Raw genomic sequence first — 57,671 nt, 5'->3', positions numbered from 1 at the left:
GAGCGCCGGACTCGATGATGTCGGGGTAGATGGTGCCCTGAGCCAGGTACTTGACCGGCTTGCCATCGGTCTCGAGCTGCCGAGCAACCGCGAAGAACTCTTTCCAGAACTGCATACCGATGATTCGGCGCTTCTCCTCGGGCTCGGTCACGCCGGCCAGAAGCTCGGCATAACGGTCCTCGGCGTGAACGTGGATAAAGTCGACGTCAAACTGCTTGGTGAAGACCTCCTCCACCTGCTCGGGCTCACCCTTGCGCAGCAGACCGTGGTTGATGAACACGCAGGTCATCTGCTTGCCCACGGCGCGAGCGCCCAGCGCAGCCACGACGGAGGAGTCGACGCCACCGGACAGGGCCAGAATCACGCGGTCGTCGCCGACCTTCTCGCGGAACTCGGCCGTCATGGTCTCGACCAGGTTGTCCATACTCCAGTTGGGCTCCAGGCCGCAGATCTCAAACAGGAAGTTGCTCAGCAGCTGCTGACCGTACTCGGAGTGCTTGACCTCGGGGTGGAACTGCGTGGTGAAGATCTTGCGCTCGGGACACTCCATGGCAGCAACCGGGCACACGTCGGTGCTGGCGGTAACGGTAAAGCCCTCGGGCACCTCGGAAACGGCGTCGCGGTGGCTCATCCACACGGTCTGCTCCATAGGCGTGGAGTTAAAGAGCTTGGCGCCGGCCGTGCGCGTGATGGTGGCGCGGCCGTACTCGCCCACCTCGGAGTGGCCGACCTTGCCGCCGAGCGTCACGGCCGTGATCTGATGGCCGTAGCAGAAGCCCAGGACGGGAAGGCCCAGGTCAAAGATGGCGGGATCGATAGACGGAGCGTCCTCGGCATACACGGAAGCCGGACCGCCGGAAAGGATGAGCGCAGAGGCGTTCATCTCGCGAATCTCGTCGGCCGAGATGTCGCAGGGGACGATCTCGGAATACACGTTGAGGTCGCGGACGCGACGGGCAATGAGCTGACCGTACTGCGCACCAAAGTCGAGTACGAGGACCTTTGCGGAAGCCTTTTGATCCATGGTTCCCCCTCTTGTTGGCGGGGAGCCGGTGCCCACCCGCATGAATGAACGAAAATAACTTCCATAGTGTACACGTTATATGGGGTTTCTCGTCCCTCGCAGCCATCAGCGCACGGCAAACGCACGACCTGGGCCCCTATTTGACGGCAATTGAAGTGTTACGCGACGTTACAGATGATGTAATACGTTTGAACATTGAACGCTCTGTGCCACAATACTGCCGAACGACTCCGCCTCTGCGGCGGCAAATACGATAGGAATAACAGCATGAAGCGCATCCTTCTCATCGCCACGGGCGGCACCATCGCATCGACCGAGGACGGTAACGGCCTCTCCCCCGCCCTGACCGGTGAGGAACTCGCCCAGAGCGTCCCCGAGATCTCGGGCCTCTGCGAGCTCGACGTCGTGCAGCCCATGAACATCGACAGCACCAATATGCGCCCGAGCGACTGGATGCGCATCCGCGATGTCATCGTCGAAGGCTATGCCGATCACGACGGCTTTGTGGTCCTGCACGGCACCGACACCATGAGCTACACCGCGGCAGCGCTTTCCTATCTGATTCAGGACAGTCCCAAGCCCATCGTACTCACCGGCTCGCAAAAGCCCATGGGTAACCCCTTTACCGATGCCAAGCTCAACCTGTACCAGAGCCTGCTCTATGCGCTCGACGAGCATTCACACGACGTCTCGATCGTGTTTGGCGGCGTAGCCATTGCCGGCACGCGCGCCCGCAAGCAGCGCACCATGAGCTTTAACGCATTCATTAGCGTCAACTATCCGCCCATTGCCTACATCCGCAACGACCGCATTGTGCGCAACGGGCTTCACGGCACGCATCAGGGCGAAAACCCGGTGCGTTTCTACGACAGCATCGATCCGCGCGTATTTGTACTCAAGCTTACGCCCGGCGTAAACCCGGGCATCCTCGACGCCCTTGCCGATAGCTACGATGCTGTAATCCTGGAGACCTTTGGCATTGGCGGTATTCCCGAGTTTGGCGAGTCCGGCGAGTCATTCCAGGAGGCGATTTTCCGCTGGGTCGATTCGGGCCGCACCGTCGTTATGACCACGCAGGTCCCCGAAGAGGGCCTTGACCTTGGTGTTTATGAGGTCGGCCGTGCCTACGCCGATCACCCGGGTATTTTGCGCGGCGACGATATGACCACCGAGACACTCGTGGCCAAAACCATGTGGGCGCTCGGCCAGTCACGCGATGCGTCAGAAATTCAGCGCCTGTTCTACAGTCAAGTCAACCACGACCGTATCCCGATGGCGTAGCTAAAACAAAATCCGCCTCTTTGGGCCTTGTAGGGCACGTGGTACCCCTCGGAACGTGCAAAAAGCGGAGTTTTCAGCATCCGCCCCTTCCGGGAACGTTAAAACCGCTGGCTGTAAATTGCCTTTCGACTCGAAAGACTCGTTCCGCGCGCTTGTTATTCCTCATATTATTGAATTTTGTGGATAGTCCAAAACATTACGCGTCGTATTTGTGGCCCCGGCTGCCGTCAAATTATTGAGGGATGCTGAATACTCGCGTTTTTGCACGCCGCCGTCGGGGGGACCCGTTCAACAAGCGGCAAATCTAGCAAAAAAGGCTACTCGATACCCTCAAGAAGCTCTGACACCGTCATACCGAGTGCGGGTGCGATCTTAAATAGAACCTTGAGCGTGAAATTTGCCGTCCCATCTTCGATTCGGTCGAGGTAGGGTCGGCTGATTCCTGTCGCCACACAAAAATCAACCTTGGAGATACCAAGGTCTCTGCGTGCCTCTTCGACCCGCCTACCAAGAATCTGTTTCGCACGTTCGTCCATGCAGCCGAGTTTGAAATGGAGCCGAACATAAACGTAAACTATAGTTTACGTTTTGCCGAATACACAGGAGTTTTCTATGTCGGGTTCTTCGGTCCGCATGTACCGAGCCACGCCTCGCACAAACAGCGCGCCGCCCAAGCTCGTCGTCGTTGAAGCAGAAGCCCTTTCGCCCGATGAGCGCACGGCATTTGCATTGCTATCAAGTCGCGTCGCCGCTGTTCTGGTCCCTTGCCCGGCGCAAGGTGAACTTGCCATCCAATGCCAAGCGCACAGCTGCTCGCTCAATCAGGCTACCGTAATCGCAACCAGCCAGCGCGGTCTGCCTCTTCTCTTGGAAGCCGGTATCGCGCTCGCCCTTCGCGGTGCCGGATACGAAAACGAGGCCGCCGCCGACATGGTCTTTAAACCACGATCAAGCGGCGGCCTCGCAGCAGCCATTGAATATGCGTGCAGGCTCGTTGCCTAAAAGGACAAGCTAGAAACCAAAGCCAAAGCCCGTTCCAGTAATCGCCGAATACATAAAGTAGACGTTGATCACATTGAGGAACACACCCGTGATGCAACCGTTGCGCAGGTAGCGCTCGCACGCAAGGCGTGCCATCACAGCGGAGTCCTCGTTGTTCTTTGCCTGACGTCCCGCCGTAAAGTACGTTGTCACGCTCAGCAGCAGGTTGAGCACCGGAAGCGCCAACAGCTCATAGCTCTTGCCCCAGCGCGTCACCTCGCCGGCGGCGTTAAACTTCGTTGCCACCTCGGGGCCAATGTTGGGGATTACAAACGCCGCTACCACCAGCGGAAGCACCGCAAGCACGAGCAGCGCAATACCCATGTAGCCAGCTTTTTTGCCATATTTAAACATATGCGTCGTCCTTACACGTTAAAGCGGAAGTGCACGACGTCGCCATCGGCCATGACATAGTCCTTGCCCTCAATACGCAGCTTGCCGGCAGCCTTGGCGCCCTGCTCGCCACCGAGCTCGATGTAGTCGTCGTAGCCAATGACCTCGGCCTTAATAAAGCCGCGCTCAAAGTCGGTGTGGATGACACCGGCGGCCTGCGGGGCGGTCGCGCCCTGACGCACCGTCCAGGCCTTGACCTCCATCTCGCCAGCCGTAAAGAACGACTGCAGGCCGAGCAGCTTGTAGGCAGCCTGAGCGAGCACGTCCAGACCGGGCTGCTCCAGGCCCAGGCTCTCCAGGTAGTCGGCGGCATCCTCGGGATCGAGCTCGGAAAGCTCGGCCTCGATCTTGGCGCAGATCGGCAGTGGCTTGACGCCATCAATGGGCGCCAGGTCCTCGTTGAGCATATCCTCGTCCACGTTGGCCACATACAGGATGGGCTTCATAGTGAGCAAGAACAGGCCCTTGGCGGCGGCACGCTCCTCGTCGGTCATCTCCATGGATGCGGCGCGCTTGCCCTCGTTGAGCCAGGCGAGTAGACGCTTGGCGACCTCGAACTTGGGCATGAGCTCCTTGTCGCGCTTGGCCTCCTTCTCGAGTTTGGGCAGCTGCTTCTCGAGCGTGCCCATGTCGGCCAGGATAAGCTCGGTCATGATGGTGTCGGCATCGCCGGAGGGATCGACGAACTCGCCCGTGCGGCCCACCTCACGCATGACGTTGGGGTCCTTAAAGTAGCGCACGACCTCGCAGATGGCATCGGTCTCGCGAATGTTTGCCAAGAACTGGTTGCCCAGGCCCTCGCCCTCGTTAGCGCCCTTCACCAGACCTGCGATGTCGACAAACTCGACCGTAGCCGGCACAATGCGGCCGGGGTTGACGATGTCGGCGAGCTTTTGCAGGCGGCTATCGGGCACATCGACGATACCCACGTTGGGGTCGATTGTGGCAAACGGGTAGTTGGCGGCAAGGCCAGTCTTTTTGGTAAGCGCGGTGAACAGCGTCGACTTGCCCACGTTGGGCAGGCCCACGATACCGATGGAAAGGGACACGACAGCTCCTTTTGGTACAGGTACTTCAAACTGCATAAGTATAGCGCCGCCGCAGCATCTGGGCGAACCCGGACGCCACGGCGGCGCAAATGAAGCAGAGATGAGTGAGAGTTCGAGACTGCAGTCCTTACTTAAGCTCGGGCCAGAAATCCTTGTTGGCCTCGATGAGCTCGTCCAGGATCTGCTTGGCAACGCTCGCCGAAGGAATGGTCTTGGAGAGCGTGAGTGCCTGCCAGAGCTTCTGGTAGCTGCCCTCGACCCAAGCCTGGACAACGAGCTTCTCGACGGAAACCTGCTGCTCCATCAGGCCCTTCTGGAACTGCGGAATCGGGCCCTGGCAGATCTTCTCAAAGCCGTTGGAGCCGACGATGCAAGGCACCTCGACCATGGCCGTCGGGTCGAAGTTGGGCACAGCACCATCGTTGGGGACAATCAGCAGGAAGCGCTCGAGCGTGTTCTCGGCCAGTGCGCAGGCAAGGTCGACGATGTAGTTGGCATGTACATCTGGCTCAAAGCCGCCGTCTTTAGCCGTACCCTTGGCGATGATGTCGCGGCAAGCGCCAAAGACCTTCTTCTCGCGGCCGTCCATAACCTCATTGGCGCGAGTGTAGTTGGGGTCAGACGTCTCGACGACATAGTCCGGGTACAGGTAATACTTGAGGTAGGTATTGGGAATCGTCTCGGGATCGACAGCATAGACATCCTTGGCCTTGCCGAAGGTGTGAATCCAGCTCTCCTCGACATGCTGCTCCTTACCGGCCTCGTGCTCGATGCCGTCCAGGTAGCCGTTCTTAGCCATGTGCTCCTTAATCTGCGGCATGAGGTCGTTGCCGTCCTTGTCGTAGATTTTGCTCCACCAACCAAAGTGGTTGAGGCCGTAGTAGCTATACTGCAGCTCGCGACGATCCTTGATGCCGCACATACGGCTCATCTTATCCATAAGGTCGATAGGCATGTCGCAGATGTTGATGATGCGGCTGTTGGGGCGCAGCACGCGGCAGGCCTCGGCGACGATGGCCGCGGGGTTGGAGTAGTTGAGCATCCAGGCGTTGGGGCTGTACTTCTCCATGTAGTCGAGGATCTCGATGACACCACCGATGGAGCGCATGCCGTAGGCGATACCGCCGGCACCGCAGGTCTCTTGGCCAACGCAGCCGTACTTGAGAGGAATCTTCTCGTCGAGCTCACGCATGGCGTACAGGCCGACGCGGATGTGAGCAAGCACGAAGTCGGTCCCGGTGAATGCGGTCTCGGGGTCGGTGGTGTAGCTAAACTCAACCTCGGGGGCGTTCTCGTGGAAATAGATCTCGCAGGCCTTTGCCACGATCTCCTGGCGCTCGGCGTTGTTGTCGTAGAAGGTCACCTTGTTGACCGGGAAGCGGTCACGCTCCTCAAGCAGCATCAGAGCGATGCCCGGGGTGAAGGTAGAGCCACCGCCGGCAATGGTCACGGCATAGTTTTTCTTGGACATGATGTCCTCCTCATTCTGGCCGCTTGCTCAATCCATCCCCGTACGCGGCCTGCACGGTTTGGAATTGTTACCTAGAAGTGGAGTTTTTTATCTCTAGAATCGGCCTTGCGGTGCATACCGGCTCTGCAAGGCCGATTGTTTCGATGGACGATGGTTTACAGAAGACTCTCGAACTTCAGAAGACTCTCGAACTTCTCGCGAACCTGCGGGACGCTAAGGCCGACGATGACCTGGATTGACTGACCTTGGACCACCAAGCCATGCGTACCGATCGCCTTGAAGGAAGCCTCGGGTGCAACGACGCTCTTGTCCTTGACGTTAACGCGCAGACGGGTAGCGCAGTTAGTTACATCGATGATGTTATCCGTGCCACCGAGCAGATCGAGGATGTTCTCGGCAAGCACCAAGCGCTCATCATCTTTACTCTGGGCGACCGATTTGCCAGCAGCAGCACCGCTCTGCTTTTGCTTGTAGTCGGCCTTGGACTTGAGCTCGACCTCAACATCGTCATCCTCGCGACCGGGGGTCTTAAAGTCGAACTTGACGATCAGGAAACGGAAGACCACAACCCAAAGAGCGGTAAAGCACAGACCGACAAGGATGGAGATGGCGTACTGCAGACCGTGTGCGGCCCAAAGGGGCAGCCAGTCCCACGAGAGCATCGAGATGATGCCGCCGTCGAAGATACCCACGACGCCAAGGAGGTTTTGAACCATGCAGCCAAGCGCTCCGAGCACGCAGTGGACGACGAACAGGCCGGGCGCGATGAACAGGAAGGTGAAGTCAAGCGGCTCGGTGATACCGCAAAGCATAGCGGTAAGGGTGACCGGGATCAGCAGAGCCTTGACGCGCTGCTTGCGCTCGGGTTTGGCGGTCATATAAAACGCAATGGCGACGCCAAGCGAGCCGAAGACCTTAGTCCAACCAGGGCAGGTATAGGCAGCCCAGGGTGCGGCATCCTTAAGAGCAATGCTCGGATCGGCAGCCAGTTGGGGCAGGATGTTGGCCCAAGCAGCAAAGATGCCGCCGTTGACCGCCGCGTTGTCGTAATAGAACGGCGTATAGATAAAGTGGTGCAGGCCTGTAGGGATCAGCACGCGCTCGAAGAAAGCAAAGACACCCACGCCAAACGTACCGGCGGAAAGGATGAATCCCTGGAAGGCGGAGATAGCAGCCTGAACATGCGGCCACACCAGGCAGGCGATAAGAGCGACCGGAACCATAACGAAGAAACCGATCATATAGATGAACACGGAGCCCGAGAACACGCCCAGCCACTCAGGAAGTTCGGTGTCGAAGAACTTGTTATGCAGCATCGTGGCGATACCAGAGATAATGAGCGCGCCCATGATGCCCATATCAAGCGTTTTGATGCTTGCGATAGTGGCAAGACCAGTACCGCTGCCCGCCTCGACAGAGTAGTCGACCCCAAAGACAGGGCCCCACTGCCCCAAGATTGTGCTAACAAAGTAGTTGAAGGTAAGGTAGATGGCCAAAGCCTCCATGCAGCAGCGAGCGTTCTGCTTGTTCGCGAGCGAGATCGGCAACGCTACGCAAAACAGCAACGGCATCTGGTTAAAGAGCGTCCAACCACCCTGGAGCAGCACATTCCAGCAATCAAACCAAAGATGGCCCGCAGTGGCCATCTCGCCAAAGATCGCCTCGGTGGTAAACAACGTACCCAGGCCGACGACGATTCCGGAAAATGCGAAAAGAATTGCAGGCGTGTACATTGCACCGCCGAAACGTTGTATCTTTTGCATCATGACGGGGAATCCCCCTCTCTTCATTCGGAGCGACTGCGGTTTTGGCTTCACTCGAGACCGCAGACGCGCCGTTTGCGTGTACCTCGTGCAATAGGACGGGTGGGCCCGCTTCCCTGACTTCTTGCGCTTCTATTTTTATCATATCACTTATCTAGATAAGTTAGCATAAATACAACGGTCGGTAAACGGTTGATTATTGGCCGTAAACGGTATATGTCCAGTATTTCGCCTGTTAAATCTGACATAGTTGATGGCTGCATTTCAATTTTCTTTTCTACTTGTCTAGATGTGCTTGTCTATATCTATAGACATGCCTATACTTCATTACAACATTCACCGCCACGTTAAGGAGTCACCATGAAAAGCGCGGTCTTCTATGGAAAGCACGACCTCAGAGTCGAGGAATCGGCAAAGCCGGCCGTGGGCAGGCGCGACGTTCTGATCAACGTCAAAGCTTGCGGCGTCTGCGGTACCGACGTTCATATCTATGAAGGCGACAAGGGTGCAGCCGACGTTACCCCGCCCACGATCCTTGGTCATGAGTTTGCGGGCGTTGTCGAGGCCGTGGGCAGCGACGTCGCTGGCTTTAAACCGGGCGATCGCGTGTGCATCGACCCAAACCATCCCTGCGGCTGCTGCGAACCCTGCCGCGACGGAATCAACCACTACTGCGAGCATATGACCGGTTACGGCACCACTGTTAACGGCGGCTTTGCCGAGTACTGCTCCGTCGATATGCAGCAAGTCTACAAGTTGGGCGATCACACCAGCTTTGAGCAGGGTGCTATGACCGAGCCCGTCGCCTGCTGCCTGCACGGCATCGATATGTGCAACATCAAGCCCGGCAGCACAGTTGTCGTTATCGGCGGTGGCATGATCGGTCTGCTCATGATGCAGCTTGCTAAAAACGCCGGCGCCACCAAGGTTGTCTTGCTCGAGCCCGTCGAAGGCAAGCGCGAGGTTGCGCTCAAACTCGGCGCCGACCTGGCAATTGATTCCATCCACGAGGACGTCCCGGCCCGCCTGAAGCAGGAGGGCGTCGGCAACGTCGATGTCGTTATCGAGTGTGTTGGCAAGCCCGTCACCATCGAGCAGGCCATCCAGATCGCCGGCCACAAGGCTACGGTCATGATGTTCGGCCTCACCAAGCCCGATGAGACGATCACCGTCAAGCCCTTCGAGGTCTTCCAGAAGGAGCTTGTGCTTACCTCGTCCTACATCAACCCTTATACGCAGCGTCGCGCGCTCGAGCTCATCGACTCTGGCAGGCTCGACGTATCCTCGATGGTCGCCAAGGTGGCTTCCCTCGACGAACTCGGCGCCATCCTGTCAGACCCAGCTCTGCGTGCCATGGGTAAATATATAATCGACCCCAGCAAGTAAATCGATCGACACCTGCGCGAGCGGTCCTCATCCACCGCTCGCGCACTCAACTCTAGGAGACCGTCGTGGCGCGAGCCATCTTCCAAACTATTTATGACAACGTGAAGCAGTCGATTGACGACGGCACTTACGCCTATCAGAGTTATCTGCCTTCGGAGACTGAGCTCACGCAGCTGTTTGACTGTTCGCGTATGACGGTCCGTCGCGCCATCTCGATGCTTGCGGCAGATGGTTACGTGCTCCCCCAGCAAGGCAAAGGCATGCGCGTCATTCGCAACATCAGTGACGAGAAGAGTAGTGGTGGCGGCGGACTCGAGACCTTCAAGGAAATCGCGACCAGCCGAGGCTTTGAGCTCAAGACTGTCACCACCGTCTTTGAGCTCCTCATCTGCAGCAAGGCGCTCTCCAAGATTACCGGGTTTCCCGAAGGCTGTGAGCTCACACGCGCCAAACGCATCCGTTATGCAGACGGACAAGCCGTGTGCTCCGACGACTCCTATTACCTAAGCTCACAGGTACCGGGGCTGACACCCGAGATTGTCAACGACTCGATCTATCGTTACCTCGAAGAAGATCTTGGCATTAAGATTGCCACAGGCAAACGCGATGTGACGATCGAGCATCCCACGCCCGAGGATACGCGCGTGCTCGATCTCGACGACTTTAACGCACTCGCCGTTATACGCGGGCAGACCTACAACGCCGACGGCATCCTTATGGAATACACCGAGACAAAACAGGTCCCCGGGTTCTTTTTGCTCCATGAAACCGTGACGCGCAACGGTACCGGTCGAACCGGCCACCAAAGCAGTATGAGCTAACCATCTATTAGTTGCGGTGGAATAGTTCCTAGAATGGCCAGCTTAAGGGCAAAACAGGAACTATTCCACCGCAACTTTTTTGGCCGGCGGGGCAGCACCTGTCCCACCGGCCATCATTTACGCTCTTTCAGCTAGTCCGCGAGCTTTTCTACCTGGTCGAGCATCTTGTCGAGCTTGGCCTTTGCTTCGGCCTTGACCTTCTCAGCTTCTTCGTGAGCCTTCGCCTTCTGGGCGGCCTTTTCCTCGGCTTCGGGATCGACGACGACCAGATTGGACGCGTCGTGCTCAACAAGCTTGAGCGCATGCTCGGGACAAACCTTGACACAGGCGCCGCAGCCTAAACAATACGTGGACTCCAACGCAAAGCGGCCGCTTCCCACCAAATCGCAGGCGAACGTGGGGCACACGTTGACGCACTCGCCGCACGACGTGCACTTGTCAAAATCGCACTCCGGCGTGCTCACCTGCATATTCTGGGCAAGCTCGGGATGGTTCTGCAGTGTCGAGAGCACCAGCTGCCGCCCATGGGTGAGCGAACGGCGACGCTTGGTCGTCGTGGTGCCGCACATGGTGTTGAGCGTACGCTCCAGCTGGGTAATCTGATGGCGATGGGCCTTGAGCTTTTGCGTCACCGAAGCCAGCGCCGCCGTCGCCGGATTGAGCTTGGTCACCGTCAGGCCCGTGGTGCGGGCAATTTTTTCCATGTACTCTTTGCGCTCGTACTCGCGGCGCTTATGGCATTTGAGGCTCTTGGGGTCGACCTCCAAGCCCATACCCGTGCCGGACCACTCCTCGGCCTTCGCAATCGCCTCGCCCAGAATGTCCTCGCCGCCGGTGTTGCGGCATTTATCGCACACGCCCAACGGCAGGTACACACTCACGTTGGGATAGTCGGCCAGTACCGAAAACCAAGTCTCTGCCGTAATATCGCCCACGCAGGCAACGACGACCTCGTTTTCACGCGGCATGCGTTTGAGGGCACGCGTGCAGGTGACGTAGGCGGTCTCGTGGCTCGTAGCAGCAGAGACGATATCGTCATACAGGTTTTTAGGCGCCAGGCGCGGCGAGATGATCGCCTCGGTCGGGCAGGCAGCGGCGCACAGACCGCACTTGCGGCAGGAGTCGAGAATCTCGATGGAGTCTTCCTCGACCTCGATAGCGTTGACCGGGCACACGTCCATGCACGCGGTGCAACCGCTCTTTTCGTTTTTGCAGGTCAGGCACGGAATGGTGTTGCCGCGCGGACGCTCCTTGTAGTCAGCAGGATTCCACTGCGGCGCCGACGGATCGAGTGCATCGGTCACGCCGCCAAGCGGGTTTTTAAGAAAATCGAAACCCTTGCTGATCTCGATAATGTCATCAAACAGATCGTGTTCCTGCGCCATGCGCGGCCCCTCCCTGAGCAGTGCAAACAAGCAAGAGATAATGATACGCTATCGGCCCACGCCTCGGGCAAATTACACGCGGAGCATCTTTGCGGCAAATAGCCCATGGCCTATCGCCGCCTCGATTGCACAAGGTCAATCAAGTGCCAAGCTATGCCTCGCACATGAGCTGCACGAGTTTTTGTTTGGTCACCTTGGCCTGCTCGTTGGCCATATTGCGCTCGTTTCTAAAGACCGCATTTGCAACACCCTGCAGATCGCCATCGGAAATCACGCTGCACGGACCGTCCATCGACGCCGCCGTGGGGCATACGCACAACGGCAACTCGGCATAAAACGCAACGGCCTTGGCGATATCGAGCATCTTGCCGCCGCCAATACCCACCACCATGTCGCAATACTCGGCCTGGGCTTCCTTAGCCATTTCGACAACGGCCTCTTCCGTACACGGACCGTCATAAATCTTAAAGAACGGCTCGCTTAGATCTTCGTCCAGAAATCCATCGACGATCTGCCTGCACAGCCGATCCTCGGTGCCCTGGTCAAACAAGACATAGGCAGCGCAGCCCAACCATGACAAATACCTGCCTTGACGCGACAGTTCGCCCGGCCCCTGAACATACCGGCCGGGACCGCCGTAAACCATAGGAAGCGCCATACGAGAATCCGCCCTTCATCAAACAACGATTGGTGCAAAGTAACCTTGCCCCTTTGCACCATAGCAAAAAGGGGCAAAGCCATCTGCTGGCTTTGCCCCTTCCTTAGCTTGATTTACTCATCCATGAGATAGTAGTGGCCCAGTGCGTCGGCACCCAGGATGGCGTTGGCGACCATCTCGGGCGTCACCTCAAACGGCATATTGCACATGGTGTCATCGGGCGCGCAGGCGGCCTCGGCAACAATCATGGCTTGCTCGCGCGTAAGCTCAGCAACGCCAAGTTCCTTCATCGTGACCGGCAGACCCAGCTCAATGCAGAAGCCCAAGACTTCCTCGAGTTTCTCAGTCGGGGCATCCTCGAGTACCAGCTGGACGATGGTGCCGAAGGCGACCTTCTCGCCGTGATACATGCTGTGGCACTCGGGCAGCATCGTCAAGCCATTATGGATGGCATGGGCCGCAGCGAGACCCGAGCTCTCAAAGCCAATGCCCGAAAGCAGCGTATTGGCCTCGATGATATGCTCGACGGCAGGCGTGAGCGCACCCTTCTCCAGCGCAACCTTGGCCTTGACGCCATCGGCCATAAGCGTCTCGTAGCAGAGCTTGGCGAGCGCCAGGCCGGCCATGCCGCCCTTGCCGCCAGCGCAGGTGCCGCCGTCGGCATCGTGCGTCGCCTGGGCCTCGAAGTAGGTTGCGAGCGCATCGCCCATACCGGAAACCGTCAGGCGCACCGGGCTCGCCGCGATAACCGTCGTATCCATCAGGACGATATTGGGGTTTGCCTTAAGGAAGAGATACTTATCGAACTGGCCGTCATCGGTGTAAAGTACCGAAAGTGCCGAGCACGGTGCATCGGTCGAGGCAATGGTGGGGCAAATGATAACCGGGGACTCCAGGTAATAGGCGACGGCCTTCGCGGTGTCGAGGATCTTGCCGCCACCGACGCCGACGATGATGTCGCAACCGTTGTCGCGGGCGAGCGCAACCAGGCGATCGACCTCGCCCTTGGAGCATTCGCCGTTAAAGTCCTCAAACAGCAGCTCGGCCTTAGCCTTGGTAAAGCCGCCCTCGATCTTGGCGCCGACGCGCTTCTTGCCCGAAGGCGTCACGATAACGAGGGCCTTAGCGCCGAGCGGCTCGACATAGGAGCCGAGCTTGGCGAGCTCGTCCGGACCCTGGATGTACTTGCTGGGGCTATTGAAAATTGCAGCCATAACTATCCCATTCTCTAAAAAAGAAAGGGGCTCCGTACAGATACGTGCGGAGCCCCTCGTTACGATAACAAGAGTCGATTAGAAATCGATGTCGGTGTCGTAGTAGCAGGCCTTGAGGATCTTCTCGAAGTCGGCAGCCTTGGTCTCACGCGGGTTCTCGGGCGTGCAGGCGTCCTGCTCGGCGTTCGCGGCGATCTCGGGCAGCTTGGCGAGGAACTCCTCCTCGGAAACCATCTGCGGGTTCTCGGCGTCGACCTTCACGCCACCATTCGCGTAATCCTTGATGGACTGCGGAATGTTGAGCTGGTCGTTGAGGTCGCGGATCTTCTGGACGAGCGCAGCGATGAGCTCCTCGTTGGTCTCGCCGGGAAGGTGCAGGATCTCCTTGGCCACGTAAGCGTAACGCTCGGCAGCACGGGGATCCTTGGAGTTCCACTGGATGACCTTGCCCAGGTACATGGCGTTAGCGGCACCGTGGATGATGTGGCCGTTCTCGAAGGCAGCACCGGTCTTGTGAGCCATGGAGTGAACGATGCCGAGCAGGCCCGAGGAGAAGGCGATACCGGCGATGCACTGAGCCTCGTGCATGTGCTGACGGGCCTCATGGTCGCCAGCATAGGACTTGGGCAGCCACTCGACGATCTCGCGGATGCCGTGCAGGGCGTTGGCGTCGGTGAACATAGAGGCGCAGGTGGAAACATAGGCCTCCATGCAGTGGGTCAGAGCATCCATGCCGGTGTGAGCGCACAGCTTGGCGGGCATGGTGTAGGTGAGCTCGGGGTCGACGATGGCGACATCAGGGGTGATGTTGAAGTCGGCCAGCGGGTACTTGATGCCCTTGGCGTAGTCGGTAATGACGGAGAACGCGGTGACCTCGGTAGCGGTGCCGGAGGTAGAGGAGATGGCGCAGAAATGAGCCTTCTGACGCAGCTCGGGGAAGCTGAACGGCTGGATGATGTTGTCGAAGGACTCCTCGGGATACTCGTAGAAGACCCACATGGCCTTAGCAGCATCGATGGGCGAACCGCCGCCGATAGCAACGATCCAGTCGGGCTCGAAGTCGCGCATAGCGGCTGCGCCCTTCATGACGGTCTCGATGGAGGGATCGGACTCGACGCCCTCGAAAAGCTTGACCTCCATGCCGGCCTCTTTGAGGTCGGCCTCGACGTCCTGCAAGAACCCGCCGCGGCGCATAGAGCTGCCGCCAGAAACGATGATGGCCTTCTTGCCCTTGAGGTTCTTCACCTCGTGGCGAGCGCCCTCACCAAAGTACAGATCGCGAGGATTGGTAAAACGTCCCATACTGTGCCTCCTAAACAAGCCCCTCTTAGACTTGCGTATATAACGGAGCACCCAATTGGCTCCGTTAGGACCGGTTTGCGCGTTGCCGGCGATGACAATGCGCGATGTCTAAACGTCTCAACGCTCAGACAAACACTATTTTACCGTTCTGGTTGGTCAGTTATTCACCTAAAGCCAACAATGATGAAACGTTTTTTCTATCCCTGAAGACCCTTGTGCGGCATCCATACTCCCAAGCTGGGCAAACGTTTTATCAAGGTTGACCACATATCCCGGGCAGGACCGTGCCCCTCCAAAATATGCACCGTTCGCCGCCAAAAATCGACCGTTTGCGGCACCGTGATACCACTCGGTCGTCCAAGGTGCCGACATTTGTGCGACATCCGTCTTCGTGGTGCAAAGGTGCAAGTCCAAGTGCGGCACCCCCGTTGTGCCACATGCGGGTAAACTAGAACTTTATATAGAAACATTTGAACCCTAACCGCAGCAAAGGAGGCCCCATGGCATTCGATCCCATTCAAGAGAATTGCCATCGCCTCGTTCTTGAGGCCTTGCGCCGCGACAATATCCCGCTCACCGACGCTGCCGCCGTAGAGCATCTGATGGAACAATTCACCCGCAACCCCGCACCGCTCATCGTGCACGACCGCGACCGCGCCGGGCACCTCATTGCCAAGGTGGTCGAGGCTGTCGACTACCGCATTCCCTTTATCCCTGACGATACCCAGGCAGAGCAGGAAGAGGCAGCTGCCGAGAACATGCTCCGCGAGGCAGCCGCGCTCGACCCCACCAACTGGGACGCTCAGCGCATGCTGACCGCCCTCGCCGCCGAATCCAACGAGGAATACGTGCAGTATCTGGTGTCCAAGTGCGACGAGGTGGAGCACGATCTGGCGCTTAAGATCGCCTCGGCGCAGGACCCCTACGAGCGCGAGGCCGCTGGCGACCTTATGCGCCGCCCCTACCTGCGCTGGCTTGCCGCCTTGGCATCGCGCGCGCTCATTAGCGGCCGCTATCGCATGTCGCTCGAAGCCGCAAACCGCAGCCTCGACTTTGCCCCCAACGATCCTGCCGGCGTCCGCCACACCGCGATGCTCGCCATGGCAAAGCTCGAATACCCCGCCGAGGAGCTCAAGCGCTTTCGCTCTGCCCACTCCGTCCCCTATCTCGCCAACACGCCGCTGCGCCGTCGTCCCAAGGATGCGGAGCGCGACTTGGACCCGTGGACGCTCATCGCGCTGATGAGCGCTGCCTGGCGCGAGCTGGACTACGAGGGTGCCGAGCACTACTTGCGCATCCTTGCACGCTCGTGCCCGCACGCAGCCGAGGCACTCTACTTCCAAACCGAGTTTCCCGATGGCGTCTATGCCCGCGTCAACGTAGGCGTAGGCTCCACCGACGAGCTTGTCCTCGCGCTGTCCGAGGCGACGCCGGTGCTGCAGGAGGGCCTGGGCGCCCCCGACAACGCCAGCTTTGCCGCCTGGGTCGCCACCAACGATATCGTGCGTTCCCAAATCGATGAGCGCATCCTGCAGGCGGCCGAGCAGGGTTTGCCGTTTAAGGGAGGAGACCTCTAATGGATCCGAGCGTCTACATCCCCGCCTACCTGGAGCGCACCTATCTGGCGTCGCACCCCGAGCTCACCGATGCAGCACGCGAGCTTGTCCATAACGACATTAGCGCGAATCCCCAAAAGTATGCGCAGTCCGAGCATGCCCAGGCGCTGCTGTCCTACGCCGGTGTTCATCGCCACCTGCTCGACGAGCTCCATCGCATCGAGGACATGGGCAGTGACGAGGAGTTCGAACAGACGCGTAATCGCCTGTTCGACGACATGCGCGATGAGCTGCTCAAAATTGTCCGCGTCGATGCACATGTCCTCGATGCCCAGCTGCTCGCCATCATTTTGGCGGACACGCCCGTTGACGCCTGCCTGGGCGACCTGATGAAGCTCGAGGCGACCACGACCGATTACCTGCAGCAAAGTGTGCCCGGGTTCGATATGGAGGCCCCACACTACTGGGCCAACAAAGTTTTGACGGACGGCGTGACGGCGGCAGATCTCACCGTGAACGAGCCGGCACTTATCGGGTGGCTCCACACGCTTGAGGCCATCTCGCAGCTGTGCATGGCGAGCGCCCGCTACCGTGCTGCCGCCAACTATTCTCGCCGCGTTCTTAAGGCGGAAGGCTATCCCACCCGAGCTGCAGGCACCGTGCTACTCGCCCTCGCTCGCCTGGAAGACGAGGACGGCTTTTTTGCCCTGGCCCACCAGCTCGAGGAGCAGATGGGGGCCGATGCCCTCGAGAGCTCCCCCTGGTACCTACTCGCCCGCACGATCCTGTTGTTCAAAACGAACAAGATGCGCCCGGCGACACGCGCGCTGCGCGAGTTTGCCAACCGCTGCGAGGGCGGCGCGTTCTTTTTGCTGAACCCCATGTATCAGACACCGTACCTTCCCTGCCGGCCCGAACCGCACGACCCCTGGGACCTTTCGCATCAGGCAGTTTGGGAGGCCGACGGCATCATCTCGGATACTCCCGACTTTGCCCCCTGGGCCAACGCTTGCGAAGACGTATCGCAGCTTGCCCAGGAATTTGCGCGCCGTTACGGCTTTTAACGGCACAAACGTCACGACCATGTCATTCACGTTAGGAACGGCTTCATGAACTTCCGCTCATCTCTCGCCTGCACCTCGAGCGATATCGCCCGCTGGGGACTGCGCTCCGTCCTTAAGCGCCAGGGCGGCGTACTCCCCGGCCGCATCGCCATGAAGATTGACCCCGAGCTGCTAAGCGACCTCGCGGGCCTTGTCGACCGCAGCGTGGTGATCACCGGCACCAACGGCAAGACCACCACCTCCAACCTCATCGCCGATGCCGTTGCCGCCAGCGGCGCCACCGTGGTATGCAACCGCGCCGGCAACAACATGGAGCCGGGCGTGGTGGGCGCGTTGCTCGAGGCACGCGGCAACCTTAAGCGAACCGCCAGCAGCAAGCGCGTAGGCGTCTTTGAGTGCGACGAGCTCTACACGGTGCGCGTCCTGCCCAAGCTCAAGCCGACCTACTTTGTGCTGCTCAACCTGTTCCGCGACCAGCTGGACCGCTACGGCGAGATCGACCACACCCAGGACGTCATCGCCCACGCGCTGGAGCTTTCGCCGGCAACGACGCTCATCTATAACGCCGACGATCCGCTGTGCGCCTCGATCGCCGCACGCGTCCCCAACACGAGCATCGCCTTTGGCATCGACGGCGCCACGGGCACCGAGTCCGATCGCATTAGCGACTCGCGTTTTTGCTCGCAGTGCAACGCGCCGCTGGAGTACGACTATGTGCAGTACGGCCAACTCGGCGCCTATCATTGTCCTTCGTGCGGTTGGGGTCGTCCCGCGCTGGTCCGTCGCGTGACAGGCGTTGAGCTCACCTGCAGTGGCTACGGCTTTGACCTGAACTTTGGACCCGATACCGACGCACCTGCAACGCACATCGTCACGCGCTACAACGGCCTGTACATGGTCTACAACGTTGCCGCCGCCTTCTTTGCGGCGCGCGAGCTGGGCGTGGACGCAGCTCACCTACAGCCCACGCTCGATGCCTACGTCCCCGCCGGCGGACGCATGGGCCGCTGGGAGATCGCCGGCCGTACCGTCGAGGCAAACCTGGCCAAGAATCCCGTGGGCTTCGATCGACAGATCCAGTCCATTAAGACGGCGGGCGGCAGACTCTGTGCCTTCTTCCTGAACGACAACGACGCCGACGGCCACGATGTCTCGTGGATCTACGACGTCGACTTCGAGCGCATCGCCGATACCCCAGGGCTTGTCGCCTTTGCCGGCGGCACGCGTGCACACGATATGCAGGTACGTCTGAAGTACGCCGGCATCGACGCCGCCATCATCTCGAATATCGAGCAGGCGATCGGCGCCGTGGCAGACGAGATCGCCGATGACACCTTCTACGCCGTCGCCAACTACACGGCCTTCCCGCCGCTGGTCAAGGAACTCGATGAGCTTAAGGGCACCGATGCGAGCTCGGTTCCCTCCCACGCCGCAACGCGCGCCGATGGCAGCGCTGTCCCCACCGATATTGCGCCGGTCGAGCTCTCGCGCCCCCTGCGCATCGTCTACCTGTATCCCGATGCCCTCAACCTCTATGGCGACGGCGGCAACGTCATTGCCCTCGAGCGCCGCTGCGCCTGGCGCGGCATCCCCGTGCGCGTGGACGAGGTCCGTATGGGTGAGTCGCTCGATCTCACCGACGCCGATATCGTCATGATGGGCGGTGGCTCCGACCGCGACCAGTTGGCTGTGGCACATGAATTGCTCGCTCAAAAAGACAAGGTCGCGGCCTATGTTGAGGACGGCGGCTCGCTGCTCGCAATCTGCGGCAGCTATCAGCTGCTCGGCCGTTCGTACTACATGGGCGACGATCGCATTGAGGGTCTGGGCGTCATTGCCGCCGAAACCGTGCGCGGCTCCAACCGTCTGATCGGCAACGTCGCCGTCAAAACCGACCTGGCACCCGAGCCCTTTGTGGGATTCGAGAACCACGGCGGCCGCACCCTGCTCGATGCTGAGGCCACGCCGCTCGGAACGTCCGTCGTCACGGGTACCGGCAACAACGGCGACGATGGCTTTGAGGGCCTCATCTACAAGGGCGTCATCGGCACGTACCTACACGGACCGGCACTGCCCAAGAACCCCGAGCTCGCCGACCGGCTCATCGCCCACGCCCTCGAGCGCCGTGGCGACGCACAGGCCAACGCTCTGCTGCCGCTCAAGCCCCTCGACGACACCTACGAGCACGCTGCCCACGACGCCGCGATGAAGCTCCTCCCCTAACGCCCCGCCACCACAAAGGGGACAGGCACCTTTGTGGTGGTTTTGATCTGCCACGTTTGTTTGTCTCGATCTGTAACATCTAGGCCGTTAAAAGTCGTCTTACTGTTACAGAATGAGATGTTCGTCCCGATGCCCGCCGTCTGTCTCGATCTGTAACAGATAGAGCCGATTTGCCCGCCCAGATGTTACAGATTGAGATATTTGAAAATCGGAATAAAAGCCTACTCCTGTGTGGTGGTTTTCCAGTTTGCCAACGATATACGCGCCGGCAAAAAAGTCTGCTATACTCTTTCCCGCTGTCCCCATCGTCTAGCGGCCAAGGACGCCACCCTTTCAAGGTGGATATCGCGGGTTCGAATCCCGCTGGGGGCACCATTTGAAATGAGAAGCCCGTTATCCTCACGATAGCGGGCTTTTTGCTGCCATGTACCGGGATTCGAACTCAACAGGGCGCGGAGCCGAGGAAACGCACTTACGCTTCGACCCTAACAAGTGATTAACTTAGTCCCTAGCAATACGATATCTGAAACGTCCGTATCGAAAAACATTGCCTGGAGACAGCTCCGTCTTCATTAGCCGTGATGTTGACAAGCTTTCTTATCAATCGCACGCCTTGAAAAATTATCCCAACTTCAAAATCGCTGTGAGTTCCGAGGGCGCCGGGAAACAGCACATTCCCTCAACTCGCACCCTGCACACAGCATAAATACCTCCGATCCGTACATCGATAAAACAGCGCCGTGTGTAGTCCAGTTCCCTGGTCTCGATTTGTAAACTTGTTGGCGAAGTCCAGGCATACGCTGCAAACAACTTGCGAACATCCCATGCGGGGGCATCGTCCCTCTCAGCTTCATGAGTCACGAAAGGAAAGAGGTCTCCGACTCCGGCCCCATCGCCCGATTTACAAACCCAAGACTTGTAGCCGGCCCTCACGCCGTACTCGCGACCATCGCGCAACAGAGATAAATCCAGCTCATTCTCATGAAATCGAATATCGATCTCTTCAAAATCCCCGAAAATGCAACGGTGAATGCCCTCGAGGCGTAATGAACTCAAACGTCCGCCAGAAGCCAACCCAGCTGGCAAGGGAATGCTATCGAAGTCACGTTCGGAAGCCACCGTTTCCCGAACATTAGACTCTTTGAACAATACCTCATACAGCGGATCAAGCAGCGCCTTACTTCCTGTCGTGGAACTCGAGCCGGCGATGACAAGGCCATCTGTGGGCCGTATGTAGCACAGCTGCCCAAAAAGGCCAGAGCATCTGAACCCGCCACGCCGGCACATCCAGAACTGGTATCCATAGCCATTGCTGTCTTCAGTCGCCTCAGACGGATAAAAGGGGCTCGTTTCCATCTGAATCTTCGTCGCCTCGGCAACCCATTCCGCGGGAATGATCTGTTCCCCACGCCACTTGCCGCCATCCAGCAAACATTGACCAAACTTAGCCAAATCCGGTGTCGAAAGGTGAAGACCAAAACCTCCGGTCGTATGACCGGCTTGATCCTCTTCCCACCACCAATTTCTAATGCCTAACGGCGTAAACAAACGTTCGGCGAGATAATCGGATTCTTTCGTTCCACTTATGCGTTGCACGAGCATGCTCAATAAATGTGAACACAGCGAATCGTAGTGAAAGACCTCGCCCGGCTTCCAGTCAAACTCACGATGAAGAACCTCATGTGCCCAGTCGTCTCCCGCGCCAATATACGAAAGGTCACTCTCCTGCCCCATCGTCATAGTCAGCAAATTGCGAACCGTCACATTGTGAAAGCGCTCATCCGCAATCTCGCCTTCATATTCCGGGAAGTATGAAATCCAGCGATCGGTCAGCGACAGCCGTCCTTCATTCACCAACATCCCGACAGCAACCGAGGTGAAGGACTTAGTCACAGAATAGAGCGGGTGAACGTGTTCGAGGGCGAACGGCGCAGCCGCATGCTCGAAGACGACTTCACCATCTTGTCGGACCACGACTGAGCGGACTTCCACACCTGCGGACCTCCACGCCGCAAGGCATGCCTCGCCCATCTTATTGTCAAAGATAATATTAGGCACCCTCAACCACTGCCTCTCGAACGAAATCAGTACAAGACGAGGTCGCCCTCGGCGCTTATCCAAGGACGACCTTGTCAGATTGCTGGCGCGCGGGGAAATACTTGTTCCGCGGCTCCACTTCTTTGGCTACTTTGCAGCCTCTACCGCCGGCACGTCCTCCTTGTACGTCGCATACGTAAGCAGGAATGAAATCACGCTGGAAACCACGATGGCTATGATTACGTAAATCAGATAGCTCGCGCCCATTGCGCCGGACGGATCAATGAAGCCCGGGAAGGCGCAGAAGCCGCCGCCGGTGAAGGCGAACATCTTGGTACCAAGAGCACCGATGATTAGGCCGCCGGGCACAGAGGCGATGCAGCTCATGACAAAAGGCTTCTTGCGCGGAAGGGTCACGCCGTAGATGCAGGGCTCGGTGATGCCGAAGAAGAAGCCCGAGATGAACGCCGGCCATGCAAGCTGCTTGAGCTTTACGTCCTTAGTCTTCAGAAGAATGGCAAGGACGGCAAGGGACTGAGCGTACGAGCAAACCATGTACGGCGCCATGACAATATCCCAGCCCTGGGAGGCAATGTTCACCAGCATGAGGGCAATGACACTCCAGTGGAAGCCGAAGATGACCATAGGCTGCCAAATGGCAGTAAGCACGATGCCGCCGAGCGCGCCGCCGATGACAGGCAAGCTGTAGAGGGAGTTAAACAGCAGGCTCATGAGGTTCGTGATCAGGGTGGCAATCGGGCCAATAATCAAATAGGTAGCGGGGACCATCACAACGAGCACGCATGTAGGCACAAAGAAGAACTTTACATACTCAGAGAAATGCTTGCGGCACCACTTCTCCAGCTTTGCCGCGAACCAAACAGAGATGATAATCGGAATGACAGAGCTCGTATAACCCGAAGACGGCATGATGACGGGTATGCCGAGGAAAGTCGTGTAGTAGTTCATGGCAAAGGGAGTGCCGGCAAGAACCGTTCCCAAAACATCGCCCGATGTGATGTTGACCATCGCCGGATACGTAAGTGCGATACCGAGCGTCATGCCAACGAACTCACTGCAGCCAAACTTCTTTGCCGCGGTATAGCCAAGGATGATCGGCAGGAAGTAGAAGAAGCCGTCACCAGCCGCATATAGAATCTGGTACAAGCCGTCTGTTGCCGTAATCCATCCGAGGGCGACGAGAATACTCAAAACACCCTTGATCATGCCCGCGGCACACAGCACCGCAAGAATCGGCTGGATTACGCCTGAAATAGTATCGATAAGGGCACTAACAAGGTTTCCTTTCTTGACGGGCTCACCATCAAGATTAACCTCGCCCAGCCCCTCGACACCAGAAGCGGCAACTGCGGCATCGTAAACATCCTCAATCACATTGATGCCGACAACAACCTGATACTGGCCATTCGCGTTGATTACCTGAATGACGCCTTTATGAGACTCAATTGCCTTAGTATCGGCCTTCGCATCGTCTCGCAGCTTGAAACGTAGACGCGTCATGCAGTGCGAGATGCTCAGGATGTTTTCCTTACCGCCGACGAGGCCAACTACGTCCTCGCCGAGCTTGCGATTTGCAAGCTCTTTGCTTTCGCTCATGGTTTTCCTCCCATGCGACCTGTCCAAGGTCGGCCGCCCGCCATCATTCACAAAATTGATTTCCGATACTAGTGGAGTTCTGGCCAGAACTCCTTATTCGCCTCAATGAGATCGTCAAGGATTTTCTTTGCAACGGAGGCAGAGGGGACCGTCTTCGAAAGCGTCAGCGCCTGCCAAAGCTCCTGATAGGAATGGTCGACCCAAGCAGACACTGCAAGCTTTTCGACCGAGACCTGTTCCTCCATAAGTCCTTTCTGGAATTGCGGAATCTCACCTTGGCAAATTTTCTCGTAGCCGTCGCTGCCGACGATGCAGGGAATCTCGACCATAGCCGTTGGGTCAAAATTGGACACAGCCCCGTCGTTGGGAACAATCAGCGAGAAACGTTCACGAGTGTTCTCTGCCAAAGCGCGAGCGAGATCGACAATGTACTCAGCGTGGGTATCCGGCTTAAGGCCGAAACCCTCAGACGTGCCCTTTTCGATAATCTGACGCGCGGTGCCGAAGACGCGTTTCTCGCGACCCTCACGGACCTCGTCGGTGCGGGTGTGGTTGGGGTCGGTGTGCTCAACCACATAGTCCGGGAAGAGATAGTACTTGAGGTAGGTGTTCGGGATGGTATTCGGATCGAGCGCGTAAACATCCTTAGCCTTACGGAACGTCTGGTCCCAAGACGCATCGACGAATTCAAGGCCGGAATCCTCGCCGGCATAACCGTTTTTAGCCATTTGGGCCTTGATAGTGGGCATAAGGTCATTGCCAGCACGGTCGTGAATCTTTGTCCACCAGCCAAAGTGATTGAGGCCGTAGTAGCCGACGACGAGGTCGTTGTGGTCCTTGAGACCACACATCTGAGCCATGATATCCATCAGGGCTATTGGCATGTCGCAGATGTTGATGATCTTTGAATCCGGGCGAAGGCGGCGTGTCGCCTCAGCAACGATCGCCGCGGGGTTGGAGTAGTTGAGCATCCATGCGTCGGGACTGTATTTCTCCATGTAGTCAAGGATCTCGAGTACGCCGCCAATGGAGCGCAAGCCATAAGCAATGCCACCAGGACCACAGGTCTCTTGGCCAAGAACGCCATAGCGCAGGGGGATCTTCTCGTCCTTATCGCGCATAGCGTACTTGCCAACGCGAATCTGGGCAAGTACAAAGTCGATGCCTGTGAAGGCCTCCTCAGGGTCGGTCGTATAGCTGAAGGTTACCTCTGGAGCATTCTCCTTGATGTAGATGGCACATGCCTTGGCAATTGTCCCCTGACGCTCGGCATCGTTGTCATAGAGCGTAATCCTATTGATGGGGAACACATCGCGCTTCGCGAGAAGTGTCAGAACAACGCCCGGCGTATAAGTGCTTCCGCCTCCCGCGATAGTAACTGCATAACTCTGCTTTGCCATTGCAATCCTCCTGTCTAGACATGTACTTGACGACTTGAATTATAGCCACATGATTTGCTATCTGTCTAGACATGTTAGGCACGCGGGTGAACGGTTGATTTATGGCGGTAAACGGCAACTTTAAGTGTCTCCACTTCCTATAATTGGTAGAAGCGGATAATCGCGCCGATTCGACGCATTCCGTACAACCTCAATAAGGAGAGCATTTTGGCAAGAATCCTGTACAGTGAAATATACCGAAGCCTACGAGAGCGGATTGTCGAAGGCAAGCATCCCGTGGGGTCGCTCCTTCCTTCCGAACAAAATCTTTCCAAAGAGTTCTCCTGCTCTCGAATGACGGTGCGCAAGGCCATCTCACTTCTCGCAAATGAAGGTCTAGTTCAGTCCATTAAAGGCAAGGGAGTCCTCGTAATCGAGACGTCACTTGCAGGTACCAGCAAAGAGGGCGCATTCACCGTAAGTGGCCTTTCTTCGTTCAGCGAATCGGCACACGCGATCGGAGCAATTCCAACGTCAAAAATCGTCTATTTCGAACACGTAAGCACCAATAAGTATCTAGCTCAATTGACGGGATTTCCCGAAGGAGAAGACCTTACGCATTTGAAGCTCGTCCGCATGCTCGACGATAAACCGGTCCTAGTCGACCGCCACTACTTCCTAACTTCTTCCGTCCCCGGCTTAAACGAGCAGAATGCTACCCTGTCGCTCTTCCATTACATCGAAGATGAGCTAGGACTCACCATTGCCGTGAGCAAACGAACGATAACACTCGCCCAGCCTGACGCCGAGGACTGCCGGTTGCTTGACGTCGATTCTTCTTCGTATCTGGCGGTCATAACCAGCCAGACATTCGACTCAACCGGAACTCAATTTGAGTATGTCGAGGCGCGTTATATTCCGAGCATCTTCCATTTTCACGACACGGCAACGCGCACACCCCTGCCCTAACAAATGGCGCGAACGGACGCCGCCCTAGTGAATTTGTTCAACAAAAAAGCCGGGGCCCGCGCGATGCGGACCCCGGCTCAATACCGTGACGATATGTCAGTTACGTTCTACACATAGAACAGAATGTCGTCGTAGGTCGGGACCGGCCAGTAGTCGGCGGCCACGATCTCCTCCATGGCATCCACGGCGGCGCGCAGCGTATCCATAGCGGGAACGACCTCGTGTGCATACACATTGGCCTGCTCCTGACCATCGAGGGCTTCGGCCTTCTGATGCACGGCGTCGAGCGCCTTGATGGAGTCGTTGATGGTGGTGATACCGTTGCAGAGCTTGTTGAGCGTGTTCTGCTCGCACTGCATGGCGGCCTCGGCACCGGCGGCACGAATAGTCTCAAGGCCCTTAGCGACCTTGGTGGCATAGGCGGTAATGACCGGGCGATAGGTACGACGCGCCTCGCGAACCATCGTGGTGGCCTCGATGTTCATGAGCTTGTTGTACTTCTCGAGCTTGCAGTCGTAGCGGCACTGAGCCTCGGCCTTGGTCAGGACACCCGTCTCCTCAAAGAGCGCGATGGCCTTATCGGAAACAAAGGCGGGCAGGGCGTCGGCCGTGGTCTTGTTGTTGGCAAGGCCGCGCTTCTCGGCCTCGACGGGCCACTCGTCGGAGTAGCCATCGCCGGAGAAGAGGATGCGCTGGTGGTCGGTCAGGACCTTCTTGCAGTACTCGAGCGCGGCGTCCTGGAACTCATCCTCGGGCGTACCCTCAAGCGCGTCGGCGAAGGACTTGAGCGACTTGGCCACGGCGGCATCGAGCACCAGGTTGGAGTCGGAAACGTTCTGCTCGGAGCCGCAGGCACGGAACTCGAACTTGTTGCCGGTGAAGGCAAACGGGGAGGTGCGGTTGCGGTCGGTGTTGTCCTGCATCAGCTTGGGCAGGGTATCGGCACCCAGGTCGAGTACGCCGCGCGTGGCATGGACGGAAGCCTTGCCATCAATGATCTTCTCGACGACCTCGGTAAGCTGGTCGCCCAGGAAGATGGACATAATCGCCGGAGGAGCCTCGTTGGCGCCCAGACGATGGTCGTTGCCGGCCGAGGCAACAGAGGCACGCAGGAGCTCCTGATAGTTATCGACGGCCTCGATCACCGCGGTGAGGAAGACGATGAACTGCAGGTTGTCGAGCGGGGTGTCGCCCGGATCGAGCAGATTCTCGGACTCAGTGCCAAGCGACCAGTTGTTGTGCTTGCCCGAACCGTTGATGCCCTCGAAGGGCTTCTCGTGCAGCAGGCAGACCAAGTCGTGGCGGGAGGCGATGAGCTTCATCTTCTCCATCATGACCAGATTCTGGTCGATGGCCTCGTTGACTTCGCCATAGACCGGTGCGAGCTCATGCTGGCAGGGAGCAACCTCGTTGTGCTTGGTCTTGGCGGGAATGCCAAGCGCCCACAGTTCATCGTCCAGGTCCTTCATATAGGCCGAGACGGTGGGGCGGATAGCGCCAAAGTAGTGCTCCTCGAGCTCCTGGCCCTTGCAGGGAGCAGCACCAAAGAGGGTGCGGCCGGTGATGACCAGGTCCTTGCGCTTGCGGTAGGCATCCTTCTTGATCAGGAAGTACTCCTGCTCGTCGCCCACGGAAGGAACGACCTTCTTGGGGGTCTTGCCAAACAGCGCCAAAACGCGCTTGGACTCACGCGAGAGCGCGGTCATGGAGCGCAGCAGCGGGGTCTTCTTGTCCAGGGCCTCGCCCGTGTAGGAGCAGAAAGCCGTGGGGATGCACAGGACATCGTCCTTGATAAAGGCGGGGCTAGTGGGGTCCCAAGCGGTGTAGCCACGGGCCTCGAAGGTGGCACGCAGGCCGCCGTTGGGGAAGCTGGAGGCGTCCGGCTCGCCCTGGATGAGGTTCTTGCCCGTAAACTTGGTAATGGCGGTGCCGTCGTGGTTGGGCTCCAAGAAGCTGTCGTGCTTCTCGGAAGTAATGCCCGAAAGAGGCTGGAACCAGTGCGCATAGTGCGTCGCGCCCTTGGAGATGGCCCAGACCTTCATGGCATGGGCAACGGCGTTGGCCACATCCAGGTCGAGCGGCTCACCGCCCTCGAGGGTTGCAGCAAGGCGCTTCCAAATGTCCTTGGGGAGGTAGTCCTTCATGACTTCCTCAGAGAACACCATGGTCCCGAAGCGGTCAGTAAGTTCGGCCATACGGAACTCCCTTCGTATCGGCACCGCGTGAGAAGCGGTGTTGATTACTAACGAACGAGTCATAGCTTAGACTCGCCGTGTTTCCGCGACATTACCGTTATGTTGCCGTCGCGAAACCAATCATTGAGGTTACCCTATCGAGGCGGCGTTGCCACCCTCAACAGCCAATCAACTGCATAAATTGCAGACCTCTCCCCATGGTTTAAGGGTAGTCAATTTGGGACGGGGCTTTCTTAACTGGTATTTCGCATCAGATACCATTCAATATAGCCCCATCCTACATTGACTGCCCTGTTATAGGAAATGCCGATAGCGAAGCATTTTCGATTGGTATCCCCAAATCGAGAGAGAAACTCCACCTTAGCACAGTGGTGCTGTAGAATCCTTGCAACAAAACATCGCACCCAGGCATCTAAAGGAGCACGATATGCGCGTCGATGAGGTTTTTAAGCAGGCAGCATCCCAGGGCACCGCGCCCGTTTCGTTTGAGATGTTCCCGCCCAAGGGCGAGCTGACCCTCGATACGGCTCGCGAAGTGGCAGGCAATCTGTGCAAGCTTTCGCCGAGCTTTGTCTCGGTCACCTGCTCGGCCGGCGGCTCCGGCAACGGTGCCACCACCGCCCCCATAGCGCATATGATTACGAGCGAATTCGATACACCCTCGGTGGCACATCTTACCTGTGTGGGCCGCTCGCACGCCGATATCGCCGCCAAGATCGACGAATACCACTCCGCCGGCGTAGAAAATGTACTGGCTCTGCGCGGCGATCTTCCCGCTGGCGCGACCGAGGACGACAAGCCCGCCTCGGACTACGCCTACGCCCGCGACCTCATCCCCGAGCTCGTCGACGCCGGCTTTTGCGTGGGCGCCGCAGCCTACCCCGAGGGCCACATTGCCTGTGAGGATCTCAACCTCTCGGTCGAGCACCTCAAGCAAAAACAGGACGCCGGCGCGAGCTTCTTTGTGACGCAGCTCTTTTTTGACAACGAGTGCTTCTACCGTTTTCGCGAGCTTGCCGACAAGGCCGGTATCACCGTGCCCATTACTGCGGGCATCATGCCGTTTATGGGCAAGTCGCAGATCAGCCGCATGGTCTTTATGTGCGGTGCGTCGCTGCCCTCCCCCGTCATCAAGATTCTCGCCAAATACGAGAACGACCCCGCGAGCCTGCAGGCAGCCGGTGTAGATTATGCCGCCCGCCAGCTTTGCGACCTCAAAGAGCACGGTGCCGACGGTCTGCACCTGTACACTATGAATCGTCCTGCGATCGCCGCAACCATTATGGAGCGCCTGGGGTAATGGAAAAACCGCACGTCGATACAACCGTTGTTGAAGTGCCGGCCGACCTTGCGTCGCCGGCGCTTTACCGTATCGACGCTGCTCACCACCCTCGTGTCGACCGTGCCGAGATGCTGCGGTATCTGGGCTACGGCGGTCAGCAGATTGAGCCCGAGCTGTCGCAGCGTATTGAGCTTGTCGTTGAGCGTCTGGAGCTGGATATTGAACCCCGTGGCGTGCGCCGCGTATTTGCCGTCGATGCCACGGGAATCGATGAACAGGGCGAGCCTTGCATTCGCTTGGTCGGCACCAACGTTGAGCTGCGCGGTCGCGATATCTATCGCCACCTCAAAGACGCCCGCTTTGCCGCGCTCATGGCATGCACTCTCGGCATGGACGCCGAGCGTCGCCTGCGCACCACGGGAGCCCAGCAGCCCCTAGAGGGAGCCGTGCTCGATGCCGCGTGCTCCGCCTATGTAGAAGCCGCCGTCGAGCAGATGGACCAGCAGGTCAAGGCTGCGGCCGCCGCGCACGGACTCGCCGGTAACTGGCGCTTTAGTCCCGGCTACGGCGACTGCCCGCTTACGGCCCAGCGCTCAATCGTGGCTGCGCTCAACGCCACGCGGCTCATCGGGCTGACCGTCACACCTACCAACCTGCTCATGCCCACCAAAAGCGTGACCGCGGTAATTGGTCTGTTCGACGGCGAGGTCCACGACGCCCAGAGCCATCCTACCTGCACTATCTGCCGCATGCGCGAGCACTGCCGCTTCCGCGCCGCCCACACCACCTGCTATTCCAGCCATTAGGAGCCCTCGATGTTTACTCCGCTTATCACTCATGATCTGGACGGCGCCGCGCTGGCGGCGCCCGTTGATGCCGCACGCCGTAATGGCGCTGTATACAAGACGCGCACGATCGACGACCTTCGCATTAAGGGCGTTCGCCTGCGCGCCGCCATCGAGGGCACGGGGCACCTGCTGTTCGACGGCGGCATGGGCACCATGCTGCAGGCGGCTGGCATGAAGGCCGGCGCCCTGCCCGAGCTGCTCAACTTTGAGGAGCCCCAGGTTATCACCGATATCCAACGTCAATATGTCGAGGCCGGCTGCGACGTGATTACCGCCAACACCTTTGGCGCCAACGCCCACAAGCTCGACGGTGCCGCCACCGTGGCAGATGTCTTTGCCGCCGCTGTCGCCTGCGCCCGCGCGGCCGGTGCCCACTACGTCGCCGGCGACATCGGCCCCATCGGTGCCCTACTGCGCCCCTTGGGCACCCTGAGCTTCGACGAGGCCTATGACCTCTTTGCCGAGGAAGTGCGCGCCGGCGTCGATGCGGGCGTGGACCTCTTTATTATCGAGACCATGACCGACCTTGCCGAGATCAAGGCTGCCGTCCTCGCCTGCCGCGAGAACTCCGACCTGCCCGTCTTTGCCACCATGACCTTTGAAGAAGACGGTCGCACGTTCCTGGGTACGAGTCCCGAGGTGGCCGCTATCACGCTCGACGCCATCGGCGCCGACGTTTTGGGCATCAACTGCAGCCAGGGACCGGCCGAGCTCCGAGGGCTCGCCGCACTCATGCTCACCGTTACCGACAAGCCCGTTATGGTGCAGGCCAATGCGGGACTGCCCCACGTGGACGATGACGGCAATACCGTCTTTGATATCCAGGCCCCCGAATACGCCAAGGCCGTCACCGGCATGATCGAGGACGGCGTGAGCGTCGTGGGTGGCTGCTGTGGCACCACGCCCACGCACATGGCGGCACTTCGCACCCTCATCGACAACCACACGCCCAGCCCGCGCCGCCGCAAGCCCAGCATGTCGGTCACGAGCGCCCAGACGGTCGTGGACCTTCCCTGTGACGGCCACAAAATCGCCGTCATCGGCGAGCGCATCAATCCCACTGGCAAAAAGCGCCTGCAACAGGCCCTGCGCGACGGCGACCTGGACTACGTCGTGAGCCAGGGCATCAGCCAGCAGGAACAGGGCGCCGACATCCTGGACGTCAACGTGGGCCTGCCCGAGATCGACGAGGTCAAGATCATCCAGCAGGCGACCGAGCAGCTCCAGGGCTCCACGCTGCTGCCGCTGCAGATCGACTCCACCGACCCCGCAGCCGTCGAGGCAGCCGTGCGCCGCTACGCCGGCAAGCCCATCATCAACTCGGTCAATGGCAAACAGCAAATCATGGATGAGATCTTTCCGCTGGTCGCCCATTACGGCACCAACGTCGTTGGCCTCACGCTCGATGAAGGCGGCATCCCCGATACCGCCGAGGCTCGCTTCGCCATCGCCGAGCGCATCGTGGCCGAGGCTGCCCGCTACGGCATCGGCCCGGACCGCATCCTCATCGACTGCCTGGTCATGACCGCCTCGACCAATCAACGCCAGGCCGAACAGATCCTGCGCGCCATGTCCCTGTGCAAGGAGCGTCTGGGCGTCAAATGCGCGCTCGGCGTGTCGAACATCAGCTTTGGCCTGCCTGCCCGCCCGCTGCTTGGCTCGGTCTTTTTGGCTGCCGCTTTTGGCGCGGGCCTGGACGCCCCCATCATGAACCCGGGCTCCAAGCGCTTTATGGATACCGTCTACAGCTATCGCGTGCTGAGCGTTGAGGACGAGGGCTCGACCGGATACATCGAGCGCTACGCCGGCTGGACCGATCCGTACAAAATCGCCGCAAACCCGACGGCAGCCCAGGCGGCATCGACCGACGCCGCGCCCGCTGCTGGCACCGCCGGCACCGACGGCAACGACGACCCGATTCGTCGCATGGTCGTCTCGGGCCGCAAGGGCGAGATCGCGGCCGAAACCGAGCGTCTGCTGGCAGATCACGACGCCATGGACCTCATCAACAATCACTTTATCCCCGCCCTTGACGAGGTTGGCGTCCTCTTTGACCAGGGAAAGTTCTTCTTGCCGCAGCTCATGGCCTCGGCCGAGGCCGCGCGCGTGGGCTTTGACACCATTAAGCGGCTGATGCCCGCCGGCGAGATTGCCGACAAGGGCAAGATCTGCGTGGCCACCGTCAAGGGCGACATCCACGACATTGGCAAGAATATCGTCAAGATGCTGCTCGATAACTACGGCTATACCGTCTTTGATCTGGGCCGCGACGTCGACCCGCAAGAGGTGCTCAAGACCGTGAGGGAGCGTGACATCAAGCTCGTCGGCCTCTCGGCGCTTATGACCACCACGGTCGTCGCCATGGAGGAGACCATCAAGCTGCTCCATGCCGAGGTTCCGGGCGTCAAGATCATCGTAGGCGGCGCCGTGCTCACCCCCGAATACGCCAAGCAGATCGGCGCGGACTACTACGCCAAGGATGCCGCCGAAAGCGCGCGCATCGCCGAAGAGGTCTTTGGGCAGTAACACAACGGAAACAACCGAGCACCAAAACGTGCCGCATGTGCCACTTGGCACGTGCGGCACGTTAGAATAGACAAGACTATGCTCGTTTTGGCAGATAGGAGTGCAAGGATGGCGATCACGCCCGCAGAAATCGCGGAAACCCGCGGCATGGTTGAGGAGCAGAACCTCGACATCAGGACCATCACCATGGGTGTTTCGCTCATGGGTTGCGGTGACGAGAACCTCGACCGCATGTGCACGAAGATCTACGACCACGTGACGCACACGGCTGAGCACCTGGTCGAGACCGCCGAGAACCTCGAGCGCGAGTACGGTATCCCCATCGTCAACAAGCGCGTTTCCGTCACCCCGGTGGCACAGATCGCCGCGTGCTGCAAGGATGAGGACCTCACCCCCATCGCGCATGCCCTCGACCGCGCGGCCGAGACGCTCGGCATCGATTACCTGGGCGGCTTCTCCGCACTCGTCCAGAAGGGCATCGGCGACGCCGACCGCCGCGTTATCCAGTCCATCCCGCAGGCGCTCGCCGCCACGAGCCGCGTCTGCTCCAGCGTCAACGTCGCCAGTCTGCGTGCCGGCATCAACATGGACGCCGTGCTCATGGCGGCTCAGACCATCATCGATGCCGCTAAACTCACGGCCGACCAGGATTCCGTCGGCGCTTCCAAGTTTGTCTGCTTTGCCAACATGGTCGAGGACTCCCCGTTTATGGCGGGCGCCGTCCACGGCGGTGGCGAGGCCGACGCCGTCATCAACGTAGGCGTCTCGGGCCCCGGCGTTATGGCCGCAGCCCTGGAGACGCTGCCCGATTCCGCATCGATGATGGAAGTCGCCGAGAAGATTAAGCAGACCGCCTTTAAGATCACCCGTGCCGGCGAGCTCATGAGCCGCGAGGCCGCCCGTCGCCTGGATGTCGAGAAGGGCATTGTCGACCTGTCGCTGGCTCCCACGCCCGCCATCGGCGACTCCGTCGCGCGTATCCTCGAGATCATCGGTGTTGGCACCTGCGGTGGCCCGGGCACGACCTGCGCACTCGCCATGCTCAACGATGCCGTCAAGAAGGGCGGCGTCATGGCCAGCTCCAGCGTGGGTGGCCTCTCGGGCGCCTTTATCCCCGTGTCCGAGGACGCCGGCATGATTGCCGCCGTCGAGGCCGGCGCGCTTTCGCTCGAGAAGCTCGAGGCCATGACCTGCGTGTGCTCCGTCGGCCTGGACATGATCGCCATCCCCGGCGACACCCCGGTCGAGACCATCGCCGGCATTATCGCCGACGAGATGGCCATCGGCGTCATCAACAATAAGACCACGGCCGTGCGCGTGATTCCCGCCATCGGCAAGGGCGTGGGCGACTGCGTCGAGTACGGCGGCCTGTTTGGCCGTGCGCCCATCATGCCGGTGAACCCCAACGCCGGCACCGTGCTCGCCCACCGCGGCGGACGCTTCCCAGCGCCGCTGAACTCGCTCAAGAACTAGCTGAGGGGGACTGGCGAGGAGCCCCGGGGAGGGCAAATATATAAGGTCGCCTGCTCGGACAGTCCTGACTCGCACGGAGAGCACATTAAGTGCTCTCCGGCTCGTGCGGAACTCGCGATCGACCTTATATATTTGCCCTCCCCGGGGCTCCCGCACAACGGGACCTCAGTTGGGTTCTATCCCTTTGGCAGTCGCTTCGCTTCTGCCCTACTTTGCTGGTATGGCGGTTTAGCGTTGGATCGGTTCTTTCTGATATATGCTGGTTGCGGCTCTTCTTTTGGGAGGAGTCGCTTTTTTGTTGTGAGGGAGATGGCCCGTGGCTGATGATTTGATTCGTTCTGAGCTGCTTTCTGCGGATTGGAATGGCGAATGGATGCGTCTGCAGGCCGCTCGGCATCGGGCTGATGATCCTTTTGAATGGGATAAGCGGGCTCGACATTTTCGTCCGCTGGAAACTGCCCCGTATGCTCGGGATTTTATAAAGCTGTTGGCGCTTGAGCCTGGCGAGTCGGTGCTCGATATGGGGTGCGGGGCTGGGTCGATTGCTATTCCGCTTGCTCAGGCTGGGCATCCTGTAATTGCAGCCGACTTCTCCCCCGCTATGTTGGGCACCCTTGATGCCGGCATTGAGTATTACGGGCTCGAGGATCTGATTACGCCGCTTGAGCTTGCTTGGGATGATGATTGGGATCTGGTTGGGCCGGTTGCCAAGACTGTAGATGTTGCCTTTGCGAGTCGCTCGGTTACTACGAACGACCTGAAGGGAGCACTTGCCAAGCTTGACCGTACGGCTCGTCGGCGTTGTGCTGTCACGATGGTCGCCAACTCCAGCCCGCGCTATGACCTGCACCTGATGAACGCTATCGGTGCCTCGGTTACCCGCAGTAATGGCTTTGTGTATGCCTTCAATATCCTCATTCAGATGGGCGCCCTGCCGCAGGTTACGTACTTTGAATCGCCTCGTCGCGATACCTTCGATAGCCTTGAGGCGGGAGTGGCGGACTTCTCCCGCATGCTCGAGCACGGTAACGAGGATAAGATTGACCGTCTACGCGACTACGTCGCTCAGCATATGATTGAGAATCCCCATGCCGGCGAGCCAGGGTCCAAGGGCGTACCGCAGGGGCGTTACATGCTCGACCACGTCCGCAAGGTCCGTTGGGCGTTTATTGCATGGGAGCCGGTCTCCATACCCCGCCCGTAGCCCATCTAAAGCTTGCATCGTCTTCCCGCCCGGCATCCGCATTCTTTGCGAACTGGGCAAACGCGCTCCACACCGCGCCGTTCCTGCGCTATCGTGGGACAGCTCACGTAGATTAAGGCCCCATTGCGGGGCGCCCCATACATAGAAAGCGAGAACCCATGGCACTGACAGGAGCCCAGGTCAAGCAGCTTCGCAGCATGGCCCATCACCTCAACCCCGCCATCATCATCGGTAAGTCCGATGTCAACGAGGGCACCGTCGAGCAGACGGTTGCCTACCTGGAGAAGCACGAGCTCGTTAAGTGCTCCGTGCTGGACGGCTCCAGCCTTTCTGCCCGCGAGGCCGCCGAGGAGCTCGCCGAGCGCTGCCACGCCGACGTCGTTCAGGTTATCGGCCGCAAGTTCTCGCTGTATCGCGAGTCCTCGCGCAAGGATATCGAGAAGATCAAGCTCGTCTAAAACCGACTGGCCATACCGAGTAGCCTGCGGGCGTCCGAGTGATTCGGGCGCCCGTTTTTTATCGCTCGACAAGCACGCGCTTGAGCCTGCCTTCGACCAGGCGCTCATACAGGCGCCTTGTCTCGGGCTCGGGCACGCCTTGAACCTGCTCTCGCAGGTGGTGCATGTGGCCGCTGTATAGCTCGACAACATCGCGGCGTCGTCCCGCCGCACCGTAAACGCGCATGGCACAGCGAACCATGTCCTCGCGCGCCGTCTCTTGGCGAAGCCCCGATTCAACGAGCCAAATTGCCGATTGCAGGTCATTTTCCTCGAGAGCGGCATTCGCTCCCCTAATCATGCAGTCGATGTACTTGGATTGCATAATGTGGCGCATGCGCGTAAAAAACGTGGGATTGCAACCGGTGGGAACATACAGCGGCCCCGCGTAGAGCTGCTCAACCTTAAGACAAAGCTCAACCAGGTGAGGGCCTCTCGCGCCCATACGGTTTCCCAGGATCTCGCGGCTCAGCTGGTCAAAGAGCCTTACATCGGTCTTAACGTAGTCGCCGTTGAGCCCTATGCACTCGTTTTGGATGAGCACGCACGACTTGCCATCCGGCGTTGGACCCAAAGCCGAGCGCAAGCGCGATACCGTCGAATACAGATTGTTGCGCGCGGCGCTAAACTCGGCATGGGGCCACAACTCCATGGCGATTGTCTCGCGGTCGACCATGGCATCCATGCCCAACGCGAGCCGCTCGGCAAGTGTTGCCGCCTTTTTGCGACGCCACATCTTATCCGTGATGGGAAAGCCGTCGCGCTCGGCGCGAAATGTGCCAAACATGCGCATCTCAATATGGCCGATCGCATCGACAGCCTCAACCTCGCCCGCCTGGAACAGGTGCTCGCTTTCGCCCTCAAAATCATCGCGTAGTGAATACCGCGACAGCTCACGCACCGGAAGCTTCTTGCGAATCCTGACGGCAGGCTCGCCCAGACAGTGCATCGCAAGACGCGCAAATAGCCGATACGATGGGTCTAAAATCCCCGAGCGATTCATAGACATCCAGGCGGCAAGATCGCTATCGCGGCCCGCAGCGGCCAGGTGCAGCGCCACGATCCAGGCTTCTGAGCCACCGACCTGCGTCTTGCTAATGTCGAGCAGCTCCGCCTCTTCGCGAACCGATACCAGCGATGTATTGCGCAGGTACGCCACGCGCTCCAGCAGCAACGCGTTTTCGCGCATGTACGCAATCGATTCGTCGGCGAGCTTGAGCACCTGAACCGCGCGGAACTTCGCGTTGACCGGCCGCCCCTCCGCCAGCGATTGCCAACCCTCCAGCAATAACCCAAACAGCTGAATTTGATTGTCACGAACACGCACCGCAAAGCGGTCGAGCTCGCCAAACGCCACATCGTCGGTCACGGGCAAGCCCGCGAGCAGGCGCCGCGCCGCGAGCACCATACGCAGCCAAATGGATGGCGCCTTAAGCCCGCGGATATCGAGTGCCTCGAGTATCTGCGCCATCTTGTCATCGCGCTCGTCGGGTTTAGCAAACGAGCCGTCGAACAGCTCCACCAGCATATGGTCGGCCTGTATGAGAATCCCCGCGATGTCGAGCTCGCAATCATAAGCTTTGCACGCCTTGAGCTTCGCGAGAACATTGCCGTCTTCCGCTCGCTCGGTTAGGTGGCGCTTGACCTCGATATGCGCGGACAGCATGTCGAGCACCTCGCAGGATGTCTGTTCTTGCACAACAGGGTTGGCGGGAAGCCCCAGGTCATTGTCGCCGTAAAAGGCGATAGTAAGCGCCTGGGCTATTTTCCAGGTAGCGGGGTCGACCTCGCGGGCCGCCTGGTCACCCGCACGTTCGATAACGGACGCCATATACCTTGCTAGCTTTGTATTGCACACGCTGACAGCCGCCAGATACACGCCGAGTGCCTCGGCGGGTGTCGGCTCTTGCTCCTGCTTTTCCGCATTGATCATCGCCGACGCCGCACGGCAAATGTCCCCTCCGTGCCCGGTCAGGGCAAGATCGGCCCCATACTGCCCGGCAAGTTCCAATACCACATGGCGGTCCAAGAACGCGTCGGCCAGGTCCATAGCCAAATCGCATCGGCCCGCCTTGATCAAAATGCGAGCAGCCCGCGATACAAGTTCGGGACGGATCTCGGCAACAAGCTTTCGCAGCCTCAGGCGCGCGTTGTCCTTAGCGCCCAAACACCTAAAGGTGCGATCAGACGGATCCACGCCAAAAATCGGATAATCGCGCACAAAGATGGACTGGTCGACCATCGAAAGCCTCACGCCGCACGCCTCTAGCTCCGCAATGCGGCCCTCGCCCATCAGTACCATCAAACAGGCAACGGTAAACAACAGGTTGTTCTCGAGCGATGCGAGATCGGCCAGCGCCGCACCGTACACGTTGACGATTTCGTTCTCGAGCAACCCGGCAACATCGCCCTGTCCATACATTCCCGTCTGCAGGGCAGATACCAGCTCGGGTACACCCTGTGTGAGCCGATAGAAATCAAGCGATGTGCTGATTGAGAATGCCGTGGCCCATGACGAATACTCATAGGCGTGCACCTTGAGCATCTGCGCATTGACTTTTACAGAATCGCCCAGCCCGTGGATAAGCAATCGGTTGGAGGGGCGGCAGGCAATAAAGACCCCCGTCCCCGTAGCACGTAAGCTGCGGATTCGATCGATGAGGTCCTCGGTTTCGTGCTGCTCGAGATTGGGCACGTTGTCGATCGCAACGAGCGAATGAGGTTTGTCCTTAAGCTCATCGGCGACAACCTCGAGCTGCATAAAGAGCTCGCGTCCAATCGCGCGGTCGGCCTCGATAATCCGAACCGGCCCTCGCGTGGGGTCCGATTTAACCTCCTGCACGTATTGCAGCAACACCGACGTCTTACCAAACCCGTCGGGCGCGTAGAGCAAAACAATTCCCGCCTTGCGCCCTTTAACGATGAGCTCGTTCATCAAGCGATCGCGCCGCACCATATAGCCGCCGCCCGTCGGCATCAACTCGAGGTCGTCCGTATTGCCCAGATCGTTTACCATGCTTGCTCCTCAACTCGACCATATGGACACCGTAGCTGCAGGACCATATGAGCCGCCCCGTGAATAGCGCGACTTAGAGTTTTTAATTGTCTGCCGGTACGTGTTTGGCAAGTTTTTGTACAGCGAGGCCCGACGGTAACTTATCCCCCGACCAATAGGTCTTTGCGCAGGTCAATGCGCTTGCCAGCATGTCCCATCCCATTTGCAGTGTAGCGCAGTCGGCTATTTTTATTTGAGTTGCGCAACTCGCCTACTCCTCGCTACCGCCTGCGACTCTATGGTGGCAAATGTGCATAGAATCTGCTATAGAATGAATCACAAAAATTTAAAACCCTCCAGTCAAGCACGCGGCAAGGTTTCCGTCATGTATACGCCACGGCGTATGTCCACTAAAAAGGCCCCCGCAAAGCGAGGGCCTTTTGAGAAACTATGTAAGATCGCTTGATCGCGTTACTCGCAGAGCGAAAGAGCGGCCTCGTCAGCAACGACAACGCAGTTGGTGTGCAGCTGCAGGATCGAAGCCGGGCATTTGGGCGTAACCGGACCATAGCACATATCGTGCACGGCCTGAGCCTTGGCCTCGCCGTTGGCGACAACCAGGATCATGCGGGCATACATGATGGTCTGGGTGCCCATGGTGTAAGCCTGACGGGGCACGTCATCGATGCTGTCGAACAGGCGGCTGTTGGCCTGAATGGTGCTCTCGGTGAGGTCGACGCAGTGCGTGCCCTTGGAGAAGTGGTCATCGGGCTCGTTAAAGCCGATGTGACCGTTGTTGCCAATGCCGAGCAGCTGCAGATCCGGGTAACCGGCGGCAGCGACGATCTTGTCGTACTCGGAGCAGGCAGCGGCGGCATCGGGGTTGGAGCCATCGGGCACGTGCGTGTTGTTCAGATCGATATTGATGTAATCGAAGAAGTTCTCGCGCATAAAGTAGTGATAGCTCTGGGGATCGTCGTGCGAAAGACCACGATACTCGTCCAGGTTATAGGTGCTGACCTCGGCAAAGTCAATGTCGCCCTTCTCGTACCAAGCAGCGAGCTGTTTGTAAGCGCCAATCGGGGTGGAGCCGGTGGCAAGACCCAACACGCAATCGGGCTTGAGGATAACCTGAGCCGAGATGATATTAGCGGCCTTGCGGCTCATATCCTCGTAGTCTTTAGCTTTAATGATTTTCATTACGCGTCCTTTCTCGTACAAGAGAGGCAAGGCTCCCCTTACAAGCACTTGCCCGCGGCCCGCGTCGGCCGCAACCAACGTGTGCGGCCACCAGGGCGAGGTCGCGTAATATATGTGTCTCGTGTCTAACCGCGTCGAGGCCCCTGCCCGTCCACGGTGACCCAAAGCCTTTTAGCTTCGGACAATCCCCATCTTGCCACGGAGGGCGCCCTCTTTCAAGGGCGCCCTCCGTAAACGTGATTGAATTGTAGGCTAAGGGCCAAGCGGAGCGACTAGCGCTCGCGAGCAACGATGAGCTGGTCCATCTCCTCGACATGCTCGCCAACGGAGCCCTTGATGCTCGAGAACTCAACAGAGTTGCACACCAAGATGGGAACCGTCACATCGTAACCCTCGGCAGCAATTGCCTCGCGATCGAACTCGATGAGCACATCGCCCTTATGGACGACATCACCCACCTGTGCATGCACGCTAAAATGCTTGCCCTCAAGCTGGACAGTGTCCAAACCAACATGGATAAGCACGTCTAGACCATCGACCGTGTTGAGCGCAACGGCATGACCCGTGGGAAAAATCGCCTCGACCTTAGCGTCAGCCGGAGCAATCACACGTGTACCCGTAGGCTGAATCGCCACGCCCTGGCCCAAAAGGCCGGTAGCAAACGTCTGGTCTTTGACCTCGGATAACGGAATGACGTCGCCCGAGATGGGAGCATCCAGCGTAAGGACTCGACCACGCATACCAAAAGACCTCAGGACTTTAGTGAACATGCTCCCCCTCGGACATACCAATCAATCAAAATAACTTTAACAGTTTACCACTTGGCACCCGTTTTTGACCATTAGGGAAGTTCGCGCTTGACAACCTCGACGATGTCGTCAACCACACGCCGGGTCAACTCGTGCGTCTCGGCCTCGGCCATCACACGGACCAGCGGCTCGGTGCCACTCGGACGTACCAGAATGCGGCCGCGGCCGTTGAGCTCCTTCTCGGCGGCAGCGACGGCGTCCCAAATGGGCTGACAATCGTCCAGGCCGGCCTTATTGTCGGAATGTACGTTGACAAGTACCTGCGGGTACTTCTTCATGATGCCGGCAAGGTCGGTGAGGGTGCGGCCGGTGCGCTTGAGCACGGCCAGAAGCTGCAGGGCCGTCACCAAGCCGTCGCCGGTGGTGTTGTGCTCCAGGAAGATGATGTGGCCGGACTGCTCGCCGCCGATGACGGCACCGTCCTCGAGCATACGCTCGAGAACATAGCGGTCGCCCACGGCGGTCTGGACCATCTCGAAGCCCTGCTCCTTCATGGCGATGGAGAAGCCTAGGTTGCACATAACGGTCGAGACGATCTCGGAGTTGGCGAGCTTGCCGCGAGCGGCCAAGTCGGAGCCGCAGATGGCCAGGATGTAGTCGCCATCGATTTCGTTGCCCTCGCTGTCCACGAACAGCACGCGATCGGCGTCGCCATCGTGAGCCAGACCGATGTCGGCGTGGGTGCGCAGCACGAGCTCACGCAGGGGCTCAAGATGAGTGGAGCCGCACTCGACGTTAATGTCGGTGCCGCAGTAGTCGGTGTTGATGGCATGGACCGTGGCGCCCAGGCGCTGCAGTGCGGCGGGCGTGGTCTGGCAAGAAGCGCCGTGGCCGCAGTCGACGGCAACAACCAGGCCGTCGAGCTTAAGGCCGTCGAGCGTGTTGATGGCATGATCGACATATGCCTTGCGGGCGTCCTTCATCTTGATGATGTGACCCACACCGGCGCCGGTCGGCAGCGTGTCGGCAGCCATGGCCTCCTCGGACATGACCCAGGCGCTGATCTCTTCCTCGACAGCATCGGGAAGCTTCATGCCCTTGCGGCTAAAGAACTTGATGCCGTTGAACTCCGGCGGATTGTGCGAAGCAGAGATGACGATGCCGCCGTCGAGCTCGTTTTGGACGGTGAGCAGCGCCACGGCCGGCGTAGGGATAACGCCGCAGCAGTGCGGTCGGCCGCCCTCGGCCATAATGCCGGCGGTCAGAGCACTCTCGAGCATGGTGCCCGAAAGACGCGTGTCACGGCCGATGCAAATGTCCAGACCAAGGAACTTGGTCGCCGCACGGCCAAGACGAAACGCGAGGTCGCACGAGAGGTCGGCGTTGGCGACGCCGCGGACGCCATCGGTACCGAAAATGTTCTGGGGCATAGGATCGCTCCTTCCCAAGTGGGCAAAACGCAGTCGCCCACCCTAGTCGAAAAAGAAAAGCGGGACCCGCCGAGCAATCGGCAGGCCCCGCTTGTACATTGTATCTCGTAAGGAGATAAAACCTTAGCGCTTGGAGAACTGGGGAGCGCGGCGAGCCTTCTTGAGGCCGTACTTCTTGCGCTCGACCACGCGAGCATCGCGCGTAAGGAAACCGGCCTTCTTGAGGTCAGCACGGTAGTCGCCAGCGTTCAGAAGAGCGCGAGCGATGCCCAGGCGCAGAGCGCCGGACTGACCGGAGATGCCGCCGCCATCGCACAGAGCGATAACGTCGAACTGACCGGCGGTGTCGGTCACCTTGAAGGGAGCAAGGGCGTTCTCAACGAGCTGATGACGGCCGAAATACTGCTCGGCGTCACGCTTGTTGATGGTCACCTTGCCGGTGCCGGGGACGAGACGGACGCGGGCGACGGCGTTCTTACGACGGCCGGTACCCTGGTAGACAACGGTGTTCTCAGCCATCTTTAAGCCTCCAGCTCAATCTTCGTGGGGTTCTGGGCAGCGTGCGGATGCTCGGCACCAGCGTAGACCTTAAGCTTGGTCATCTGGGCACGGCCGAGGGTGGTCTTGGGCAGCATGCCGCGAACGGCGCGCTCGATGACCTTCTCCGGGTGCTTCTCCATAGCCTGGCGGAAGCTCTCAGCCTTGAGGCCGCCGTTGTAGCCGCTGTGGCGATAATAGGTCTTCGTGTCGGCCTTGTTACCGGTAAGCTGGACCTTATCGGCGTTGATGACGACAACGAAGTCGCCGCAGTCGCTGTTGGGCGTGAACTGGGGCTTGTTCTTACCGCGCAGAATCATTGCGATCTGGGTGGCAAGACGGCCCAGGACAGCACCATCGGCGTCGACGAGAACCCAGTTGCGCTGGACCTCGCCCTGCTTGGCGTAGTGAGTCGATTTCGAAATCACTTAGACTCCTCCATGTACAGTACGTGTTGTTACAGAGATTCACGGGGCTCTGCAAGTAACCCGTCCATATTACCCCGCTCGCCGCCCGAGTCAACAGGTATTTTGGTTCTGACCAGACTTTCTGCACATGTCGTCCATGGGTCATGACGTCGCGACACTAGCGCTCGACAAATGCCTCGATATCTCCCAGCAAGCGCTTTGCCTCCTGGCGGCCCTGAATATACAGGTCGAGGAGCTTTGCTGGATCGTGCTCAACGTGGCCGACCTCGACCGGCTTTTGCGGAGCAACGACCAGTGCGCGGCCCTCGCGCTCATACTTCCACAGATGCATGCGCTGGATGTTATAGCGGTCGTGGCGCGTCTCGATAGCCTCGAGCAGGTAGGGGTAGTCGGCATAGCGGGCGCGCGCGGCGGGCATAAACTCGTAGGGCTTTTTCTCGTACGAGCGGTCCTGCGTGACAATGACAACCGCGCGATCGAAGCCCGCCTCCTCCAGCACGTGCTCGATGGGAACCGAATCGGCTACGCCACCGTCGACGTATTTGTGCCCGTCAATCTCGACCGGCGGCGTCACCAGCGGCAGCGACGTCGAGGCGCGCACGGCATCGAGGTCGAGCACGGCGCTTTTGACCGGCAGGTACGCGGCAGTTCCAAAGAGCATGTCCGTCGCGACGGCGTACATCTCGATGGGGCTCGCATCAAACGTCACGTTGTCAAAGGGATCCAGGCGGTCCTGGACATCGTTGAAGATAAAGTCGTAGCCCACAATAGAACCCGTGGACGCAAACGATGCGGCACCCATGAAGCGGTTGTCGTTGCAGAAAGCCAGGTTGATGCGGTTGGCACGGCCGATCTGGTGCGACTTGTAGTTCACGCCGTTGAGGGCACCGGCCGATACGCCATATACCGCCGGAATCTCGACGCCAGCCTCCATGAGGACGTCGAGCACGCCTGCGGTAAATTGCCCGCGGAAGCTGCCGCCCTCCAAAACAAGCGCGACCTTGCCGGCGTTCTTTGCCTTATCTTCTGCAGTCATGTTGACCTCCTGCTGTTTCGTTTGGGCTTCTTCTACCCAGTTTTGGGATAGAGAGCGCATTGGTTTTTGAGTTGCGGAGGACGGGGCGGTCGGCGGGAAAGCGCGTCCCGGTCTCAGAGCAAATTCCGGGTCGCAGTTTCCGCTGAGCTCACCATTCGGAAAGCGTGTCCCGGTCTGCGTTGCCAAGGCGTTTTCTTTACGTCCGCGCCCTGCGCAGAGTTCGATTCTCCGCGGTACGGGGGTGGCGTTGGCGCGGGGTATTGCCGGTCGTCATCCCATCGGCATCGCATCTATATAGGGCTGGAGCTTTGCGCGGAGAATCCGCGTATTTGCTTCGCAAATCCGCACCGGCTTCGGCCGCCTGCCGGCGTCCTCGCCCGCTCGCTACAAACGCTTCGCGTTTGCTTAACGCTCGCGCCCTGCATAGAGTTCGATTCTCCGCGGTACGGACTAGAAATAAAAAGGCAGGTAGATACGAATATCTACCTGCCTGTTACTTATGGTGGAGGCGCGGAGAATCGAACTCCGGTCCACGAAAGCCCCCTGATTGGCATCTCCAAGCTCAGTCGCTGGTTTTGTCTCGGACGCTTTGCGCGCAGCGACACGCTCGCGGCGTCCTAACCGGTTCGGTCTTAGCCTGCGCCATACCGATTACGTGCGCAGGAGCATTCCCCTAAAATGACGTCGCGCCGGTGTCGGGGAAATCACCGGGTTGACGCGCCGCTATAAACTAAGCAGCGAGAGCCATAGGCTCAAAAGAAGAGTTGTTGTCAATTCAATTTGACGGTACCCCTGTTTAACGAGGCGAGGAGACCTCGGCTTGCTTCCTCTCTCAGAGCTATCGTGTCGAAACCAGTCGCCCCCGAATGTCGGGAAAGTCTGGATGGCATTGGGCACGAGCACCCAACACCCGTCGACTTTTCAAGGAACATACGGGGCGAGCCCCGCTTGTGAAGTGTTATCTTACCACGTTCTGAAAGCGGACAGCTGTTCTATGCACGAGCTGTGAAGACCCAAATGTGTACCACACTTCGCACTTTTGCCACCGAACGCGTCACGTATATTTTCGCCAAGCAAAATTGACCCGTCGAAAGGACCGTTATGGATACCAAACAGCAACTCATCAATGCCCTCGCAGGCCTGGGCTCAACCATTACCGAAGCTATGGATGTCATCGAAGGCTTTGTCCCCTGCGGACATCCCGCCCTCACGGTATCGAACGCACTCGTCGTGCTGGACGCTGACGATGATGCAGCTCTCGCCCAGCAGCTTGAGACCGTCGAGGGCTTTATCGACCATGTGAGTGAGAACCGCGGCGTGTCCGCCTACCACGGCATCGAGGTCGAGCTCGCGGGCCCAAAAGCTGATCTGCTCGCAGCAATCTGCGAGGTAGGCGCCCTTATGCAGACCGCAGGCGTCAAGAACACCCAGGTCAACGAGTGGGTCTACCGCAGCTTAGCCGCGCTCGACAGCTCCGAAGAAAAGGCAGCCGAGCAGCTCGCAGAAAGTCCCGCCATTAAGGCCGAGCTTTTGTAAATAGCAGACGCGGGTCCCTTAGCGCATCGTCGTCCAAGAGGCCCGTAAACAGTTCGCGTCAACCGATAGCCGCGCCGCCGCGTTCGGCCAAAGCAAGAATCGGCATCATTTGACGAGGTGTCTTTGCTGCAAGATCGGCATGTTCGAGCAGTTTGCGATCGTTAGTTACCAAGTAATCAACCTGGGCGCGTTTGCATGCGGCGAGTACCAAGTTGTCCTCGTAATCGCAATGGAGCGCTAAGTATTTGTCGGCTAGCCACAGATCGGATGCGTCTGCGCCCACGGCGGTGGCGTTTTCGGTCATATTCCGAACAAACGCCAGTGCCGCATCGCCAATTGCGCGGGCAGAAGCCTCGTCGAGCGCTCCCCCGACGGCAAGAACGCTACGCTTCAGCTCGTGTTGGACAACGTATAGCACGTCCTTAGCGATATGCACCGGAAAGAACAGTAACGACCCCGTCTCCGTCGCCTGCCCAATAAACGCACGCGCGGCAAGCGATTCGGCATGGTCGACGCAAAACGAATCAACCCATACGTTGGCGTCCACCATGATCTTGAGAGGCGCCCCACTCACTGGATCATCCCCTTTTGGCGATAGCGCTCGTCCATGGCTTCGGAATAGATTGTTTCCCAACCGCGATCGTCGGATACGGGCGACGTAGCGATGCCCAGGTCCGCGTAAAGCTGATCCGCCGCCGCCCATGATGCGGCGAACGGAGTATCGGGCGCGACGGTCTGCTGCCGGTCGTCGACGGCCGCAAGCACTTCCTCGCACTGCCCGCCACCCTGCGCGACCTTGGCCACCACCTTTTTGATGAGCTCGGGCAGCGAGGCGCCCGAAAGCCGCAGCGCCTCCTCCGCATGGTCCTTGACCTGACGATCGACGCGAACATTCACCTGCGCCATGCTGCCAACAGCACCCATCTCAACCTCACCTTCGACTTCTGCTATCTTTGCTAGCATCACTATATATTGCTGCTAGCACATGGTCAAACGCAAAAGGCCTGCATTCCGACAGATGCAACACCGTCCAAATGCAGGCCATAAACTCAAGCAAAAGCGCTAGCGCAGATATGCCTTCGCGTTGCTCAGGCTGTAGGCAATCGTCGAGCCATTGTGCAGCAGCGACGACGCCTGCGGGGTAATCGCGCCGGTAATGCCCAGTGCCAGGAGCGCTGAGTTGGTGAGCATCACCTTAGAATAGGAGCTCGTCAAACGATCAACGAGGCCCTGGCTCATGCGGCGCAGGCGCACGATCGCGGCCAGATCCGTATCGGTCAGGATGATATCGGCGACCTCCTTGGCGATGTCACTTCCGCCACCCATCGCCAGCCCCACGTCGGCCAAACCGAGTGCCGGCGAATCGTTGACGCCGTCGCCCACCATGGCAACGTGGCGCCCCTCGCCCTTAATGCGCTCAACATACGCGTACTTGTCCTCGGGCAGCAGCTCGGCCTTAAACTCGTCGACACCCGCCTCGCGAGCAATGCGCTCGGCCGTGCGCTCCGAGTCGCCCGTGAGCATAACGACATGCTTGACGCCCAGCGCATGCAGGTCGGCGATGGCCTCGCGGACCCCGGGCTTAAGCGGGTCCTCGATACCGAGCACGCCCACAACGGTGCCGTCGACCGCCAGATACAGCGGCGACAGGCCCTGCATCTGGGACTCGATGCGCTCCTTGATGTCGGACTCAAGCTGCGCACCCTCGTCCTCGAATACAAAGTGCGCGGAACCGATGATGGCGCGACGCTCTTCAATGGACGAAGCGATACCGTGCGCCACGATGTACTCGACGGCAGCATGGCGCTCGCGGTGCTCGAGTCCGCGCTCACGTGCCGCATTGACCACGGCGCGCGCCACCGGATGCGGAAAATGCTCCTCCAAGCAAGCGGAAAGGCGCAGGATCTCGTCCTCGCTCCAACCATCGGTGGTGAGCACGCAGGCAAGACGCGGCTGCGCCTCGGTAAGCGTGCCCGTCTTATCAAACACAATGGTGTCGGCCTTGGCAAACGACTCAAAGTACTTCGCACCCTTGACCATGACGCCCATCTTGGCAGCATCGCTCATGGCAGTCATGACGGCGACGGAACCCGTGAGCTTGAGTGCGCACGAGTAGTCGACCATCAGCGCCGCTGAGGTCTTGATGAGGCTGCGGGTGGTAAGCGCAACCAGGCCCGCGAGCAGGAAGTTCCACGGGACGATCTTGTTGGCAAGGTTTTCCATGTGCGACTGGCCCTCGGACTTGAGCGAGTCGGCCGCCTGCACGAGCGAGACGATCGAGCGGAGCTTGGTCTGGGCCGTATTGGCGCGCACGCGCACCAAGATGCTGCCGTCTTCCACGACGGTTCCGGCGAACACGTCGTCGCCCACGCTGCGCTCGACGGCCAGCGGCTCGCCGGTCAGGGTCGCCTGGTTGACCATAGCGCTCCCCTGCTCGACAACACCGTCGATGCAAATGGACATGCCGGTGCGCACGGCCACCAAGTCGCCGGGCTCAAGCTCGGTGGCGGCAACGCTTACCTCGGTGTCACCGACGACCTTTTGCGCCTTGTCGGGCACATCAAGCAGCGAGTTGATGAGCTCGTTTTCGCTCATGGCGCGGGTGTAGTCCTCGAGCAGCTCGCCCACGTTGAGCAGGAACATCGTCTGGCCCGCGGTGTCGACATCACGCTTGACGAACGAAATGCCGATGGCCGAAGCGTCGAGCACGGGAACGGTCAGGCGCGGCTGCGCCAGCTCATGAAGGGCAGCGCGCAAAAATGCCATGTAACCGGCCACGACAAACACCGCACGCAGCGGCGTAGGCAGGAACCAGCGGCGCGCGTAGTGGGCGCCAATAAGTGTGGCGAGATCCATGACGAGCTTGTGCTTGCGTGGCTCAAGCTGCATCACGTAACCCGTCTTTGCGTCGGCAATGGCCTGGGCATCGAGCGCACCGACGGCAGCCAGCACGGCATCGCGGTGCGGCTCGTCGTATTCGAGCGCCATCTGGCCGATACGGCCGTAGACGCGCACCTTGCGCACGCCGTCGATGTCGCCGCTGAGCTTAAGAAGCGCATCGAGATCGCTCTCTGGCACAGGACCCGCCAACTGGAGGCGGGTCCTGCCGGGGATCTCGCTGATAATCGAGAATCTCATAGTTTGTGCCTGGGAGCGCTACTCGGCTGCGTTGTCCGCGGCGGCCTCGCTCTGGGTGATGTAAGCAGCCTCGGCAACCATGTCGTCGACATTAGCCTTGGCCTGCTCGACCATGTCCTGGTAGCCGTTCTTGATGCGCATGCCGCACGCGATACCCTGCACGCAGGCGTTCTTTACCGGAGCGCTGGTGAGCAGCTTGATGCCAGCCGTACCGAGCAGAAAACCGCCACCAACAAGCAGGGTGTTGAACGTGGACTTCTTCATGATGTCTCTCCCTTTTGCCGCATTGGACGCGGCACGGTGCCTCAGCACCCGAGTAAACAAGTTTGCTCGAGCACACTTTTAGAAAATAGTTTAGTTTATCTAACTATTAAGTTCAACAAAGGTTAACTTTTTGGAAATCTTGAGGCGCGGAACAGCCGACTTCTGGCGATCCGTCTGCCGCAACGTACATCTCCGGCATCCATGAAAGGCTCTTCCCCGACCCGACGAATCGAGGTCTAATACTTTTCCGCGAAGTGAACGAGCAAAATCGGACCCCCGAAACATCTGCATTTTTCGCCAGCAAAACCGCAGGAAAAACTCGACAAATCCGCAGGAAACAGAGCCCAAAAAGTGTCGATGCTTCAGGGGTCCAAATAAGGTCGTTCACTTCGCGGAAAAGTATTAGACCCCGATTTCCGTCACTCCCACAATGTGGCAAAGGGACAGCCCCTTTGCCACATCCATAAAGAATGAGGGCGCCATCGGCGCCCTCATCCACCAAATTCAATTCAGCCTACCTGACCCGAACGGCCGAGTCGTTGCAGAACCCGGGAGCCCCGGCAGGGCGGGTGCTTCCTCAAAATGAGTTCCGCACGCAAAGAAGGCCACTTAATGTGGCCTTCGTCTTGCATAGGACTGTTTGAAATTTGGAGGAAATACCCCGGCGACTCGGGGCTTCCCCGGCCTCGCAGCTACGAGAGCGCCGTTCTCAGCAACTCGTTGAAGAGCTTAGGGTTGCCCTTGCCGCGGCTCGCCTTCATGCACTGACCCACCAAAAAGCCGATGACCTTCTGGTTGCCGTCACGATACTGCTGCGCCTGATCGGCACAGTTTGCCAGCACCTCGTCCACAATCGGCTGCAGCGCGCCGGCATCGCTCACCTGACGCATGCCGCGCTCGTCGACGATCTTGTTGGGGTCATCACCGGTCTGGGCCATGGCCTCAAAGACCTCGTGCGCCTGGTTGGAGCTGATGGCATCGGTCGCCAGCAGCTTAGCCAGCGCTGCCACCTGGGCCGGTGCAATGCCGGACTCGGCGAGCGACACACCCGCGCCCTTAAGGTAGGCGATCATCTCGTTCACCAGCAAGTTTGCGACCGTCTGGGCCTCCTTGCCAGCCATGCCAGCAGCGGCGGCCTCAAAGAACTCGGCAAACTCGGGGTCGCCGGCGATCTGCTCGGCATCGGCCGCCTTAATGCCAAAGTCGGCCTCAAAACGGGCACGCTTGGCATCGGGCAGCTCGGGAATCTCGCCACGGCAGCGGTCGATGAACTCGTCGTCCAGATCGAACGGCGCCAGGTCGGGATCGGGGAACAGACGATAGTCGTCGGCCGTCTCCTTCACACGCATAACCACGGTACGCTTGCGACTAGGCTCCCAGTGACGGGTCTCCTGATAGATGATGCCGCCCTCCTCGAGCACCTCGGCCTGACGGCAGATCTCGTAGGCAAGGCCGTCGTGCAGGCTCTTAAACGAGTTGAGGTTCTTGAGCTCGGTCTTGGTGCCCAGCTTGGTCTCGCCGCGGCGACGCAGCGACACGTTGCCGTCGCAGCGCATGGAACCCTTCTCCATGGAGCAGTCCGAAATGCCCAGCGTCACAAAGATGCGACGGAGCTTCTCCATAAACAGGCGCGCTTCCTCGGGCGTGCGCAAGTCGGGCTCAGTCACGAGCTCAATCAAAGGCGTGCCGCAGCGGTTGTAGTCGACGAGCGACTCGGCAGCGGCGGTAATGCGGCCCTCGGCACCGCCCACGTGGACCATCTTGGCGGCGTCCTCCTCCATGTGGATGCGCAGGATGCGAATGGGCACCGTGTAGGAACCGTCCTCGCGGCGCTCGGGCATCTGCAGGTTGGACGCATCATAGCTGGCCAGATGACCGGAGCGCTGATTGCCCTCGCGCATGGTCGACGTCATGGACGTGGACAGGCCCTCGGCGTTGGCCGAGGCGCTCGCCAGGCTCTGGGCCTCGGCCTCGCCAAACGCGCAGTCGGGGCGCTCGGCGGCACCGCGACCGGTCACGTCCAGGTCCAGGTGACCGTACATGGCAAAAGCGACCGGACCCTGCGTAGTCTGGAAGTTCTTGGCCATATCGGGATAGAAGTAGTGCTTGCGGTAGAACATCGAGTGGCGCTGAATCTCGCAGTTGGTGGCGAGGCCGGCCTTGACGATGCTCTCGATGGCGCGCTTGTTGGGCACCGGCAGGGCACCGGGCAGGCCCAGGCACACCGGGCACACGTTGGCGTTGGGCTCGTCATCGTGGCTGAGCTTGCAGTTGCAGAACATCTTGGTATCGAGTGCGGTGAGCTCGGTATGGATCTCCAGGCCGATCACGGCCTCCCAATCCTGCAGGACCTCGGAAAGCTCCTTCATTACAGCTCGCCTCCCTTCCCGGCAAAATCGGGCGCGATGGAAAGCGCGGGCGCACCCGTGGCGGCATCGGCAAAGCCGCGCTCCAGGGCGCGGGCAAACGTGAGCAGCTGACGGTCCTTAAAGGCAGGTCCCACCAGCTGGGCAGAAACGGGCAGTTTGCTGTCCGCGCCCAGGCCCAGCGGCACCGAGATACCACCGTTGCCGCAAATGTTGAGCGAGATGGTGTACAGATCGGAGAGGTACATCTGCGTGGGGTCGCTAATCTCGCCAAACTTAAAGGCCGTGCGCGGCGAGGCAGGCATGAGGATGGTGTCCACCTTGGCATACGCGGCGTCGTAGTCCTGCGTGATGAGCGTGCGGGCCTTTTGCGCGGCGTAGTAGTACTTGTCGTACACGCCCGAGCTCAGCAGGTAGGCGCCGAGCATCTGACGGCGCTTGGCCTCGGCACCAAAGCCGTGGGCACGCGAAAGCGAGCTCTGGTCGGACAGGTTGGCGCAGCCCTCCTCCTGGTAGCCGTAGCGAATGCCGTCGAAGCGGGCCAGGTTGGAGAATGCCTCGGCCGGACCGATGACGTAGTAGGCGGCGATGGCGGCATCCAGGTGCGGCAGGTCGACCTCGACCAGCTCGGCGCCCTGGTTCTGCAGCTCCTGGGCGGCGCGCTGAACAGCGGCCTTGACCTCGGGCGTCAGGCCCTCGGCCTCCATAAACGCAGGAATGATGCCCACGCGCTTGCCCTCGATGCTGTCGTTGAGGTGCTCGGTAAAGTCGACGGCACAATCCTGGCTGGTGCAGTCGTACGGATCGTGGCCCGCGCCGGTAAGCGCGTTCATGGCCAGCGCGACATCCTCGACCGTACGGCCGAAGGGGCCCACCTGGTCGAGCGACGAGCCGAAGGCAACTACGCCGTAACGGCTCACGGCGCCATACGTGGGCTTAAAGCCCACCACGCCGCACAGCGACGCCGGCTGGCGAATAGAGCCGCCGGTGTCCGAGCCCAGCGAGAGCGCGACCTCGCCCGCGGCGACGGCTGCAGCGGAGCCGCCCGAAGAGCCGCCGGGCACGCACTCGGCATCCCAGGGGTTGTTGGTGCGGTGGAACGCCGAGCTCTCGGTGGAGCTGCCAAAGGCAAACTCGTCCATGTTTGCCTTGCCCATGGGCAGGCAGCCGGCATCGAGCATGCGCTGGACGCAGGTGGCGGTGTAGACGCTCTGGTAGTCCCCGAGCATGCGGGAAGCGCAGGTGGTGCGCGTGCCCACGAGGTTCATGTTGTCCTTGATGGCCAGCGGCACGCCCGCGAGCGGGGGCAGCGACCTGCCTGCGGCACGGTCGGCATCCACGCGCGCAGCGGCCTCGAGCGCAAGCTCGGGCGCCACCTGCAGGAATGCCTGGACCCCGCCCTCGCGCGCCTCGATGGCGGCAAGGGAGGCCTGGGCCACCTCGGTAGCGGTAAAGTCGCCGGCGGCAACGCCCGCGGCGATCTGGGCGGCGGTAAGGGAATCGAAGCTTTGCGCCATTACTCGCTCTCCCCCTCTCCCAAAATGGACGGCACGCGGAAGTAGCGGCCACGCGCGCTGCCGGCGTTTTCGAGCGCAACGTCGAGCGGCAGATCGCGCTCGGGCTCGCGCAGGTCATCGCCCATCACGTTGGACAGGCTTCCGATGGGATGGAACGTGGGCTCCACGTCGGGCAAGTCATATTGCAAGACGGGCTCGAGCATCTGGACGGCGTCGTTCATGTAGGACGTCATCTGGGTGAGCTCGTCATCGGTCAGTGCGATCTTTGCGTACTCGGCGATGCCGCGCACGTCTTTCTCGCTGAGTGCCATAGGCGCTCCCTTCCGCATAACAGATAAACCGCTCTAGTATACAAGGCAACGCCGCTTGGAGCAGGTGCTTTACCCAAATGCAGCGAAAACGTAACGAGGGCGGCGGGCTGGCAGGTGGCGGGCTGGCGGTTCTGCAGCGAAACCGCACCGTCCATAGCGAAAACTGTCTCATCCACAACGAAAACCATCCCGTCCACAACGAAAACCGTCCCGCCCACAACGAAAACCATCACAACATTCGACGCTTTTCGTCAAAATCGCGATTTTCATCGAATGTTGTGATGGTTTGAAAGCCCCGACCACCGCAAAGGAGCCTGTCCCCATTGTGGTGGTTTTGAACGATGTACTATGCCGAGGCCTTGGCCTTGCGGCGCTTGCGGACCGCGTGGATCACGATGTCCAGCAGCAACAGCACAATGGCCACGACCACGATAAGCACGGCAAACTCGCGCTTGCCCCAGTGGCGGCCGGCCAGCGACTTTTGCTTGTCGACGTCCTTCTTGTTGTACTTGGTGCGCACGCAATGCACCAGCAGGCGATGGTCGTTCACGCCGTAGGGCGTGCAGGTGACGAGCGTCAGCTTGTCGGCGCCGGGCTCAATGGTCAGCGACTCCATCTCCTCGGGCAGCACCACCTCGGAGTCCACCATCTTGTAGGCGAGCGTCTTGTTCATGGTGTGCAGCAGCACCAGGTCGCCGGGCTCCAGCGAGCGGATGTCGTCGAACATGCTCAGGTTGCGCATACCCGAGTGCGCGGTAAGCACGCAATGCGTCGAGGTGCCGCCCACCGGCAGGCTCGTGCCCTCCAGGTGGCCGACGCCCGCCATGAGGACTTCCTCGCTCGTGCCGTGGTAAATGGGCATGCTCACATCGATGGAGGGGATTTCGACCCAGCTCATCATGGGGTCGCGGTCAAAGATGAGCTGCTGGGCATAGGGCTCGATCTGGTCGGCGGGGAGCTCGGTGGGCTCGCCCGCCAGCTGCTCGTTAAAGGAGCGCGCCTGGAGCAGGATGCGCTCGCGCTCCTCGGCAGACAGCGCGTCCACGGTGCTGGACACAGTGCTGATTTGGTTGAACACGCCCGAAGCCTCGATCCGGTCCAAGATCCACGGCCAGGTCATAAGGCCCACGCCAATAAGGATGATGACGATGGTGATGAGCCGGTCGGCCCAGCGCGGCAGCCGCTTGCGACGGCGCTTGGCCTTGGGCTTGGGCTGAGGTTTGGGCTGAGGGCTTGAGCCACCGTTGCCCGCGGCGTTATTGCTCTTCATATGTTTGGCGCCCTGCACCATCGCCGGTCACTCCTCTTCAACTCAAGTTGTCTAAACAAATAATAGCCGATTCGCGAGCTCGTACGCCGGACAACGCAGCCAGGCAGCATTGCGCAGTGCGAGTATGGGCCCGCATTTGCGTTTTCAAAATGTCCCGGATCGGCGGGGCGATTCGGGATACAATATCAATAGAGAACGACGCACCCCGCGTAAATGTTTGGGAGCGCGGGCGGCCTAGTTTTCTGGTTTTGTTAAATGCCCGGGATCCTACCCCCGGGCATTTTTATTTGCGCTTGCGGCGCAAATGCCGTCCACCGTCCGCACCGCGCGTGCGCCTACGGACCTTAAACCGAACCTCATACGAGTCAAGAAACGCGATGACGAACGTGCCCACCGCCGCGAGGGCGGCGAGCGCGTTAAGGAATTTCAGCATTTGGGGACCTCCGATCGAGTCGTCGGCCGCCCGCGCACGGGATGCGTCGCAAAGATATTTTACTGCGAGCGTATGCACCCGCAGCTGGTAAACGCGATTTTGACAAACATTTGTTCGATAGCTATAAACACGATTCCTCATCCAGCGGAACCTGGCCGCATTGTCCGGGTTTGCCCGACGTGTTTGCGTTTTCAAAATGTCCCGAATCGGCGAAGCGATTCGGGATACAATAACTACAGGAAACGACGCACCCCGCGTAAGTGTTCGAAAGCGCGGGCGGCCTAGTTTTCTGGTTTTGTTAAATGCCCGGGCCTCTAACCCCGGGCATTCTTATTTGCGCTTGTTGCGGCGCAAATGCCTTCTACCGTCCGCACCGCGCGTGCGCCTACGGACCTTAAACCGAACCTCATACGAGTCAAGAAACGCGATGACGAACGTACTCGCATCGGACGATGGAGGCTGGCTGCGTTATCCCAAAAAAACGGGGCAGACTCCAGTGCGGAGTCTGCCCCGAAAAGAGAGTGGCAAAGCAAGAACGTGGATGGACGAGAAAAGTGTCCGCAAGTCTCATGGCCATCACATCCCACCTGCCAAAGGGATGGGTGAGTGAGCGTTACTCCTGCTCGGACTCCTCAGCCTGCTTACGGCTGCGGATGAGGTGAGCCACGCCGATGCACAGCACCGCGCCACCAGCGATCCAAGTGAAGGTCACGCCGTTAAGACCGGTGAGCGGGAGGTTGGAGCCCTTCTTGTTCTTGACGGTGAGGGTGACGGTGCCATGATCAAAGGTCGGAGCAACGACAAGTTCGGGGCCTTCCTTGGACGCAGTAACCGTCAGGGTATTATTTCCCTCGTCTTGATTAAGGCCATCGGCTTTAATGGTGAAGGTGAAGGCGCCCAGCGTGTTGTAGCCTCCAAGGGTGTCGGTCTCCTTGACCGTGTAGGTACCAGCATCAAGGCCCTTGATATTAATCTCGCCGTTTCCATCGGTCGTGAAATTCCAGGGATCTTTGCCGAGGGAACCGTTCTCCTGGACATACTGAGTGCCAGCGCCCTCGTCGGCACCCGTGGCCTGGATGGTGAACTTTACGCCCTCGAGCTTGGTGGCCTCGTTAGCAGAGTCCTCCTTAACGAGCTTGAGCGCGTAAGTGTAGTCACGGACGGTATCGGGCACGGACTCGCCCTTGCCGTTGCTCATGGGATTGTTGAAGTAGATGAGCTTGACGCTGTTGGGATTACCCTCGCCGCCAACCACGACATTCTTCGCCTTCTCGTGGTCAAGCTTGGCGGTGTAGGTGACGACGACATGGGAATCCTTGGTAAGCGTCTTGCCCACGGACCGAGCAGCAGCCTTAAGATCCGTAAAGGAAACAGTCAGCACCTGCCCAGTTACAGCCCCGGACTCGTCCGTAGTATTCGTGACACTCGCGGTGTAGTTGTTGACCGCCGTCACGGTTTCGTCATCAATCTTAACGGTAATAGAATTCTCATCCGCGGTCAGACCAGCGGAGAGCTCGTCGTGGAACTCATAGTAGTAGGTGTTGAACGTATCGATGTTCGCAGCCACAGTACCGGTCAGCTGGTAGTACACGGGCTGATCCATCTGGGAGTCGCCCTTGTCAGCCCAGTCGCTGCGGAGCTTGTCATTCTTGACCTTCTTCGTAACCGTGGGAATGCCAGTCTTCTCGGTCACGGTTACTCCAGTACCACCTACGACGGCGAAAATCGGCGAGGTGCCCGTCTGTTTCTTGTTGGAATAGTCTTTATTCGTACCGATGGAGTTATCATCTGTCAGGAAGAGATAGTAGCCAGCGCTCTCAGGCGTAAAAGAATCACCAGCATTGAACGCCGTACCTGACGGCTGCTCATTTTTCTTTACAATGGCGGCTATTTTATTAAGCAAGTCTCCGTTCTTAACAACGAGTTCCCTGCCGCTTTCGGACACATAGGTGCCCAACCAATCAGCAACGTCCTGAGCAGAAGGAGTTCCGGAAAGCTTCTTACCATTACTAGCATCGCTACGGATATCAGCAATAATCTGGTCCTTGGTGGTTTACGTTATGGTATCAGCCCAATCAACATCAGATGTGACTTTACCATTTTCGCCGTCGTGAACTTTTGCCTTGAAGATTTGGTACGGAACGAAACGCGTCTTAGCGGTGCCCTTGTTGTTCTCGCTCTGCTCGATGATGATGCCATTTGCCGGAGCCGTCACCGGATCATCAGCAAACGCCATGGTCACCGGGGCCATGACTCCGCCGAAGCTCAGCGCTGCTGTGAGGCCGGCGGTTACTGCCAGGCGTGCGATGTTCTTACTCATGCTCATCTTCTTTTCCTCCGTTTTCCGTTTGGTTCTCATTCGATCGGTCATCATCTGTCTGTATCTTAGCATCTACTTCGCTACGTCTCGCCCCGCTCTCTGTGGGGCTGCCAGCTACTCTTTATGGCTGCCACCTCCCCGCTTGACCAGGAGCGCGACCACGATGAGCGCGGCTCCGGCGACCGCTGCGGCGGCCGCGGCGTACATTGCCATATCGCCAGTCGAGGGCATAAAGCCTCCGGTGGTAATGCTAGGGGGTGTGCCGGTGGGCGTGTTGATGAGCGACGCCTCCAGGCTGCCCGTCGACCCGTCCGCGCTGTCGGCGCGCAGGGGCGACTCGGCCGTGATGGTGAGTTTGGGCTTGGCGGCGGCCACCTGGTCGACGTCCAGGCCCTCGGCCTTGACCGTCACGGAGCGCGTGCCCTCAAAGGCGGTGTAGCCCTTGGGCGCCTTGAGTTCGCGGACCTCCAGCTTGCCCGAGTC

48 protein-coding genes, 1 tRNA gene and 1 other RNA gene (2 of these 50 running past the window's edge) are annotated in these 57,671 nt (G+C 59.4%); 16 read left to right on the top strand and 34 right to left on the bottom strand.

All coding sequences use genetic code 11. From position 1 onward, the window contains the following. On the bottom strand, positions 1-1,024 hold the 5' portion of the coding sequence (guaA, locus tag ACKUUJ_RS05085; RefSeq protein WP_409064863.1) for a glutamine-hydrolyzing GMP synthase. Its footprint begins 575 nt before the window's first position; 1,024 of the gene's 1,599 nt are visible here — the first part of the coding sequence; the start codon lies at positions 1,022-1,024; its stop codon lies off the left edge, out of view. A 267-nt stretch (positions 1,025-1,291) separates the two neighbouring features. Here guaA and ACKUUJ_RS05080 point away from each other — a divergent pair, with 267 nt between their 5' ends. After that, positions 1,292-2,305, top strand: coding sequence for an asparaginase (locus tag ACKUUJ_RS05080; protein WP_409064862.1), 1,014 nt, complete (start codon positions 1,292-1,294; stop codon positions 2,303-2,305). Between the two features lie 317 nt (positions 2,306-2,622). On the opposite strand, the gene ACKUUJ_RS05075 is transcribed toward ACKUUJ_RS05080, so the two are convergent. Then, a complete protein-coding gene (locus tag ACKUUJ_RS05075) occupies positions 2,623-2,841 on the bottom strand; it encodes a helix-turn-helix domain-containing protein (RefSeq protein WP_117817125.1) in 219 nt (72 codons plus the stop codon). Positions 2,842-2,917: 76 nt separating this feature from the next. On the opposite strand from ACKUUJ_RS05075, the gene ACKUUJ_RS05070 reads away from it, so the two are divergent. Continuing rightward, a complete protein-coding gene (locus ACKUUJ_RS05070) occupies positions 2,918-3,307 on the top strand; it encodes a hypothetical protein (protein ID WP_409064861.1) in 390 nt (129 codons plus the stop codon). Positions 3,308-3,316: 9 nt separating this feature from the next. On the opposite strand, the gene ACKUUJ_RS05065 is transcribed toward ACKUUJ_RS05070, so the two are convergent. The 4 genes from ACKUUJ_RS05065 to ACKUUJ_RS05050 form a co-directional block, all read right to left on the bottom strand. Further along, the gene (locus tag ACKUUJ_RS05065; RefSeq protein ID WP_409064860.1) at positions 3,317-3,700 is read right to left on the bottom strand and encodes a DUF1648 domain-containing protein; all 384 of its coding nucleotides are present in this window, start codon (positions 3,698-3,700) and stop codon (positions 3,317-3,319) included. An 11-nt stretch (positions 3,701-3,711) separates the two neighbouring features. After that, positions 3,712-4,788: a redox-regulated ATPase YchF gene (ychF, locus tag ACKUUJ_RS05060; RefSeq protein WP_409064859.1), complete on the bottom strand. Its 1,077-nt coding sequence runs from the start codon at positions 4,786-4,788 to the stop codon at positions 3,712-3,714. 127 nt (positions 4,789-4,915) lie between these two features. Continuing rightward, the gene (locus tag ACKUUJ_RS05055) at positions 4,916-6,259 is read right to left on the bottom strand and encodes a 6-phospho-alpha-glucosidase (RefSeq protein WP_195520637.1); all 1,344 of its coding nucleotides are present in this window, start codon (positions 6,257-6,259) and stop codon (positions 4,916-4,918) included. Between the two features lie 155 nt (positions 6,260-6,414). Then, complete coding sequence (locus ACKUUJ_RS05050) at positions 6,415-8,022, bottom strand: alpha-glucoside-specific PTS transporter subunit IIBC (protein ID WP_409064872.1); 1,608 nt, start codon at positions 8,020-8,022, stop codon at positions 6,415-6,417. 360 nt (positions 8,023-8,382) lie between these two features. Here ACKUUJ_RS05050 and ACKUUJ_RS05045 point away from each other — a divergent pair, with 360 nt between their 5' ends. Continuing rightward, complete coding sequence (locus tag ACKUUJ_RS05045) at positions 8,383-9,408, top strand: zinc-dependent alcohol dehydrogenase family protein (protein ID WP_118387611.1); 1,026 nt, start codon at positions 8,383-8,385, stop codon at positions 9,406-9,408. 65 nt (positions 9,409-9,473) lie between these two features. Then, on the top strand, positions 9,474-10,229 hold the full coding sequence (locus tag ACKUUJ_RS05040; protein ID WP_409064858.1) for a GntR family transcriptional regulator: 756 nt from the start codon (positions 9,474-9,476) through the stop codon (positions 10,227-10,229). Between the two features lie 131 nt (positions 10,230-10,360). Here ACKUUJ_RS05040 and ACKUUJ_RS05035 read toward each other — a convergent pair whose 3' ends face one another. From ACKUUJ_RS05035 to ACKUUJ_RS05020, 4 genes are all read right to left on the bottom strand, one after another. Further along, the gene (locus ACKUUJ_RS05035; protein WP_320676325.1) at positions 10,361-11,614 is read right to left on the bottom strand and encodes a 4Fe-4S binding protein; all 1,254 of its coding nucleotides are present in this window, start codon (positions 11,612-11,614) and stop codon (positions 10,361-10,363) included. A 151-nt stretch (positions 11,615-11,765) separates the two neighbouring features. Beyond that, a complete protein-coding gene (locus ACKUUJ_RS05030) occupies positions 11,766-12,272 on the bottom strand; it encodes an iron-containing alcohol dehydrogenase (RefSeq protein WP_320676327.1) in 507 nt (168 codons plus the stop codon). A gap of 113 nt (positions 12,273-12,385) precedes the next feature. Beyond that, a complete protein-coding gene (locus tag ACKUUJ_RS05025) occupies positions 12,386-13,486 on the bottom strand; it encodes a glycerol dehydrogenase (protein WP_409064857.1) in 1,101 nt (366 codons plus the stop codon). A gap of 78 nt (positions 13,487-13,564) precedes the next feature. After that, entirely contained in the window at positions 13,565-14,788 is a 1,224-nt protein-coding gene (locus ACKUUJ_RS05020) for an iron-containing alcohol dehydrogenase (RefSeq protein WP_215675225.1), read from the bottom strand. A gap of 500 nt (positions 14,789-15,288) precedes the next feature. On the opposite strand from ACKUUJ_RS05020, the gene ACKUUJ_RS05015 reads away from it, so the two are divergent. From ACKUUJ_RS05015 to ACKUUJ_RS05000, 4 genes are all read left to right on the top strand, one after another. After that, positions 15,289-16,365 carry a hypothetical protein gene (locus ACKUUJ_RS05015; RefSeq protein WP_409064856.1) on the top strand — a complete coding sequence of 359 codons (1,077 nt, stop codon included), beginning with the start codon at positions 15,289-15,291 and terminating at the stop codon, positions 16,363-16,365. Further along, a complete protein-coding gene (locus ACKUUJ_RS05010) occupies positions 16,365-17,408 on the top strand; it encodes a hypothetical protein (RefSeq protein WP_409064855.1) in 1,044 nt (347 codons plus the stop codon). Before ACKUUJ_RS05015 ends, ACKUUJ_RS05010 begins: the two co-directional genes overlap by 1 nt. Positions 17,409-17,453: 45 nt before the next feature. Continuing rightward, positions 17,454-19,631, top strand: a complete 2,178-nt coding sequence (locus ACKUUJ_RS05005) for a MurT ligase domain-containing protein (RefSeq protein WP_409064854.1) — start codon at positions 17,454-17,456, stop codon at positions 19,629-19,631. A gap of 298 nt (positions 19,632-19,929) precedes the next feature. Next, a tRNA-Glu gene (locus tag ACKUUJ_RS05000) sits at positions 19,930-20,006 on the top strand. 246 nt (positions 20,007-20,252) lie between these two features. Here ACKUUJ_RS05000 and ACKUUJ_RS04995 read toward each other — a convergent pair. From ACKUUJ_RS04995 to ACKUUJ_RS04985, 3 genes are all read right to left on the bottom strand, one after another. Further along, the gene (locus ACKUUJ_RS04995) at positions 20,253-21,689 is read right to left on the bottom strand and encodes a serine hydrolase domain-containing protein (RefSeq protein ID WP_409064853.1); all 1,437 of its coding nucleotides are present in this window, start codon (positions 21,687-21,689) and stop codon (positions 20,253-20,255) included. A 126-nt stretch (positions 21,690-21,815) separates the two neighbouring features. Then, positions 21,816-23,285 carry a PTS transporter subunit EIIC gene (locus ACKUUJ_RS04990; protein WP_195363235.1) on the bottom strand — a complete coding sequence of 490 codons (1,470 nt, stop codon included), beginning with the start codon at positions 23,283-23,285 and terminating at the stop codon, positions 21,816-21,818. 68 nt (positions 23,286-23,353) lie between these two features. Next, positions 23,354-24,685 carry a 6-phospho-alpha-glucosidase gene (locus ACKUUJ_RS04985; RefSeq protein ID WP_409064852.1) on the bottom strand — a complete coding sequence of 444 codons (1,332 nt, stop codon included), beginning with the start codon at positions 24,683-24,685 and terminating at the stop codon, positions 23,354-23,356. A 207-nt stretch (positions 24,686-24,892) separates the two neighbouring features. On the opposite strand from ACKUUJ_RS04985, the gene ACKUUJ_RS04980 reads away from it, so the two are divergent. Then, positions 24,893-25,633, top strand: a complete 741-nt coding sequence (locus ACKUUJ_RS04980) for a GntR family transcriptional regulator (protein ID WP_343006904.1) — start codon at positions 24,893-24,895, stop codon at positions 25,631-25,633. A gap of 107 nt (positions 25,634-25,740) precedes the next feature. On the opposite strand, the gene ACKUUJ_RS04975 is transcribed toward ACKUUJ_RS04980, so the two are convergent. After that, positions 25,741-27,828 (bottom strand): glutamine synthetase III, encoded by a 2,088-nt coding sequence (locus tag ACKUUJ_RS04975; RefSeq protein WP_118205277.1) that lies wholly within the window; start codon positions 27,826-27,828, stop codon positions 25,741-25,743. A gap of 427 nt (positions 27,829-28,255) precedes the next feature. Here ACKUUJ_RS04975 and ACKUUJ_RS04970 point away from each other — a divergent pair, with 427 nt between their 5' ends. The 6 genes from ACKUUJ_RS04970 to ACKUUJ_RS04945 all read left to right on the top strand — a co-directional run bounded on the left by ACKUUJ_RS04970 (position 28,256) and on the right by ACKUUJ_RS04945 (position 35,619). Continuing rightward, the gene (locus ACKUUJ_RS04970; RefSeq protein ID WP_409064851.1) at positions 28,256-29,128 is read left to right on the top strand and encodes a methylenetetrahydrofolate reductase; all 873 of its coding nucleotides are present in this window, start codon (positions 28,256-28,258) and stop codon (positions 29,126-29,128) included. Beyond that, positions 29,128-29,916, top strand: coding sequence for a hypothetical protein (locus ACKUUJ_RS04965; RefSeq protein ID WP_409064850.1), 789 nt, complete (start codon positions 29,128-29,130; stop codon positions 29,914-29,916). Before ACKUUJ_RS04970 ends, ACKUUJ_RS04965 begins: the two co-directional genes overlap by 1 nt. A 9-nt stretch (positions 29,917-29,925) precedes the next feature. Further along, on the top strand, positions 29,926-32,484 hold the full coding sequence (locus tag ACKUUJ_RS04960; protein ID WP_409064849.1) for a homocysteine S-methyltransferase family protein: 2,559 nt from the start codon (positions 29,926-29,928) through the stop codon (positions 32,482-32,484). A 108-nt stretch (positions 32,485-32,592) separates the two neighbouring features. Further along, positions 32,593-33,957, top strand: coding sequence for a PFL family protein (locus tag ACKUUJ_RS04955; RefSeq protein WP_349116553.1), 1,365 nt, complete (start codon positions 32,593-32,595; stop codon positions 33,955-33,957). 316 nt (positions 33,958-34,273) lie between these two features. Continuing rightward, positions 34,274-35,161 carry a methyltransferase domain-containing protein gene (locus tag ACKUUJ_RS04950; protein WP_409064848.1) on the top strand — a complete coding sequence of 296 codons (888 nt, stop codon included), beginning with the start codon at positions 34,274-34,276 and terminating at the stop codon, positions 35,159-35,161. Between the two features lie 158 nt (positions 35,162-35,319). Continuing rightward, on the top strand, positions 35,320-35,619 hold the full coding sequence (locus ACKUUJ_RS04945; protein WP_117839974.1) for a YhbY family RNA-binding protein: 300 nt from the start codon (positions 35,320-35,322) through the stop codon (positions 35,617-35,619). Between the two features lie 58 nt (positions 35,620-35,677). Here ACKUUJ_RS04945 and ACKUUJ_RS04940 read toward each other — a convergent pair whose 3' ends face one another. From ACKUUJ_RS04940 to ssrA, 8 genes are all read right to left on the bottom strand, one after another. Beyond that, positions 35,678-38,674 carry a BTAD domain-containing putative transcriptional regulator gene (locus ACKUUJ_RS04940; RefSeq protein ID WP_409064847.1) on the bottom strand — a complete coding sequence of 999 codons (2,997 nt, stop codon included), beginning with the start codon at positions 38,672-38,674 and terminating at the stop codon, positions 35,678-35,680. A 450-nt stretch (positions 38,675-39,124) separates the two neighbouring features. Continuing rightward, positions 39,125-39,853, bottom strand: coding sequence for a glucosamine-6-phosphate deaminase (gene nagB, locus ACKUUJ_RS04935; protein WP_409064846.1), 729 nt, complete (start codon positions 39,851-39,853; stop codon positions 39,125-39,127). Positions 39,854-40,125: 272 nt separating this feature from the next. After that, a complete protein-coding gene (locus tag ACKUUJ_RS04930; protein ID WP_117839977.1) occupies positions 40,126-40,623 on the bottom strand; it encodes a PTS glucose transporter subunit IIA in 498 nt (165 codons plus the stop codon). Between the two features lie 71 nt (positions 40,624-40,694). Next, entirely contained in the window at positions 40,695-42,032 is a 1,338-nt protein-coding gene (gene glmM / locus ACKUUJ_RS04925) for a phosphoglucosamine mutase (RefSeq protein ID WP_409064845.1), read from the bottom strand. 123 nt (positions 42,033-42,155) lie between these two features. Further along, positions 42,156-42,551 (bottom strand): 30S ribosomal protein S9, encoded by a 396-nt coding sequence (rpsI, locus tag ACKUUJ_RS04920; RefSeq protein ID WP_022094634.1) that lies wholly within the window; start codon positions 42,549-42,551, stop codon positions 42,156-42,158. Positions 42,552-42,553: 2 nt separating this feature from the next. Beyond that, entirely contained in the window at positions 42,554-42,997 is a 444-nt protein-coding gene (gene rplM, locus ACKUUJ_RS04915; protein WP_022094635.1) for a 50S ribosomal protein L13, read from the bottom strand. 157 nt (positions 42,998-43,154) lie between these two features. Continuing rightward, on the bottom strand, positions 43,155-44,033 hold the full coding sequence (locus ACKUUJ_RS04910; RefSeq protein ID WP_118080924.1) for a patatin family protein: 879 nt from the start codon (positions 44,031-44,033) through the stop codon (positions 43,155-43,157). A gap of 500 nt (positions 44,034-44,533) precedes the next feature. Continuing rightward, positions 44,534-44,897: a transfer-messenger RNA gene (ssrA, locus tag ACKUUJ_RS04905) on the bottom strand. A 237-nt stretch (positions 44,898-45,134) separates the two neighbouring features. On the opposite strand from ssrA, the gene ACKUUJ_RS04900 reads away from it, so the two are divergent. Continuing rightward, entirely contained in the window at positions 45,135-45,569 is a 435-nt protein-coding gene (locus tag ACKUUJ_RS04900) for a hypothetical protein (RefSeq protein ID WP_409064844.1), read from the top strand. 58 nt (positions 45,570-45,627) lie between these two features. Here ACKUUJ_RS04900 and ACKUUJ_RS04895 read toward each other — a convergent pair whose 3' ends face one another. From ACKUUJ_RS04895 to ACKUUJ_RS04840, 12 genes are all read right to left on the bottom strand, one after another. Next, positions 45,628-46,143: a PIN domain-containing protein gene (locus ACKUUJ_RS04895; RefSeq protein ID WP_349125371.1), complete on the bottom strand. Its 516-nt coding sequence runs from the start codon at positions 46,141-46,143 to the stop codon at positions 45,628-45,630. Then, the gene (locus ACKUUJ_RS04890) at positions 46,140-46,493 is read right to left on the bottom strand and encodes a hypothetical protein (RefSeq protein WP_409064843.1); all 354 of its coding nucleotides are present in this window, start codon (positions 46,491-46,493) and stop codon (positions 46,140-46,142) included. The genes ACKUUJ_RS04895 and ACKUUJ_RS04890 overlap by 4 nt, the downstream gene beginning before the upstream one ends. Before the next feature lie 138 nt (positions 46,494-46,631). Continuing rightward, on the bottom strand, positions 46,632-48,647 hold the full coding sequence (locus tag ACKUUJ_RS04885; protein WP_409064842.1) for a heavy metal translocating P-type ATPase: 2,016 nt from the start codon (positions 48,645-48,647) through the stop codon (positions 46,632-46,634). A gap of 78 nt (positions 48,648-48,725) precedes the next feature. After that, the gene (locus ACKUUJ_RS04880; RefSeq protein WP_035136895.1) at positions 48,726-48,971 is read right to left on the bottom strand and encodes a DUF6110 family protein; all 246 of its coding nucleotides are present in this window, start codon (positions 48,969-48,971) and stop codon (positions 48,726-48,728) included. A 692-nt stretch (positions 48,972-49,663) separates the two neighbouring features. Continuing rightward, positions 49,664-51,340 (bottom strand): Asp-tRNA(Asn)/Glu-tRNA(Gln) amidotransferase subunit GatB, encoded by a 1,677-nt coding sequence (gatB, locus tag ACKUUJ_RS04875; protein ID WP_409064841.1) that lies wholly within the window; start codon positions 51,338-51,340, stop codon positions 49,664-49,666. Further along, the gene (gatA, locus tag ACKUUJ_RS04870) at positions 51,340-52,854 is read right to left on the bottom strand and encodes an Asp-tRNA(Asn)/Glu-tRNA(Gln) amidotransferase subunit GatA (protein ID WP_409064840.1); all 1,515 of its coding nucleotides are present in this window, start codon (positions 52,852-52,854) and stop codon (positions 51,340-51,342) included. Before gatA ends, gatB begins: the two co-directional genes overlap by 1 nt. Beyond that, on the bottom strand, positions 52,854-53,165 hold the full coding sequence (locus tag ACKUUJ_RS04865; RefSeq protein WP_409064839.1) for an aspartyl/glutamyl-tRNA amidotransferase subunit C: 312 nt from the start codon (positions 53,163-53,165) through the stop codon (positions 52,854-52,856). The genes gatA and ACKUUJ_RS04865 overlap by 1 nt, the downstream gene beginning before the upstream one ends. 346 nt (positions 53,166-53,511) lie before the next feature. Continuing rightward, the gene (locus ACKUUJ_RS04860) at positions 53,512-54,435 is read right to left on the bottom strand and encodes a class C sortase (RefSeq protein WP_409064838.1); all 924 of its coding nucleotides are present in this window, start codon (positions 54,433-54,435) and stop codon (positions 53,512-53,514) included. A gap of 283 nt (positions 54,436-54,718) precedes the next feature. Beyond that, positions 54,719-54,868: a hypothetical protein gene (locus tag ACKUUJ_RS04855; protein ID WP_022095061.1), complete on the bottom strand. Its 150-nt coding sequence runs from the start codon at positions 54,866-54,868 to the stop codon at positions 54,719-54,721. 613 nt (positions 54,869-55,481) lie between these two features. Further along, a complete protein-coding gene (locus ACKUUJ_RS04850; RefSeq protein WP_409064837.1) occupies positions 55,482-56,561 on the bottom strand; it encodes an isopeptide-forming domain-containing fimbrial protein in 1,080 nt (359 codons plus the stop codon). A gap of 360 nt (positions 56,562-56,921) precedes the next feature. Further along, entirely contained in the window at positions 56,922-57,188 is a 267-nt protein-coding gene (locus ACKUUJ_RS04845) for a hypothetical protein (RefSeq protein WP_409064836.1), read from the bottom strand. 114 nt (positions 57,189-57,302) lie between these two features. Continuing rightward, positions 57,303-57,671: the end of a SpaA isopeptide-forming pilin-related protein gene (locus ACKUUJ_RS04840; RefSeq protein WP_409064835.1), read on the bottom strand. 1,302 nt of this gene lie beyond the right edge of the window; 369 of the gene's 1,671 nt are visible here — the last part of the coding sequence; its start codon lies off the right edge, out of view; the stop codon is at positions 57,303-57,305.

It is taken from the genome of Collinsella sp. wc0583, from assembly GCF_046116915.1.
Taxonomy (GTDB): Bacteria; Actinomycetota; Coriobacteriia; order Coriobacteriales; family Coriobacteriaceae; genus Collinsella.
Note: the sequence above shows the minus strand (reverse complement) of the source record. Positions and strands in the feature narration are given on the sequence as shown.

What these genes read in the sequence shown, in the direction of transcription:
- ACKUUJ_RS05080 (WP_409064862.1), top strand. Translation starts at nt 1,292, where the DNA reads ATGAAGCGCATCCTTCTCATCGCCACGGGCGGCACCATCGCATCGACC.
- ACKUUJ_RS05075 (WP_117817125.1), bottom strand. Translation starts at nt 2,841, where the DNA reads ATGGACGAACGTGCGAAACAGATTCTTGGTAGGCGGGTCGAAGAGGCA.
- ACKUUJ_RS05070 (WP_409064861.1), top strand. Translation starts at nt 2,918, where the DNA reads ATGTCGGGTTCTTCGGTCCGCATGTACCGAGCCACGCCTCGCACAAAC.
- ACKUUJ_RS05065 (WP_409064860.1), bottom strand. Translation starts at nt 3,700, where the DNA reads ATGTTTAAATATGGCAAAAAAGCTGGCTACATGGGTATTGCGCTGCTC.
- ACKUUJ_RS05055 (WP_195520637.1), bottom strand. Translation starts at nt 6,259, where the DNA reads ATGTCCAAGAAAAACTATGCCGTGACCATTGCCGGCGGTGGCTCTACC.
- ACKUUJ_RS05050 (WP_409064872.1), bottom strand. Translation starts at nt 8,022, where the DNA reads ATGCAAAAGATACAACGTTTCGGCGGTGCAATGTACACGCCTGCAATT.
- ACKUUJ_RS05045 (WP_118387611.1), top strand. Translation starts at nt 8,383, where the DNA reads ATGAAAAGCGCGGTCTTCTATGGAAAGCACGACCTCAGAGTCGAGGAA.
- ACKUUJ_RS05035 (WP_320676325.1), bottom strand. Translation starts at nt 11,614, where the DNA reads ATGGCGCAGGAACACGATCTGTTTGATGACATTATCGAGATCAGCAAG.
- ACKUUJ_RS05030 (WP_320676327.1), bottom strand. Translation starts at nt 12,272, where the DNA reads ATGGCGCTTCCTATGGTTTACGGCGGTCCCGGCCGGTATGTTCAGGGG.
- ACKUUJ_RS05025 (WP_409064857.1), bottom strand. Translation starts at nt 13,486, where the DNA reads ATGGCTGCAATTTTCAATAGCCCCAGCAAGTACATCCAGGGTCCGGAC.
- ACKUUJ_RS05020 (WP_215675225.1), bottom strand. Translation starts at nt 14,788, where the DNA reads ATGGGACGTTTTACCAATCCTCGCGATCTGTACTTTGGTGAGGGCGCT.
- ACKUUJ_RS05015 (WP_409064856.1), top strand. Translation starts at nt 15,289, where the DNA reads ATGGCATTCGATCCCATTCAAGAGAATTGCCATCGCCTCGTTCTTGAG.
- ACKUUJ_RS05010 (WP_409064855.1), top strand. Translation starts at nt 16,365, where the DNA reads ATGGATCCGAGCGTCTACATCCCCGCCTACCTGGAGCGCACCTATCTG.
- ACKUUJ_RS05005 (WP_409064854.1), top strand. Translation starts at nt 17,454, where the DNA reads ATGAACTTCCGCTCATCTCTCGCCTGCACCTCGAGCGATATCGCCCGC.
- ACKUUJ_RS04990 (WP_195363235.1), bottom strand. Translation starts at nt 23,285, where the DNA reads ATGAGCGAAAGCAAAGAGCTTGCAAATCGCAAGCTCGGCGAGGACGTA.
- ACKUUJ_RS04985 (WP_409064852.1), bottom strand. Translation starts at nt 24,685, where the DNA reads ATGGCAAAGCAGAGTTATGCAGTTACTATCGCGGGAGGCGGAAGCACT.
- ACKUUJ_RS04975 (WP_118205277.1), bottom strand. Translation starts at nt 27,828, where the DNA reads ATGGCCGAACTTACTGACCGCTTCGGGACCATGGTGTTCTCTGAGGAA.
- ACKUUJ_RS04970 (WP_409064851.1), top strand. Translation starts at nt 28,256, where the DNA reads ATGCGCGTCGATGAGGTTTTTAAGCAGGCAGCATCCCAGGGCACCGCG.
- ACKUUJ_RS04965 (WP_409064850.1), top strand. Translation starts at nt 29,128, where the DNA reads ATGGAAAAACCGCACGTCGATACAACCGTTGTTGAAGTGCCGGCCGAC.
- ACKUUJ_RS04960 (WP_409064849.1), top strand. Translation starts at nt 29,926, where the DNA reads ATGTTTACTCCGCTTATCACTCATGATCTGGACGGCGCCGCGCTGGCG.
- ACKUUJ_RS04955 (WP_349116553.1), top strand. Translation starts at nt 32,593, where the DNA reads ATGGCGATCACGCCCGCAGAAATCGCGGAAACCCGCGGCATGGTTGAG.
- ACKUUJ_RS04945 (WP_117839974.1), top strand. Translation starts at nt 35,320, where the DNA reads ATGGCACTGACAGGAGCCCAGGTCAAGCAGCTTCGCAGCATGGCCCAT.
- ACKUUJ_RS04940 (WP_409064847.1), bottom strand. Translation starts at nt 38,674, where the DNA reads ATGGTAAACGATCTGGGCAATACGGACGACCTCGAGTTGATGCCGACG.
- nagB (WP_409064846.1), bottom strand. Translation starts at nt 39,853, where the DNA reads ATGAAAATCATTAAAGCTAAAGACTACGAGGATATGAGCCGCAAGGCC.
- ACKUUJ_RS04930 (WP_117839977.1), bottom strand. Translation starts at nt 40,623, where the DNA reads ATGTTCACTAAAGTCCTGAGGTCTTTTGGTATGCGTGGTCGAGTCCTT.
- glmM (WP_409064845.1), bottom strand. Translation starts at nt 42,032, where the DNA reads ATGCCCCAGAACATTTTCGGTACCGATGGCGTCCGCGGCGTCGCCAAC.
- rpsI (WP_022094634.1), bottom strand. Translation starts at nt 42,551, where the DNA reads ATGGCTGAGAACACCGTTGTCTACCAGGGTACCGGCCGTCGTAAGAAC.
- ACKUUJ_RS04910 (WP_118080924.1), bottom strand. Translation starts at nt 44,033, where the DNA reads ATGACTGCAGAAGATAAGGCAAAGAACGCCGGCAAGGTCGCGCTTGTT.
- ACKUUJ_RS04900 (WP_409064844.1), top strand. Translation starts at nt 45,135, where the DNA reads ATGGATACCAAACAGCAACTCATCAATGCCCTCGCAGGCCTGGGCTCA.
- ACKUUJ_RS04890 (WP_409064843.1), bottom strand. Translation starts at nt 46,493, where the DNA reads ATGGGTGCTGTTGGCAGCATGGCGCAGGTGAATGTTCGCGTCGATCGT.
- ACKUUJ_RS04880 (WP_035136895.1), bottom strand. Translation starts at nt 48,971, where the DNA reads ATGAAGAAGTCCACGTTCAACACCCTGCTTGTTGGTGGCGGTTTTCTG.
- gatB (WP_409064841.1), bottom strand. Translation starts at nt 51,340, where the DNA reads ATGAAGGAGCTTTCCGAGGTCCTGCAGGATTGGGAGGCCGTGATCGGC.
- gatA (WP_409064840.1), bottom strand. Translation starts at nt 52,854, where the DNA reads ATGGCGCAAAGCTTCGATTCCCTTACCGCCGCCCAGATCGCCGCGGGC.
- ACKUUJ_RS04865 (WP_409064839.1), bottom strand. Translation starts at nt 53,165, where the DNA reads ATGGCACTCAGCGAGAAAGACGTGCGCGGCATCGCCGAGTACGCAAAG.
- ACKUUJ_RS04860 (WP_409064838.1), bottom strand. Translation starts at nt 54,435, where the DNA reads ATGAAGAGCAATAACGCCGCGGGCAACGGTGGCTCAAGCCCTCAGCCC.
- ACKUUJ_RS04855 (WP_022095061.1), bottom strand. Translation starts at nt 54,868, where the DNA reads ATGCTGAAATTCCTTAACGCGCTCGCCGCCCTCGCGGCGGTGGGCACG.
- ACKUUJ_RS04845 (WP_409064836.1), bottom strand. Translation starts at nt 57,188, where the DNA reads ATGAGTAAGAACATCGCACGCCTGGCAGTAACCGCCGGCCTCACAGCA.